Here is a 56833-nt window from a genome sequence, read left to right as displayed (position 1 = left end):
GACTGGGGCCACCGCTGGAAGCGGCAGGACATCACCCGGATCGACACTCCGCGCGGGGCCGCCGGCGCTACAGCAGCGACTGCAGCGCCAGGCTGACCGCCGGGATATAGGTGACCGCGAGCAGCACCAGCACCATGATCGCGATCATCGGACCCATCGCCTTGGAGATGTCCCAGATCCCGACCTTGCTGACGGCGGCGCCGACGAACAGCGCGTAGCCGAAGGGCGGGGTGGCCATGCCGACGGTCAGGTTGGTGGTCACCATGGCGCCCAGATGGATCGGGTCCATGCCCAGATCGTTGCCGGCGGTGATCAGCACGCCGCCCAGGATCACCATGGCCGCGACATTGTCCATGACCGCGCCGATCAGCAGCAGCATCGCGTTGATGGTCAGCAGCACCAGCCAGTTATGGTCGGAGATTTCGGTCAGCAGCGACGCGATCTTCGGCGGCAGCTGTTCGAAGGCGACCAGCCAGCCGAAACCGGCGGCGGCGGTGATGATGAACATGACGATGGCGGTGGTGCGCAGCGCGCCCAGCGTGATGCGCGGCAGGTCGGCCAGCTTCACCTCGCGATGGACGAACATGCCGACGACCAGCGCGTAGAAGGCGCCGACCACGGCGGCCTCGGTCGGCGTGAAGATGCCGCCATAGATGCCGCCCAGGATGATGACCGGGCCGCCCAGCGCCCATTTCCCATCCCAGAAGGCATGCGCCATCTCGCGGCCGGTGGCGCGGCTCTCGCGCGGGATGGCATGACGGCGGGCATAGAACCAGGACACCAGCATCAGCCCGGTGGCCAGCAGGATGCCGGGAACAAGGCCCGACAGGAACAGCCGGGCAATCGATTCCTCGGCGATCACGCCCCAGATCACGAAGGGAATGGAGGGCGGAATCAGCGGCCCGATGATGCCGGCGGAGACCGCCAGCGCAGTGGCGAAGGCACGGTCATAGCCGCGCTTCTCCATCTCCGGGATCATGATGGTGCCGATGGCCGCCGTGGTCGCCGGGGCGGAGCCGGAAATTGCCGCGAAGAACAGCGCGGCGATGACCGCAACCATGCCCAGCCCGCCGGTGACATGGCGTACCAGCGCATTGGCAACGGCGACCAGCCGCCGCGACAGGCCGCCGGCGGTCATCAGGTCGCCGGCCAGCACGAAGAAGGGAATGGCCAGCAGGCTGAAGGATTGCGAGCCGGAAATCATCTTCTGGGCGAGCGCGATTACCTCAATGTCGGAGGCAAGGAGCGCGCCCAGCGTGGCGATTCCCAGCGCGAAGGCGAAGGGCACGCCGAGCAGCAGCATGCCGGCGAAACCGGCGCTCAGGATCCAGGCAGCTTCTGACATGTCAGCCGGCCTCGCTGAGGGTGGCGGGTTCTGGCAGGAAGGAGGTGGCGATCTTGGCCAGGGCATGCAGCGCAACCAGCACGCCACAGACTGGCGCGGCCAGGTGCAGCGCTTCGATGGGATAGGCAATGGCGGCGGAGGTCTGGCCCACCGTCTCGGCCACATAGCTGTAGCCACCATCGGCCAGCATCACACCAAAGCCCAGAATGCCGAGCAGGATCAGCCGTTCGAGCCAGCGCTGCTGCACGGGCTTCAGCAGGTCGGGCAGCAGCGTGAGGCGGACATGGAAGCCTTCGCGTACCCCCAGGCTGCCGATCAACAGCACGACCCAGGTGAACAGCAGCAGCGACAGTTCCTCGCTCCAGCTGAGCGCGACATTGAAGAAATAGCGCGCCGTCACCTGGGCGACGAGGACGGCCAGCATGGTCAGCGTCATGGCGACCGAGACATAGCCGGTGAGGCGCCCCGCCAGGGCGCTCAGCCCGTCCAGCAGGCGAATCGGAAGGGGGATGTTCATGCGTGACGTTCCTAAAGCCGGATAGAGCAACGAGCGTGCGGGTTTCCCCGCACGCTCGCAACCGCCATTTCAGCAGGCTGTCAGGCGACGCTTACTGGACGGCCTTCAGGGCGGCATCCATCAGGTCGCTGCCGATCGGACGGCGGAACTTGTCATAGACCGGCTTCACCGACTCGCGGAAAGCAGCCGGGTTGCTGATCTTGTTTACCTTCATGCCCTTGGATTCGAGGTCGGCCAGCAGCTCCTTCACATTGGCATAGGCTGCCTCACGCTGCGTCGCCGTCGCCGCCTTGGCAGCCTCGCGCACCGCCTTGCGCTGGTCTTCAGGCAGGCGGTCGAAATTGCGCTTGGAAACCAGCAGCTCAATGACCGAATAGGTGTGGTTGGTCAGCGACAGGAACTTGGTCACCTCGTTGTACTTGTTCGAGCTGATGACCGCGACCGGGATTTCCAGCCCGTCGATGGTGCCCTGCTGCACGGCGGTGAAGGTCTCGCCCCAGGCCATCGGCACGGCGCTACCGCCCAGCGAGGAGAACATGTCGATATAGACCGGGTTCTGCATGACGCGGTACTTCACGCCGCCAACATCCTTCGGCTCGACGACCGGACGGACATTGTTGATCATGTTGCGGAAGCCGCCTTCCATGAAGCCCAGCACATAGAGCCCCTTGGATTCCAGTTCCTTGCCAAGGCGCTGGCCGACATCGCCGTCCAGCACCTTGTGGGCCTGCTCCTCGCTGGAGAACAGGAAGGGCAGGTCGTTCAGCTGGAAGGCCGGGGCGACGTTGGCGACCACGGCATTGGTGATGATCCCGGCGTCGATGGTGCCGAAGCGCATGCCTTCGACCATGTCCTTCTCGTCGCCGAGCTGACGGTTCGGGTAGAGCTGGACCTCAATCTTGCCGCCGGTGCGCTTCTCGACCTCTTCCTTGAAGGCACGGGCGCCGATGGCATAGGGGTCCTTGGCACCGTCGGAGGTGGTCCAGCCCAGCTTCATGACGGTCTGGGCCATGGCCGGGCCGGTGATGCCGATGGCGGCGACCGCCACGGCAAGCGACAGGGTTTTCAGTTTCAGTGCGATGGTCATGATGTCGATTCTCCCGATGATCCTTTGGATGGAAGGGCAGTGATGGGCGATTCGGCCCGTTCTTAGTTCTTCAGCGGCGGAAAGTCGTAGAGCGCCGCCGGGTTGTCGACCAGGATGCGCTGGCGCGTTGCCGCGTCGGGCACCCAGTCGGCGAGCATGTCGACGAGATCGCCGTCGTTCGGCATCTCCGTCTTGATCGAGGGGTGCGGCCAGTCGGTGCCCCAGACCATACGGTCCGGGCGCCGGGCGACCAGCGTGCGCGCGACCTGCGTCACATCGTCGAAAGGCACAGCCTTGCGCGCGGTGATGCGATAGGGGCCGGACAGCTTCACCCAGCAACGCCCGCCATCCAGCAGTCGCAGCAGCGCGGCGAAACCGGGGTCGGTCACCGTCTTGGCGACGTCGCAATGGCCCATATGGTCGATGACGACCGGCGTCGGGAAGTCGGCCAGTTCCTCGTCCAGCCTAGGGTGGTTGGACACGTCGATCAGGAACTGCACATGCCAGCCATAGGGCGCGATACGCTCGGCCAGCGGGCGCGCGGCGGAGATCGGCACGCCGCCCTTGAACAGCACATTCACGCGCACGCCGCGCACGCCGCCTGCATGCAGCGCCTTCAGCTCGGCCTCGGATATGGTCGGCTCCACGACGGCGACGCCGCGCAGCCGGTCCGGATGCGCGTGCAGCGCCTCCATCATTGCGTCATTGTCGGTGCCATAGACGCTGGGCTGCACCAGCACGCCGCGCTGGACGCCCAGCGTGTCATGCATGGCGAGATATTCGGCCAGCGGCGAATCCGGTGGCGTGTAGCTGCGCGGGGTGGAGTAGGGGAACCGCGCCATCGGGCCGAAGACATGCGCATGGCAGTCGCAGCTGCCCGGCGGCAGGGCCAGTTTCGGCTTGCGGGGCTTCCGGTCCGGCCCCGGGATTGGCGGGGCATCGTCGGTGGCGGCACTCATGTCGATTCCTCCAGATCCTTTTCTGTTTCCAGTCCCAGCCGGCGCATCGCGTTTTCGATATGCCGGCGCATGGCGCGTTCCGCTGCTCTGGAATCGCCGGCCGCGATGGCCTCGAAGACCGCGAGATGTTCGCGCTGCACCTGATCCGGTGTGCCGGGATAACGGGCGGAATTGCTGCGGGCCGCGCGGATCGCCTCGCGCAGGGAGGTGCCGAGGAATTCGGCGAAGCGCAGCAGGTAGGCATTGTCGGCTGCCCGCGCGATGGCGGTATGGAAGGCGGTATCCGCATCCACGCCCTCGCGCCCGGCGGCGATGTCCGTCGCCATCGCCTCCAGATGGCCACGCAGGATGGCGATATCCTCGGGGTCGCGTCGTTCGGCTGCCAGCCCGGCAGCCGCCGATTCGACGATGCTGCGCAGCTCGAACACGGCGCGCAGGTCGGCAATACCGCCCAGCAGGCCGCATTCGATGCGGAAGGAGCGCGTATTCGGGCTGCTGCTGACGAAGACGCCGCTGCCCTGCCGGGTTTCGACCAGCCCGTCATATTTCAGCATCGACACGGCTTCCCGCACCACGGAACGGCTGACGCCAAACAGTTCTGCCATATCCTTTTCGGTCGGCAGCCGTTCGCCGGGCAGGAACTCGCCGTCGCGGATGCGCTGGGCGAGCACCTCCGCGATCTGGTCGGTCAGCCGTTGCGGCTTGGCGATGGCATCGAACTTCTGCATGCGCGCAGGTTGTCTGATAACCAGAGCAACGTCAATCGGCTCTCGTCATCAACCGGTTAGCGCTGATTTTGGGGGTACTTAATACTTTTTTTATTTATGTGCGGTATGAGACGGGAGGCTTAACTGAATCCGGGGGATTCACGGTGTCGCTTTTCAAGAACCTGTCCATTTCCGCAAAGCTGGGTGTGATTATCGGCGTTCTGGTGTTGACCATGGCGCTGGGCGTTGGCCTCACTCTGTCCAACATGCATGGCGCGATGCTGGCCGAACGGCTGGCCAAGGTGAAGGCGCTGACGGAAGCCAGCGTGAATGTAGCGCTGGCGCTGCAAAAGCGCGTCGCTGCCGGCGAACTGACCGAGCAGCAGGCAAAGGAGAGCTGGCGCACCACCACCAGCTCGATGGTCTATGAAAAGGTCGAATACCTGTTCGCCTGGACGCTGGAGGGTGACAATGTCGCCCATATCCGCCCGGACATGCAGGGCAAGAATTTGTGGGGGCTGCAGGATTCCAACGGCACCTTCGTGCTGCGCGAAATGCGCCGCGCCGCCGAATCCGGCGCAGGCGGTGGCCGCTTCGACTATCTCTGGCCGAAGACCAAGGATGCCGAACCGATCAACAAGATCAGCTGGGGCATGCTGGTACCGGGCTGGAACATCATGGTTGGCACCGGCGTCTATACCGACGATCTGGATGCTGCCTTCATGGACAAGGCACTGCATGTCGCCGCGCTGATGGGTGTGCTGGTGCTGATCGGCATCGGCATCGCCGTGGTGATCTCCCGTGACGTCAGCCGCTCGATGCGCGGCGTGTCCGGTGTGATGGAGGCGATGGCCGCCGGCGACCTGAGCCGCGCCGTGCCGGACCGCGAGCGCAAGGACGAGATTGGCCGTATTTCCCGTTCGCTGGAGGTGCTGCGCAGCGCCGCTGCCGAGACGGAGCAGCTGCGGGCGGAGCAGGAACGGATGAAAGCTGCCGCCGCGCAGGCCCGCCAGGACGATCTGCGCCGTATTGCCGACCAGTTCCAGGCAACCATTGAGGGCGTCGTGGTGCAGGTCTCCAGCACATCGCAGGCGGTACGCCAGGGCGCCACGGAAATGGCCAGCGTCTCCTCCCTGACCCGCGATCAGGCACGGCAGGCCACGGGCGCGACGCAGGATGCCGCGAACAATGTGCAGACTGTTGCCGCCGCCGCCGAGGAGCTGACCGTCTCGATCCAGGAGATCGGCCGGCAGACCGGCAATGCCCGCGATATCAGCCAGGAGGCGGTGACCGCCGCGGACCGGTCCTCCACCACCATTCAGGGGCTGGTCAGCGCGGCCGAGGAAATCGGCAATGTGCTGAACCTGATCGCCGACATCGCGGCGCAGACCAACCTGCTGGCGCTGAACGCCACCATCGAGGCGGCGCGTGCCGGCGAGATGGGCAAGGGGTTCGCGGTGGTGGCGTCGGAAGTGAAGAATCTGGCCAGTCAGACCGCCAAGGCGACGGACGAGATCAAGAGCCATATCGACGGCATCCGCGGCGCGGTGGGCGAGGCGGCCGGCGAGATGAGTCATATCCGAGAGATCATCGGCTCGGTCTCGGAATCGGCGACCGCGATCAGCGCGGCCATCGAGGAGCAGTCGGCGGCGACGCAGGAAATCGTGCGCAATGTGCAGCAGGTCTCCAGCGGCACGCAGCAGATTTCCGGCAATATCGGCCAGGTCAGCGAGGCCGCCAATCAGGCCGGCACCGTCTCCGAGCGTCTGCTGGACGCAGCCAACGACCTGTCCACGAACTCGCAAACCCTGCAGGCCAAGGTTGCGGAATTCCTGAGATCGCTGCGCGCCGGCTAACCCCTTTCCTCCTGCACCTTACAGGGCGGTCTTCGGGCCGCCCTTTTCTTTTTCCGAAACAGATTGTCAATCGAACCGGGACGCTGGGGCGGAAATCAGCGCGCGGATGTGATAATATCCAATGAAATCAAAGAAGGGAGGGAGCGAATGATGACAGAAACCATGCGAAGCTTTGCAAGAACGCTGAACGAGGATGAAGCCCTCGCTACCGGCCTTGCAGAGCGGCTGAACGGCGTTTCAGGGCGGGAACAGGCCGTTGCCGAAACCGCCGGATTCGCGCAGGCCAACGGGTTTGATCTGTCCGAAGACGAAGCAAGCCGATTGATCAACGCCGTCGGTGCCGCCCGGAATGGCGAGCTTTCCGATGAAGATCTGGAAGGCGTTGCTGGTGGTGCCTCTTTGCATAATTTCTTTGTACCGGATTGGTTTGCCTGATCTCTTGCCGTTCTTACGTACTGAACAGACGGCGATATCCCGCTTTTCATGACAATCCGAACTTGGCGTTTCGGAGATGAACGCAAGGCGGCCTTCGGGCCGTCTTTCTTTTTGTTGTCAACGCTGTGGAGACAGCATCCGCAGGCGGATGCGCCGGGCTTCGCGGATATGGTCGCGGGCGATACGCTCGGCACCTGCCGGGTCGCGTCGCTCGATGGCGTCCACGATGGCGCGGTGTTCCGCCTCCGCCGATGCCCGCCGGCCCGGAGTCGCGATCGTGGTGCCGCGCAGCAGGTCGATGGAATCGGCCAGCGCGCTGATCGCGCTCGTCAGGTAGCGGTTGTGTGCCGCCTCGCACAGCGCGGCATGGAAGGCGCGGTTGGTGGCGGCAAGGCTGCGTCCGTCACCGGCGCCGGTGGCTTCGTCCTCGATCAGCTGGCGCAGCGTGTCGATATCGGTCTCGCTCGCGCGTTCTGCCGCGAAGGCGGCGGCTGCCCCTTCCAGCACCTCGCGCAAGGCGTAGAGTTCCAGTACCTGCTGCTTGTCGAACTCGGTGACGATGACGCCCCGCCCGGCGGTGACCGACAGCAGCCCCTCGGCGGTCAGCCGCTGCAGCGCCTCGCGCACCGGGGTGCGGCTGACGCCCAGCTTCTCGGCGATATCGGTTTCGCGCAGCCGCTCGCCGGCTTCCATCTCGCCATCGCGGATTGCCGCGCGCAGCGCGCGATAGACCAGCTCAGCGCGGGAGGCATTGCGGAAATCGTCGGGCTGAAGCAGGCGCATCCGGGCGCTCTCATTCCGTCATCGGTTGCAGGCGAGGAGACAGTGTGCCAAGCGGGGTGCGCATTGTCGACATGCGCATACGAATGTTCGCCATGTGTATGTGGGGCTTGAGCAGTCGCTCCCGCGAAGTATACCTTTGCATACAAAGAGGGCGAAAGCCCGTGCGGAAGAACAGCCAGGAACGGAGCGGACATGTCGGGCGAGTATGATGTCGTGGTCATCGGCGGCGGGAACGCGGCCTTCTGTGCGGCCCTGTCGGCGCAGGAAAACGGTGCCAAAGTGCTGGTGCTGGAGGCCGCACCGAAGGAGGAGGCCGGCGGCAACAGCAGCTTCACGGCCGGTGCCATGCGCGTCGCCTATAACGGTGTGGATGATCTCTCCAAACTGATGCCTGACCTGACGGAAGAGGAGAAGGCGAATACCGATTTCGGCACCTATACAGAGGATCAGTTCTTCGACGATATGGGCCGGGTGACGCAGTACCGCACCAACCCGGACCTCGCCGAGCTGCTGGTGCGACGCAGCTTCGACACGCTGCTGTGGATGCGCTCCAAGGGGGTGCGCTTTGTGCCGATCTATGGACGGCAGGCCTTCAAGGTGGATGGCAAGTTCAAGTTCTGGGGCGGGCTGACGGTGGAGGCCTGGGGCGGCGGCCCCGGCCTGGTCGAGGCGTTGACCGACTCCGCCGGCAAGCGCGGCATCGACATCTGGTACGAAAGCCGCGCCGTGTCGCTGATCCATGACGATGACGGCGTGCATGGGGTGAAGGTGAAGCGCGGCGGCAAGACGATTCCGGTATTGTCCAAGTCGGTGGTCATCGCCTCCGGCGGGTTCGAGGCCAATTCGGAATGGCGCACCCGTTATCTGGGGCCGGGCTGGGACCTCGCCAAGGTGCGCGGCAGCCGCTTCAACATGGGCGATGGCATCCGCATGGCGCTGGAGATCGGCGCCCAGCCCTATGGCAACTGGTCGGGCTGCCACGCCGTCGGGTGGGAACGCAATGCGCCGGAATTCGGCGATCTCGCGGTCGGCGATGGCTTCCAGAAGCACAGCTACCCGTTCGGCATCATGGTGAACGCGACCGGCCGCCGTTTCGTCGATGAGGGGGCGGATTTCCGGAACTACACCTATGCGAAATACGGCCGCGTGATCCTGGAACAGCCGGGCCAGTTCGCCTGGCAGATCTTCGATTCCAAGGTCACGCACCTGCTGCGCGACGAATACCGCATCCGCCAGGTGACCAGGGTGACGGCGGACACGCTGGAGGAACTGGCCGCGAAGCTGGATGATGTGAATGCCGAGGCGGCGCTGGCGGAGATCAAGGCCTATAACGCGGCGGTCCGGCAGGACATCCCCTTCAACCCGAATGTGAAGGACGGCCGCGGCACCGAAGGTCTGGCGGTGAAGAAATCGAATTGGGCCAATACCATCGACCAGCCGCCCTATGAGGCCTATGCCGTCACCTGCGGCATCACCTTCACCTTCGGCGGGCTGCGCGTCAGCCAGGAGGCCGCCGTGCTGGACATGGAAGGCAAGCCGATCCCCGGCCTTTTCGCGGCGGGCGAACTGGTGGGCGGGCTGTTCTACTTCAACTATCCGGGCGGCACCGGCCTTACCTCCGGCGCGGTGTTCGGCAAGATCGCCGGCGCGTCCGCCGTGAAGGCGGCTCAAAAGGCCGCGTAAAAGCGGGGCAGGAGGAGGGGGCATGGCACATCCCCTCGATCTTCCCTGGCCACCGCGCTAGCCTCTGCCTATATCGGTGAAAACCGGAACAGCGGCTGGCGGCAGCCGGAAAGGAAGATCATGGCCCAGGACAGCAAGGCCGATTACGACTACGACCTCTTCGTCATCGGCGCCGGGTCAGGCGGCGTGCGCGCCAGCCGGATTTCCGCGCGGCACGGTGCACGCGTGGCGATCTGCGAGGATTACCGGGTCGGCGGCACCTGCGTCATCCGCGGCTGCGTGCCGAAGAAACTGCTGGTCTATGCCTCGCATTTCCATGGCGATTTCGAGGATGCTGCCGGCTTCGGCTGGACTGTCGGCGAAAGCGCGCATGACTGGACGCGGCTAATCGAGCGCAAGAACACCGAGATCGACCGGCTGAACGGCATCTATCTGCGGCTGCTGAAGGATGCCGGGGTGGAACTGATCGATGGGCGCGGCACGCTGATCGACGCGCATACGGTGGAAGTGGCGGGCAAGCGCTACACCGCCGACAAGATTCTGGTGGCCACCGGCGGCTGGCCGGAGATGCCGCAGATTCCGGGCATCGAGCATGCCATCACCTCTAACGAGGCGCTGGAGATGATGGCGCTGCCGCGCCGCATCGTCATCGTCGGCGGTGGCTATATTGCGGTGGAATTCGCCGGTATCTTCAATGGCTTGGGCGCCGACGTTCAGCTGGTTATCCGCCGTGACCTGCCGCTGCGCGGCTTCGACGAGGATGTGCGCGCCGCCCTGACCGAGGAACTGACCAAGCAGGGCATCACGCTGGTGCCGAACACCAACATCCGCAGCATCGAGAAGACGAAGGACGGGCTCAGCCTGCTGACCGACTCGGGCGAGACCATCGCCTGCGATGCGGTGATGTACGCCACCGGCCGCGCGCCCAACACGAAGGGCATCGGGCTGGAGGAAGTCGGCGTGCACCTCAACAAGGCGGGTGCTATCGCGGTGGACGAATATTCCCGCACCACGGTGGAGAATATCTATGCCGTGGGCGACGTGACCGACCGCATCGCCCTGACCCCGGTCGCCATCGCCGAGGGCCACGCCTTTGCCGATACGGTGTTCGGCGGCAAGCCGCGCAAGGTGGACCACACCAACGTGCCGGCCGCCGTGTTCAGCCAACCGCCGGTCTCCACGGTTGGGATGAGCGAGGAACAGGCGCGCCTGACCTATGACAAGGTCGATGTCTATGTCTCGCGCTTCAAGCCGATGAAGCACACGCTCTCAGGCCGCGACGAGCGCACCATGATGAAGCTGGTGGTCGATGCCGGCAGCGGCTGCGTGGTCGGTTGCCACATGGTTGGCGCTGACGCGCCAGAGATCGTGCAAGGCATCGGCATTGCTGTGAAGGCAGGCGCGACCAAGGCGGATTTCGACGCCACCATCGGCATTCACCCGACGGCGGCGGAGGAGTTCGTCACCATGCGCGAGAAGCGCCCCGACCCGGAGGACGCAGCCAAGGCGGCGGAGTAGTGGGCTGCATTGCCCCCCATTGCCCTTCGAGACGCCCGCCACTCACTCGATCCGTCACCCCCGGTCTTGTACCGGGGGGCTAGGCCCCCGCTTACTGGATGTCCGTTGAGCAGGCTGAACCCTGGATTCCCGGAACCCCCATGGGCACAAGGCCGGGAATGACGGTCGGAGAAATAGAAATTCAGTGTGAATTCACTTTCTTCCCTCGCCCTTGGGGAACTGGGTGAGAAGGTGAATATACCCAACCCTACTTCCGCACGATCCGGTTCACATGGCCCATCTTGCGGCCGGGGCGGGCTTCCGCCTTGCCGTAGAGATGCAGCTTCGCGGCGGGGTCGCGGAGAATTTCCAGCCAGTCATGGGCCTCGTCGCCGATCAGGTTCTTCATCTCGGCATCGCCGAAGCGTTCGACCGATCCTAGCGGCAGGCCGCACACCGCGCGTACCATCTGCTCGAACTGGCTGGTCACGCAGCCATCCATCGTCCAGTGGCCGGAATTGTGCGGCCGGGGCGCGATCTCGTTCATCAATACGTGATCGTCTTCCGTGACAAACATCTCGACCGCCAGCAGTCCGACAAGATCCAGCGCTTCGGCCATCTTGCGGGCAATTTCCTCCGCCTCGGCGGCGAGCGCGGGCGGGATAGGCGCCGGGACGATGGTGGTGTCCAGGATATGGTTCACATGGCGGTTCTCGACCGGCGGATAGCACAGCGTCCGGCCGTCCAGCCCGCGCGCCACGATGACCGAGATTTCCATGCGGAAACTGACGAAACCCTCCAGGATCGCCGGCTGCCCGCCGATGGCCGCCCAGGCGTCATCCGGATTGGTGCCGGGCAGGATCTTGGTCTGGCCCTTGCCGTCATAGCCCATGCGCCGCGTCTTCAGCACTGATGGCGTGCCGATGGCGGCGATGGCGGCGGCCAGTTCGTCGGCGGCGCCGACAGCGCGGAACGGGGCCGTGCCGATACCCAGATTGGCGGCGAACTCCTTCTCGCGCAGCCGGTCCTGCGCGACGCGCAGCGCCTCCGCGCCGGGCCGCACCGGCACTCTCTCCATCAGGAAGTCGGCGGCCTCGACCGGCACATTCTCGAACTCGTAGGTCACCACATCGACGGAGGCCGCGAAGGTTTCCAGCGCGGCCCGGTCGGTATAGTCGGCGATGGTGGCGGCGGCACAGACCTGCCCGGCCGGGCTGTCCTGCTCGGGTGTCAGCACATGCACCTTGTAGCCCAGATTGGCGGCGGCCAGTGCGGTCATCCGCCCCAACTGCCCGCCGCCCAGCATGCCGATGGTGGCGCCGGGGGCGATAATGTCCTTGCCTGCCATGCTTCTACGCTTCGTCGCTGGGAATCTCGGCGACCTTGTCGGTCTGTTCGGCGCGGAACACGTCCAGCGCTGCGGCCACCTTCGGGTCCAGATGGGCAATGACGGAAGCCGCGATCAGCGCCGCATTGATGGCGCCCGCCTTGCCGATGGCCAGCGTGCCGACCGGCACGCCGCCGGGCATCTGCACGATGGACAGCAGGCTGTCCATGCCGGACAGCGCCTTGCTCTCGATGGGCACGCCGAACACCGGCAGCGCCGTCATGGAGGCAACCATGCCGGGCAGGTGCGCCGCGCCGCCGGCCCCGGCGATCACGGCCTTCAGCCCGCGTGCCCGCGCTGTCTCGGCATACTCCACCAGGCGTTTGGGCGTGCGATGGGCGGAGACGATACGGCATTCGTGGGGCACGCGCAGCCGCTCCAGAATCTCCGAGGCATGGCGCATGGTCGGCCAGTCGGACTGGCTGCCCATGATGATGCCGACCACCGGCTTGTCGTCTGCTTTCGTCACGCCCTGCAGGCTCCCTCTTCAGGGTGGGGTCTGCACGGGCCGGCTGCGGCCCGCGAAACGGGAAAGCGCGGCATTATAGGGGGTGCCAATGGGCTGGCAAGTGCGCAGGTGCGAAGGGTCCGGTTCCGGGGCGGCGGTTGCTTCATGCCCCCGGTCTGTGGCACATAGAGGGCCAATTCCGGGCCAGCTGGCGCAGTTTAAGGAGGGTCGGGAGAGAGCCGCAGGGTTGCCGTTCAAGGTATCGAATTACCTTAATTGTGGCCTTTGCTTCGGAACGTCTTTCCATCCCCGCGCGTTTGCACTGCAACAAGCCCGTACCGCAACATTAGGAGTATCCAATGGCAAAACCCGTGCGCAAGGCAATCTTCCCGGTCGGTGGTCTGGGAACCCGTTTCTTGCCGGCGACGAAGGCGATGCCGAAGGAGATGCTGCCCGTCGTGGACCGTCCGCTGATCCAGTACGCGGTGGACGAGGCGCGCGCCGCCGGTATCGAGGAGTTCATCTTCGTGACCGGGCGCGGCAAGGGCGCCATCGAGGATCATTTCGACCATTCCTACGAGCTGGAGGATTCTCTGCGCGAGCGTGGCAAGGAGAAAGAGCTGAAGCTGCTGGACGATATGCTGATGCGTCCCGGCCAGGTTGCCTATCTGCGCCAGCAGGAGCCGATGGGCCTGGGCCATGCCGTCTGGTGCGCACGCACGCTGGTCGATGATGACGAGCCGGTTGCCGTGCTGCTGGCCGACGATCTGATCCTCGCCGAGGAATCCTGCCTTGCCCAGATGGTCGAGGCCTATCACGAGACCGGCGGCAACATCCTGGCGGTCATGGATGTGCCGAAGGAGCAGACCAAGGCCTATGGCGTGGTCTCCCCCGGCGAGACCAGCGCCGATGGCCGGCTGGTCGAGGTGAAGGGGCTGGTCGAGAAGCCGGAACCGGACAAGGCGCCGTCCACCCTGGCCGTCATCGGCCGCTACATCCTGCAGCCCGATGTGTTCAAGCATCTGGCGAAGGGGCAGAAGGGCGCGGGCGGAGAAATCCAGCTGACCGACGCGATGGCGGACATGATCGGCGAACACCCGTTCCACGGGCTGCGCTTCGACGGCCAGCGCTTCGATTGCGGCAGCAAGATCGGCTTCCTGGAGGCGAACATCGCCTTCGGTCTGGAGCGCGAGGACATGGCCGGCGATCTGCGCGAGATCCTGAAGAACTACCGCTAAACCCGGTTTGCTTGAGAGCCAGGAGAATACGGCATGCGCGTCGCGATAATCGGCACAGGCTATGTCGGCCTGGTCTCGGGGGCCTGCTTTGCGGAGTTCGGTTTCGACGTCACCTGCGTCGATAAGGACAAGGGCAAGATCGACCGGCTGCTGCAGGGCGAGATGCCGATCTACGAGCCGGGGCTGGATACGCTGGTCGCCGGCAATGTGAAGGCCGGGCGGCTCAGCTTCGGTACCGAGCTGAAACCGGCGGTGGCGGCGGCGGATGCCGTCTTCATCGCGGTCGGCACGCCCAGTCGGCGCGGTGATGGCCATGCCGACCTCAGCTATGTCTATGCTGCCGCCAAGGAAATCGCCGAGGCGATGGACGGCTATACGGTGGTGGTCACGAAGTCCACCGTGCCGGTCGGCACCGGGCGCGAGGTCGAGCGGATCATCCGGGAGACACGACCGGATGCCGATTTCGATGTCGCCTCCAACCCGGAATTCCTGCGCGAAGGGGCGGCCATCGGTGACTTCATGCGGCCGGACCGCGTGGTCATCGGCGCCGAGAGCCCGAGGGCGCAGGCGGTGATGCGCGAGCTGTACCGGCCGCTGTTCCTGATCGAGACGCCCATCGTCATGACCTCGCTGGAGACCAGCGAGATGATCAAATACGCGGCCAATACCTTCCTCGCCACCAAGATCACCTTCATCAACGAGATCGCCGATCTGTGCGAGAAGCTGGGCGCGGATGTGCACGATGTTGCCAAGGGCATCGGCCTGGACGGGCGCATCGGGCGCAAGTTCCTGCATCCGGGACCTGGCTATGGCGGTTCCTGCTTTCCCAAGGATACGCTGGCGCTGGTGCGCACCGCGCAGGAGGCTGGCAGCCCGCTGCGCATCGTCGAGACGGTGGTGGACATCAATGACCGGCGCAAGCGGCAGATGGCCGACAAGATCGTTGCCTTCATGGATGGTTCCGTCGCCGGCAAGACCATCGCCGTGCTGGGTGTCACCTTCAAGCCGAACACTGACGATATGCGCGACGCGCCCAGCCTTGTGATCCTGCCGGCGCTGATCGCGGCGGGGGCGACGGTCCGCGCCTATGATCCGGTCGGCATGGAGGAGGCGGCGCGCCATATCGAGGGTGTCGCCTGGTGCGAGGGCGCCTACGAGGCGATGGACGGGGCCGACGCGGCGGTGGTGCTGACCGAGTGGAACGAGTTCCGCGGCCTGTCCGTTGAGCGTATGAAACAGTCGCTCGCCCGGCCGGTCATGATCGACCTGCGCAATATCTATGAGCCGAAGGATATGGCCGAGGCCGGTTTCCGCTATACTTGCGTCGGGCGCCCCACGCCCGGCTTTGAAAAATAAAGAAAAAGGAAGGCACGCCTTCATGACCGATACGGCTGACGCGACCGGACACCGCTTCGACCCCACCATCCTGCGCGAGTACGATATCCGCGGAATCGTCGGCAAGACGCTCTCCGCCGAGGATGCACGCGCCATCGGCCGGTGCTTCGGCACGCTGGTCCGGCGCAAGGGTGGCAAGTCGGTCGCGGTCGGCTATGACGGACGCCTCAGCTCGCCGATGCTGGAAGCCGCCCTAGTCGAGGGGCTGGCGGCCAGCGGCGTGGATGTGCGCCGCATCGGTCTCGGGCCGACGCCGATGCTGTATTTCGCCGTCTATCACCTGCATGCCGATGGCGGCATCATGCTGACCGGCTCGCACAATCCGCCGGACTATAACGGCTTCAAGATGATGCTGGGGCACGAGCCGTTCTTCGGCGCGGATATCCAGCGCCTGGGCAAGCTGGCGGCCAGCGGCGATTTCGAGAGCGGCCAGGGCGCGGTCAGCCGGCACGACATCGTGCAGGATTATGCCGACCGGCTGATGCGGGATTACCGCGAAGGCAGGCAGCTGAAGATCGTCTGGGACAGCGGCAATGGCGCCGGCGGTCCGCTGGTGAACGAAATCTGCATGCGCCTACCGTCCAGCCATGTGCTGCTGAATGTCGAGGTGGACGGCACCTTCCCAAACCACCATCCCGATCCGACCGTGCCGGAGAATCTGGAACAGCTGATGGAGGCGGTGGCCGAGCACAAGGCCGACCTCGGCATCGCGCTGGATGGCGATGGCGACCGCATCGGCGTGATCGACGGCAAGGGTCGCATCCTGTGGGGCGACCAGCTGATGATCGTGCTGGCCCGCGCCATGCTGGCCGAACGGCCCGGCGCCACCATCATCGCCGATGTGAAGGCCAGCCAGGCGCTGTATGACGAGATCGCCAAGGCCGGCGGCGAGCCGCTGATGTGGCGCACCGGCCATTCCCTCATCAAGACCAAGATGAAGGAAGTGAAGTCGCCGCTGGCTGGCGAGATGAGCGGCCATATCTTCTACGCCGACACCTATTACGGCTTTGACGATGCGCTCTATGCCGCCATCCGTCTGATCGAGATCCTCGCCAATGGAGATCAGAGCCTGGCCGAGATGCGCGACACGCTGCCGGAGATGGTGAACACGCCGGAGCTGCGCTTCCCCTGCGCCGAAGAGCGGAAATTCAAGGTCGCGGGCGAGGTGAAGGAATGGTTGAAGGGCCGCCCCGGCGTCGAGGTGAACGATGTCGATGGCGTGCGCGTGAAGACGGCGGATGGCTGGTGGCTGCTGCGGGCCTCCAACACCCAGGACGTCCTGGTCGCGCGCTGCGAGGCGAAGGACGAGGCCGGGCTGGCACGGCTGAAGCAGGCGCTGGGCGAGGCACTGCGGGCTGTTGGCATGGAGCCGCCGTCTTTCTGACAGTCTGATGGACAGTTTTTCTGGTTATCCGCTTGATAACACTCCTGACAACTTCAGCGCTCCGCCCGGAGCAGCGGGTATGTCTTATATTCGGCTGACACTTTATTAACATTTCTCTGTTATTCTTGATGCCCCAAAACAAAAAAATCGGGGCTACAGGGAAGATGAGTGCAGTCGAAGGAGAGGGAGTGGCCTTGATGGACGATCATCAAGGCAAAGCAGCCCGCGTCGAACGCGATGCGCTGCAGAAGATCGCCGAACAGGTGGGCGATCTGGGGATCGAGATCGCCGATATCTCGGGTGCTGTCGGCGATGTCGATGGCCGCGTGCAGCGCGAGGCGGAAGTCTTCGTGGATATCCGGAAGACAGCCGCCGAGATGGCGGCGCAGAACCAGCAGGTCGCGGCGGTCGCGCGCACGGTTTCGGAGGTTACTGACGGGGCCTCGCGGCAGATCGCCGAGTCGCGTGACCGGATCGGCACCTCCATCAACGATATTCAGGACCTGGTCTCGGCGGTGGCGGAAATCCACGCCCAGGTGGACGGGCTGCGCGAGGCGCTGGCCAAGGTCGGCACCGTGGCGCAGGAGATTGCGACCATTGCCAAGCAGACCAATCTGCTGGCGCTGAACGCCTCCATCGAGGCGGCGCGTGCCGGCGATGCGGGCAAGGGGTTCGCGGTGGTCGCCGCCGAGGTGAAGCAGCTGGCCGGGCAGACGGCGGCGGCGACGCAGGATATCAACCTCACCCTCACGCAGCTGGCGATGGAATCCGACCAACTGATCCAGCGCAGCGAATCGGCGGCCTCCAAGGCCGATGCGGTACGGGAGGGGGCGTCATCCATCGGTCATGTCATGGCCGGGGTGGGCGAGGCGATCTCCAGCGTCGGCAATGAGACGGCCGTCATCACGGCGTCGGCCGGGGAGATCGATGAGCGTTGTGGGAAGTTCCTTTCCGCCATCGACGAGATGGCGGAGGATGTCGAGCATTCCAGCCACGACCTCACCAAGGCGCGGGAACGGATCGACAAGCTGGTGACCGTGACCGAAAGCCTGATCGCCATTACCGCCGGGGCCGGCATCGAGACGCTGGATACGCCCTTCATCGACATGGCGAAGGAAGCGGCGCGGCGGATCGGCGAGGCGTTCGAGGCCGGCATCGCCGCCGGTACGGTTACCGAGGCCGATCTGTTCGATCGTGACTACAAGCCGGTCGCCGGCAGCAACCCGCAACAGTTCATGACGCGCTTCACCCTGTTCACCGACAAGGTGCTGCCACCAATCCAGGAGCCGGTGGCGGCGCGCGACAGCCGCATCGTGTTCTGCGCCAGCGTGGACGAGAACGGCTACCTGCCGACGCACAACAACAAGTTCTCGCAGCCGCAAGGCAGCGATCCGGTCTGGAACGCCGCCAACTGCCGCAACCGGCGGATGTTCAACGACCGGGTGGGGCTGGCGGCCGGGCGCAGCACGACGCCCTTCCTGCTGCAGACCTACCGCCGCGACATGGGCGGCGGGCAGTTTGCGATGATGAAGGATTGTTCGGCGCCGATCTTCGTGCGCGGCCGGCATTGGGGCGGGGTGCGCGTCGCCTACAAGATTTAAGCCGTCACTCGCTGAATTCCTCCCGCTCGGGAATACGGGTGAAGGCCACCTTGGCGCCGGCATATTCCAGCCCGACCTTGGGCAGCAGCCCCAGCGTGACGGTGTCGGAGCCGTATTTGCCGTTCAGCCTGTCCAGCGCGCCGGCCAGCTTGCCGCGGAGATTCTGGCGGTGCTGGCGGCCGGGCTCGGCGGCGGCGAAGAGGTCGGGCGCCTGCTGCTCGACCGGCGCCAGCCCCAGCAGCGTGACCGAGACCTTCTTCACCAGCCCGGTGCCGCCGACCGGGCGATACTCGCGCCACAGCGCCTCGAACGCGGCCAGCAAGGCGAAACTGTCCTGCGTCGCCTCAAGCCGCGCCTCGCCGGCCCAGCGCAGCCCGGTTTCCAGCCGCGCCGAGCAGGCCAGCGCCGAGGCGGTCAGCCCGTAGCGCCGCAGCCGTCCGGCTGCCTTGGCCAGCAGCCGCCTTGCGACCTGCCGCGCCTCGTCCGGCGCGCGCATGGCGGGCGGCAGGATGCGGCTGTGCCCGATCGTCCGCTTCGCCGCTGGCGGGGCTTCCGGAATATCGACGCCATGCAACCCGTACCAGAACCGCTCGCCGGCCACGCTGCCCCAGATTTTCCGGGCATGCTTGGGTTGCAAGGATGCCAGGTCGCGTACCGAATACACCCCGGCGGCGTTCAGCCGGCGTTCCATGTTCGGGCCGATGCCGGCAAGGTCGCGCAGTTCCAGGCTGAAGAACCGGTCCGGCAGTTCCTCCGGTCGCACCACCACCAGCCCGTCCGGCTTCTGCATGTCGCTGGCGACCTTGGCGGCGAAGCGGCTGGGCGCGATGCCGATGGAGCAGCGCAGGCATTCCCCGACATTGTCCAGGATGCCGCGCTTCAGCCGGCGGGCGAGGGCGACGGCCTTTTCCGGCTCTCGCTCATCGCCCAGCAACTCGCAGGCCATCTCGTCGATGGAGCCGACACTGGAAACCGGGATGTGGTGGTTGATCTCTTTCAGGATCAGATGGTGGTACTCGACATAGAGTTCGTGCCGGGCCGGCACCAGCATGATTCCGGGGCACAGCCGGCGCGCCTCCCACACCGGGGTGCCGGTCTTCACGCCGCGCGCCTTGGCCTCATAGCTGGCGGCGATGATGCAGGTGGTCTCCGACTTCAGCGGCAGCACGCCGACCGGGCGGCCGCGCAGCCTTTGCTCCGCCTGCTGTTCGACGCTGGCGAAATAGGCGTTCAGGTCGAGAAACAGCCATTTCAGATAGGGCGTGCGCGGCAGCATTGGGTATCTCGTCCGGGATTATCGGACGGGTAGCTCTAGCATGAAAAGAACAAAAGCAGAACAAATATCATCGGTCAGTCGAGATGGCTGGCCAGATGGTCAAGCTGGCTGATGCTGTCTTCCGCATCGCAAAGTGCCGCCAGAAGCCGCAAGTTGGCCACGGCAGCCTGCCGGGCGGGCGGGGGAACGGGCCCGTCCTGCCGCGCCAGCGCGTCCAGTGCCTGCTGTTGTAGCCTTTCGGCCTCCAGCTCCGCATCGGCGATGCGCTTGCGTAGGTCCTGCACTCCGGCATCGGGGAAGGGCGGGAAGCCGGGTTTCAGCCGGCGGCGCAGGGCGCGCAGGGGCTGCACGATCTCCGCGCGCCAGGGGGCGGTCAGGTCAATGGCGGCCTTGATCTGTGCCGCGCTCAGCGTATCGCCGCGCCAGCAGCAATAGAGCAGCAGATTCACATCCAGCCCGTGGCTGTCCTGAAGTGCCAGGCAGGCCTCTGCCACGCCGGGCCGGCCATAAAAATCCAGCGAAAAGGACCAGAAGTCAGAAGCTGAAGGCGAGTGCGCCGAAGGCATGGCTAGTCCCCGAAGGAGATGCCGAGCTGCCGGGCGGTTTCCACCATCACCCCCTCGGGATCGACGCGGTGCGACTTGTCCACGATCTCGGTGAGCGGCACTTCCACCGTCTGGCGGTTCTGCCAGGCGACCATGCGGTCGAACCGGCCGGCGGCCACCATATCCACCGCATGCGCGCCGAACACGCTGGCCAACAGCCGGTCCTGTGGTACCGCCTCGGCGCCGCGCTGCACATGGCCTAGCACGGTCACGCGCACCTCCGCCCCGGTCAGCCGCTCCACCGCCTCACCGATATACTGGCCGATACCGCCATAGCGGGTTTCGCCGCTTCCATGGGTCTGCATGATGGCGGTTCCGTCCTCGGTCCGGACCGCCTCGGCAACGATGATGAGGGCGAAGTTGCGCCCGGCGGCCCGTACCGCCTTCACCTTTTCCGCCACCTTTTCGGCGCTGTAGGGGATTTCCGGGATCAGGATCACGTCAGCCCCGCCGGAAATGCCGGCATTCAGCGCGATATGGCCGGCATCGCGGCCCATCACCTCCAGCACCATCACGCGGTCATGGCTGGCCGCCGTCGGCTGCAGCCGGTCCAGCGCCTCGATGGCGACCTGCACGGCCGTCGCATAGCCCAGCGCGTTCTCGGTCTGCGCCACGTCATTGTCGATGGTCTTGGGAATGCCGACGAGCGGAATGCCGCCCTGCTGCGCCAGCCGGCGCAGGATGGCGAGGCTGCCATCGCCGCCAATGCCGATCAGCGCGTCCAGCCCCAGCGAGCGGTAGCCGGCGATCACCTCCTCCGAACGGTCCTTGCGGCTGCCATCCGGCATCGGGAAGGCGAAGGGATTGCCGGTGTTAACCGATCCCAGCAGCGTGCCGGCGCGGCGCAGATAGCTGGTGTCGAACAGTTCGGGGGTCAGTTCCACGGTCTGTGGCGGTGTCTGCATCAGGCCGGCTGTGCCATAGCGGATGCCGGTCACGCGCCAGCCCTGGCCAAGGCAGGCATGCAGCGTGACGGCGCGGATGCAGGCATTGAGGCCGGCGCAATCGCCGCCGCTGGTCAGGATACCGATGTGTTTCTTGCTCATGCGTCGAAGCTTACCCTTTTCCTGCGGTCAGGAGTCTGGCAATAAAGCAGAAAGTAGGGCCGCGGCGACAGGGGGGGACGCCGCCGCCGGCACCGATTTGGATTACGCCAGCCATGAGCGAAGACGAAGATCGCCTGAAGGAGCGGCTCGAAGAGCTGCGCACCGAGCACCGGGATCTCGACGAGGTGATCGCCCGCCTGTCCGAGCAGGTACCGTTCGACCAGATCAAGCTGCAGCGCCTGAAAAAGCGCAAGCTGATCCTGAAGGACCTGATCGCCCGCGTGGAATCCGAGCTGCTGCCCGACATCATCGCGTAAGAGCCACGGAACCCGCTACTTCTTCCCCAGCAGCACGTCCTTGGCGCGGTTGATCTGCGCGGCGAGGTAGGTGGAGCCGCCATGGTCTGGGTGGTTCGCCAGCATCAGCCGGCGGTGGGCCTCGCGGATCTCCTGCGGCGTGGCGTCGGGTCCGACCCCCAGAATCTCGCGGGCCTGGTCGGCTGTCATCGATCCGCCAGCTGGCTGTCGGGGCTCTTCCGACGCGGTTTCTGCCCCAAAGCTCTCGCGCCAGTCCGGCCCGCGCATCCGGTCGAGATAGGCTTCCAGCACCTGTGCGGATTGCGCGTCGGCGCCATGGCACTCGCTCAGCAGCGCGGCCATTTCGGCGTCGCTCAACGTGTCCAGCGAGCGGTTGCGGAACGGACCTTCCAGCACATGGCCATGCATTTCGCCGCTGTCATGGTCGAGGCGCATGGACAGCAGCCGGGTGACGATCTCCGAGCTTTGGCCCCGTGTCGGACCCTGCGCCGCCTTGGCGGCATTCCGTACCGATTGCAGGATGCCGCGCCAGCGCAGGATGAAGGGGATCAGGCCGCCGGCGAGGGCAATCAGATAGCCCAGCTGCCCGCGCACGAACAGGATGCCGACAGCGGCGACCAGCAGGACGGCAGCGGACCATTTCAGCGCGCTGGCAACCTTCTTCGGTTCGGCGCTGGCCAGCCAGCGTGCGACCAGCAGCAGTCCGAGCAGCAGGGCGAGGCCGAGAATGAGATATGGCATCGCCCGGTTTTACGCCTGTCCCAGCCGGCTTGTCAGCATCAGCGCGGCCCCGCCCTTGCGCTTGCCATAGGATTCCAGCGCCCGGTAACCGCCCGCCGCATAGACTGCGACGGCGGATAAGAGGTCGCGGAGCTGCTGCGCGCTGGAGGCGTCGAACGGGCAATAGGCGCCCTTGGTCAGCCGGGCGATCTCCTCGAAGGCGCGGCGCGCGACGGGCTCTCCGCCTTCGTGGAACAGGAAGGCGGGCACGCCCAGCAGGCCCAGCTCCCCGGCGATCTGGCAGACGCGGTCGATATCCTCCTCGAAACAGTCGCCGACGAAGACCAGCGCCTGCACCTTGTCCTGCCGGGTTTCCGCAATCGTGTGCTGCAGCAGCCGGCCGATCTGGGTCTGCCCGCCGCGGCACTGCACCGATGTCATCCGGCCCAGCAGCGCCTCGGCGTCGGACAGCCACGGGCTGGCGTCAAATTCATGGAAGCCGCGATAATAGGCGAGCTGGATATCGAGTCCGCCGAGCGCGGCCGTTTCGCGGAACATCTCGCCCTGGATCTGGCAGGCGGTATCCCAGCTCGGCTGGCGGCTTGCGGTGGCGTCCATGGCGAAGATCAACCGCCCGCGCCGACCCTGCGGCACCGGCTTCGGGGTGGCCGCGAGCCGTTGCAGGAAGGCCTCCACCTGCGACTGGCTGGACAGCGTCCTGGTGCCCGTGCCGGGCAGTTTCGTCTTGTCGGAAACCATGAAGCTCCGCCATTCCAACGGGAAATCCGCTTCCCATTATGTTGGTGTGGCAGGGCAAACTTCCAGCCCGATCAGCCGGCAGGCAGAAGGTTACTCGGCGGCGCGGCGCTGCTGCTTGGGCTGGCGCTCCGGCAGGGCCAGCGCCTCGACCAGCGCACGAACTTCCTGCCTTGCGGCGACATGCGACATGCTGGCGCTTTCGCCGGCTTCCAGCAGGTCCAGCATGGTCAGCCCGCGCGGGAACAGCTCGCGGTAGATCACGCGCTCGCTGATGCCCGGCGCCATGCGGAAGCCGACGCGCCGGGTCAGCGCGTTCATCACATCGGCGATGTCCTGCTTGTTGCGGGCATTCAGGTTGGACAGCCGGTTGCGCACCACCACCCAGTCGATGGAGCTGCGGTCACGCTGCATGCGCGCCTTGCGCTGCTCGAACACCATCTCGCTATAGACCGACAGTTTCTCGACATTGCGGCCGGTGGCATCGACTGTCGCCAGCATGTCGAGATCGAGGAAGCTGTCATTCATCGGCGTGACCAGCGTATCCGCGTGGGAATGCGCGAGACGGCCGAGATAGGTGTTCGCACCCGGCGTGTCGATCACGACGAAATCGCACAGCACGCGCATTTCGGCATAGAGCTGGTCGAACCGGTCCCGGTCCTCCGCCTCGGCCTCCGCGCGCGTCGGCAGTTCGCTGGGCTGCAGGAACTGGTGGCGGGGCAGGGGCAGCGGTTCCCCGGCGGCGGCAGACCGGCGCCGGTTGTTGATATAGCGCGTCAGCGTTCCCTGGCGGGCGTCCAGATCCAGGGTGCCCACCTCATAACCGTCGCGCAGCAGCGAGACGATGATGTGCATGGCCGTGGTGGACTTGCCGGAGCCGCCTTTCTCGTTTCCGACCACGATGACATGGGCCGGTTTGGCGGGTGGCCAGCTGTCTTCTTCAGGAAGGGGCGTGGACTCGGCGAGCGACATGGCGCGACTAAATCTCGTTGTCGTTATGTTATCTTCATACTTTGGGTTGTGTTTGTGTGCAAGCGATCAGTTACTCTGCGTCTCTTAGCCACACCGAAGTATCGTGGAACACGGCACCGCCATTCGGCCCGCCCGGATCGGCGCTGACCAGCGCGTTGATGCCCACCCCCTCCACGAAGGCATGATTCGGCCACACGCTCTCGCAGATCAGCGTGCCCCGGTTCACGCCATCGAACGGCTTGGCATGCAGGGCGACGCTGGCGCGGTCATTGCCGATACGGACGAGCTGCCCGTCCGACAGGCCGAGGTCGGCCATATCGCCTGAATGGATCATCAGGGTCGGTCGTCCCTCCCGCTTCGTGCTGGTCGGCGTCTCGGTGAAGCTGGTGTTCAGGAAGTTGCGGGCCGGTGCGGTGACCAGCCGGAAGGGCCGGTCCGCCGTCGCACTGTCGATCAGTCCGCAATGGTCGGGCAGGGGCGGCAGCCCGGCATTATGCGTGCCCATCGCCGCCCAGTCCGGCCGGAAACGGAATTTGCCGTCCGGATGGCCGAAGCCATTGCGGAAATGCATGGTCTCGAAATCGCCGATGGCGTCGTGCCAGTGTTTCTGCCAGACGGTTTCCGCGTCCGGCCAGCCGGATGCCAGTAGGGTGGTATCCAGCATCTCCCAGGCACTCATATTGAAGCCGGGATGCTCGGCGCCCAGCCTTTTCGCCAGTTCGCAGATCACCCAGTGGTTTTCTCGCGCCTCGGCATAAGGCTCGATCGCCTTGCGGCCGATCTGGATGTAGGAGTGTGCGCTCGCCTGGTAGAGATCGTCATGCTCCAGGAACGTCGTGGCTGGCAGTACGATATCGGCCAACTGCGCGGTCTCGGTCATGAACTGTTCATGCACCACGGTGAACAGGCCGGCGCGGCGAAGGCCCTTGTTCACCAGCAGGCTTTCCGGCGCCACCGTGGCTGGGTTGGTGTTCTGGATCAGCAGCGCCGTGACCGGCGGGCCGTTCCGCAGGGCCTCCGCATTGCCGGTCAGCACCCGGCCGATCTGCGACTGGTCCAGCATCCGCACCGAGGGGTCAACTCGGTCCAGCCCCTCGATCAGGCTCTTGTCCCAGCGGTAGATGGCGCTCTGCCCATAGAGCGCGCCGCCGCCCTTATGCTGCCAGGCGCCGGTGATCGCCGGCAGGCAGGTGACGGCATGCATCTGCGCAGCACCGTTGCGGCTGCGGGTAAAGCCATAGCCGGCGCGGATGTAACTGCGCGGCGTTGCCCCGTAGAGCCTTGCAAAGGCGCGGATATCCTCCGCCGGTACGCCGCAGATCGCCGCCGCCCATTCCGGCGTGCGGCTTGCGAGATGGGCTTCCAGTTCCGCCGGCACATCGGTATAGCGGGCGAGATAGTCGCGGTCGGCGAAGCCTTCGGCGAACAGCACCTGCATGATGCCGCAGGCCAGCGCCGCATCGGTGCCGGGGTTCACGCACAGGAAGATATCGGCCTGCTCGGCGGTCGCGGTGCGGTAGGTGTCGATGACCGCCAGCTTCGCGCCCCGCTCCTTCCGGGCGCGGGTCACATGGGTCATGACATTGACCTGGGTGTGCACCGGGTTACCGCCCCAGATGACGATCAGGTCGCTTTCCGCCATCTCCCGCGAATCCGGGCCGCCCTTGCGGCCGGTGCCGGCCAGCCAGCCGGCGTCGGAGAGGGCGTTGCAATAGGTCGAATGCTGGCCGGAATAGCGCATGACATGGCGCAGCCGGTTGATGCCGTCGCGCTGTACCAGCCCCATCGTGCCGGCATAGTAGAACGGCCAGACCGTCTCGCTGCCGTGGCGCTGGGCGGCCTTCAGGAAGGCATCGGCGATCTCGTTCAGCGCGTCTTCCCAGCTGATTTCCCGCCAGCTTCCGCTGCCTTTTTCGCCGGTGCGGCGCAGCGGTTTCGCCAGCCGGTCTGGATGATGCACGCGTTCTGCATATCTTGCGGTCTTGGCGCAGACGACTCCGGCGGTGTAGCTATTGTCCTGCGCGCCCCGCACCCGTCCGATGGTGTGGGCATCCAGCCGCTCGACCTCCAGCGCGCAGGTGCTGGGGCAGTCGTGCGGGCATACCGAGTGAACGATATCGAGTGGCATCGACAGTGACCCTTGCTTGTATTCCAACGACAGTAGCGAAGCTGCGGAAACGCGGCAATTACTCCCGGCGAAGCGGGGGAGCGGCGCGATGAGCGATCATGTTGAATGCATCGTCGTCGGCGCCGGCGTCGTCGGGCTCGCCGTCGCGCGGGCGCTGGCGCTGTCCGGCCGCGAGGTGATCGTGCTGGAAAAGACCGAGGCCATCGGCACCGAGACCAGCTCCCGCCATTCCGAGGTGGTGCATGCCGGCATCTATTATCCGCCGGGCAGCCTGAAGGCGGAGCTGTGCGTGCGCGGCAAGCATCTGCTCTACGACTTCATGGAAAGCCGGGGCGTGCCCCACAGTAGGCTGGGCAAGCTGATCGTCGCCACCTCGGACGACCAGATGCCGGCGCTGGAACAGATCAAACAGCGCGCGGCGGCCAATGGCGTGCCGGACCTGGAATGGCTGACACCGGCACAGGTGAAGGCGCTGGAGCCGGCGGTGGAAAGCGTCGGCGCGCTGATTTCGCCCTCGACCGGCATCCTGGACAGCCATTCCTACATGCTGGCACTGCAGGGCGAGGCGGAGGACCATGGCGCGATGCTGGCCTTCCACACGCCGGTCCTGTCGGGCCGGGTGCGCGGGAACGGAGGGTTTGAGATCGAGACCGGCGGCGACAGCCCGATGGCGCTGTCCTGCGATATTCTGGTGAATGCGGCGGGGCTGTATGCGCAGGCGCTGGGCCGCGCCATTGAGGGCATCCCGGCGGAGACCGTGCCGCCGGCCTATTTCTGCAAGGGCAATTACTACACGCTGTCCGGCGTGAAGACGCCGTTCAGTCGGCTGATCTATCCGGCACCGGAACAGGCGGGCCTTGGTGTGCATGTGACGCTGGACCTTGGAGGGCAGTGCCGTTTCGGGCCGGACGTCGAATGGATCGATGGCATCGATTACGATGTCGATCCGGGCCGGGCGGAGAAATTCTACGCCGCCGTGCGGAAATACTGGCCGGGCCTGCCAGATGGGTCGCTGCAGCCGGGCTATGCCGGCATCCGCCCGAAGATCCAGGCACCAGGCGAGCCGGCCAAGGACTTCATGATCCAGGGGCCGCAGGATCACGGCATCGCCAACCATATCGCGCTCTACGGCATCGAATCGCCGGGGGTGACCTCCTCGCTGGCGATTGCCGAGAAGGTGATGGCGTTGCTCGACGAGGCGGCCTAACCGAGGGTTATCAGCGCCTCCGGCAGGTCGGCGAAACGCTCCAGCACCAGCGCGGCGCCCAGCTCCGCCACCGGCACCCGCGGATAGCCATAGGCCATGGCGATGAAGGGCACGCCGCAGCCCACCGCGACGGCGGAATCGTTCTCATTGTCGCCGATCATCGCGCTGCTGGCCCGCGTGCCGCCCAGCCGCTCCAGTACGGCCTGCAGATGCCCGGCATCGGGCTTGCGCACCGGCAGCGCATCGCCGCCGACCACGCAGTCGAACACACCGTCCAGACCAAGCTGCGGCAGCAGGGTCTCGGTCGCCTGCTGCGGCTTGTTGGTGCAGAGGCCCAGCCGGTACCCGCCGGCCTTCAGCCGCCCCAGCGTCTCCGCCACGCCGGGATAGAGCTGCGCCGGTGTGGCCGGGATCGCCTCGTAAATCTCCAGAAACCGCGCAACATAGCGGACGGTTTCTTCTTCCGGCGCCTCATCACCGGTCGCGGCGAGCGCCCGGCCCACCAGCAGCCGCACACCATCGCCGATGAAGCCTTTTACCTGTGCGAGAGTTACATGCGGGCGGTCCAGTTCGGTCAGCACCCGGTTCAGCGAGGCGCACAGGTCGGGCGCGCTGTCGATCAGCGTGCCGTCGAGGTCGAAGGCGAGGGCGGTGCGGGACATAGGGCACTCAAGGACGTTGCTGTGGAAGGCGCGCAACGATAGAACCGGAAGTCCCGATGATCCAAGGTCTTTGACGATGAGCGATTACCAGCCGAGCCAGCCTGTCGCCGCCGTGATCCTTGCCGCCGGCAAGGGCACGCGGATGAAGTCGGACCTGCCGAAGGTGCTGCACCCGATCGCCGGTCGGCCGATGATCCGACATCTGCTGGCGACAGTGGAGGCGCTTGAACCGGCCCGCATCGTGGTGGTCACAGGCCGGGAGGGCGAGGCGGTGGCGAAGGCGGTGGCGCCGCACGCGACCGCACTGCAGGACCCGCCGCTCGGTACCGGCCATGCGGTGATGGCGGCGCTGCCGGCGCTGGACGGTTTCGATCAGGGCACCGTGCTGACGCTGGCCGGCGGCGACCCCTTCGTCTCCGAGGCGACGCTGCGCGCCATGCTGGCAAAGCGCGAGGCCGGGGCCGCCGTGGTGGTGGTGGGTTTCCGCCCGGCCGACCCGGCGCGCTATGGGCGGCTGGTCACGGACACTGCCGGCGGACTGGAGCGGATCGTGGAGTTTGCCGAGGCATCGCCTAAAGAACGCGCCATAAGCCTCTGTAATGGCGGCTATATGGCCATCGATGCAGCGCTGCTGCGGACATTGCTGGGCGCCATCGGCAACGACAATGCCAAGGGCGAATATTACCTGACCGACATCATCGCGGCGGCGCGGGCGCGGGGCCATGCCTGCGCCGTGGTGGAATGTCCGGAAACGGAAGTGATGGGCATCGACACCCGCATGGACCTTGCGGCGGCGGAGAAGATCGCGCAGCAGGCGCTGCGCCGCCGGGCGATGGAAAATGGCGCCACCCTGGCTGACCCGGACAGCGTGCATCTGTGCTGGGACACGAAGCTGGGCCGCGACGTGACCATCGGGCCGTTCTGCGTGTTCGGGCCGGGGGTTGAGGTGGCGGACAGGGTCGAAATCCGCGCCTTCAGCCATCTGGAAGGGGCAAGGGTGGAGAGCGGCGCGGTGGTCGGCCCCTATGCGCGGCTGCGGCCAGGGGCGGTTATCGGACCGGATGCCCATGTGGGGAATTTCGTCGAGGTGAAGAATGCCAGCCTCGGCAAGGGGGCGAAGGCCAATCACCTGACCTATCTGGGCGATGCCTCGGTTGGTGCCGGCAGCAATATCGGCGCCGGCACCATCACCTGCAATTATGACGGCTTCGCCAAGCACCGCACGGAGATCGGGGAGGGGGTCTTCATCGGCTCCAACTCGGCGCTGGTCGCCCCGGTGAGTGTGGGCGACGGCGCCATGGTGGCGGCGGGCAGCACCATCACCAAGGATGTGCCGGCGGACGCGCTGTCGGTCGCGCGCGGCAAGCAGACGGACCTTGCAGGCGCCGCCAAGCGCTTCCGTGACAAGCGGAAGAAATAGATTAATTCCCCCTCACCCGGTTCGCTGACGCTCACCACCCTCTCCCGCGAGGGGAGAGGGTTACAAAGTTGCCCCCTCTTACTTCCCTCTCCCCTGGAGGGAGAGGGTTGCGCAGCCTTGTGAGCGAAAGCGAATTAGCCGGAGCTGGGTGAGGGGGAAAGGCCGCCTCATTTCCCGTCGTCATTCCCGGCCTTGTGCCGGGAATCCAGGGTTCAGCTTACTCGACAGAGTTTCAGTAAGCGGAGGTCTGGACCCCCGCAATAAATGCGGGGGTGACGGACAGAGTGATAGGGGGCTCCGCCGGCATTCCAGCCATGATCTCGCCCTGAGGAGCCGGCGACAAGCCGGCGTCTCGAAGGGCATTGGGGAATGAAGAAGAAGAGGGAGAACCCTACCCCAGCGGGTTGATCGTGGGGTCGGCGGGGGAGGCGATGCCGTCCACCAGCACCCGCATGCCCTCGATGGTCACCCGGCCCTCGGCGACCAGGCGCAGCGCCAGCGGATAACAGCGATGCTCTGCCTCCAGTACGCGGGCGGACAGATCATCCGGCGTGTCGTCCTGATGGATCGGCACGGCGGCCTGCACGACGATGGGGCCGTCATCCATTTCGGCGCGCACGAAATGCACGGTGCAGCCGGTGAAGCGGCAGCCTGCCTCGATCGCGCGCTCATGGCTGTGCAGCCCCTTGAAGGCCGGCAGCAGCGAGGGATGGATGTTCAGCATCCGGTCGTGCCACTTGCCGACGAAGCCGGGCGTCAGCAGCCGCATGAAGCCGGCCAGGCAGACGAAATTGGCGCCGGCAGCAATGATGGCGTCATGCACCGCCGAGTCGAAGCTGTCGCGGTCTGGGAAGCCCTTGTGCGAGATTGCCCTGGTCGGAATGCCGGCCTGTTCGGCGCGGGTCAGCCCGTAGGCATCTGCCTTGTTGGACAGCACCAGCACGATTTCCGCCGGAAAATCCGGGGTCGCGCAGGCATCGATCAGCGATTGCAGGTTGCTGCCCCGGCCGGAGATCAGCACCGCGACCTTCAGCCGTTCCACCGTGCCTCCAGACCGTCGATCAGCACGGGCTTGCCGGCCTCTTCGCGAGGGACCATGCGGCCGATGCGGAACACCGTCTCACCAACCTGCTCCAGGGCGGCGGTGACGGTCTCGACCGCACTGGGGGCGACCACCAGCACCATGCCGATGCCGCAGTTGAAGGTGCGCGGCATGTCGGCGGGATCGACGCCGCCGGCCTTCGCCAGCCAGCCGAACACCGGCGGGATGGCCCAGCTGGTGCCGTCGATATGGGCGGACAGGCTGTCGGGGAAGACGCGCGGCAGATTCTCGACCAGGCCGCCGCCGGTGATATGCGCAAGCGCCTTAACGCCGTCCTTACCGCCCGCAGCGATGGCGGCAAGGCAGGATTTCACATAGATGCGGGTCGGCGCCAGCAACGCTGCGCCCAGCGTCTGGTCCATGTCGAAGGGTGCGGGGAATTCGTAATCCACGCCCAGATCGGCGACCACGCGGCGCACCAGCGAATAGCCGTTGGAATGCACGCCGCTGGAAGCAAGGCCCAGCAGGATATCGCCCTCGGCGGCACCATCGCCGGTCAGCAGCCGGTCGCGTTCGACAGCACCCACGGCGAAGCCGGCAAGATCGTAGTCGCCCTTGCCGTACATGCCCGGCATTTCCGCCGTCTCGCCGCCGATCAGCGCGCAGCCGGCCTGCCGGCAACCCTCGGCGATACCGGCGACGACATCGCGGGCGACCGCCGGCTCCAACTTGCCGGTAGCGTAATAATCCAGGAAGAACAGCGGCTCCGCCCCTTGCACGACAAGGTCGTTCACGCACATGGCGACGAGGTCGATGCCAACCGTCGCGTGATGGCCGCTGTCGATGGCGACCTTCAGCTTGGTGCCAACGCCGTCGGTCGCGGCGATCAGGATCGGATCGGTGAAGCCGGCAGCCTTCAGGTCGAAGGCCGCGCCGAACCCGCCCAGCGCCGCATCGGCGCCGCGCCGCGCCGTGGATTTGGCCAGCGGCTTGATCGCCTCGACCAGCGCGTCGCCGGCATCGATATCGACACCCGCATCGCGGTAGGTGAGGGTGTTTCGGCCGGCCTTCTGGTTCTGGGAGGCCTGGTTGGTGGTGTCGTCACCCGCCATCGGATATAAGCCCTTGCGATGGGGTGCTCTTCGCCCCCATTTTGCGAAGTAAGTGGATCAAGCGCCGCGTCTGGCCGTTATGACCCCAAGAGGGCCGTGCCGGAGCGTCGGGCGGCCAGACAATAACGAATACGGGACGCTTTGCAATGGTGCATCGCCACAGGGTTTCGGCCCACCTCGTTCTGATCGGCCTGCTGGCTCTTGGCGGGCTTCTGGCCGGGGCCGGGACGGCTGCCGCGCAGTCGGCTGCCAGGCTCTATACGGTGGAGGGCGTGCCGGTCGATGTGACGGCCGGCAGCGCCGTTGCCGCGCGCGAGCAGGCCTATGCGGAAGGCCAGCGCGCCGCCTTCAGGATGCTGCTGGAGAAGCTGACGCCGGAATCGGTGCACGGCAGGCTGCCAGCCGCTCCGTCCGGTGCGGCGCTGGATACTCTGGTGCAGGGCTTCGAGGTGCGCGACGAGCGGGCGTCTGGCGTGCGCTATATCGCCAAAATGGTGGTGCGCTTCAACCCGGCCGAGATTCAGGCCCTGCTGGCGCGCGCCGACCTCCCGTCGGTGACGACGCCCAGCCAGCCGGTGCTGGTGCTGCCGCTCTGGCAGTCGCCGGACTCCGGCATGCTGCTGTGGGAAGACCCGAATCCCTGGCGTGAGGCCTGGGAGCGCGCCAGCCTTGGCCAGGCTCTGGTGCCGGTACTGGTGCCGCTGGCCGATACTGCCGATCTGGTCGGCCTGTCGGCGGAGCAGGCGGAAGCCGGCGATCGCGAGCGGCTGTCCGCCATGGCGCGGCGCTATGGCGCGGTGGCGAACCTGGTGGCCATTGCCAGCCCGGCAGAATCCGGCGGGCAGCAGGCGCTCGATATCCGTTTCACCCGCTACGATGCCGCGGGCGAGCCGGAAACACGCAGCGAACGCGTCACCGCCGCTTCCGGGGAGACCGGGTCGGAGATGTTCGCGCGCGCCGTGCGTCAGGTTTCCAGCCGCCTGGATGAAGCCTGGAAGAATGCGACCGCCGTTAGGCCCGGGCTGGAAAACCGGCTGGCGGTTGTCACCGCTGTCTCGGGGCTGGAGCAATGGACGGCGCTGCGCCGGAAACTGGCCGAGATCGGCATGATCCGCCGTCAGGATCTGGTCGCCCTGTCGCGTGGCGAGGCCGAGATCGTGCTGTGGTATGCCGGCCAGCCCGAGCAGCTGCGCGTCGCCCTGGCACAACGCGGCCTGTCCCTGGCTTCAGACCCGCTTGCGGCGGGAGGTTCTGCCTGGCGTCTCTCGGCGCAATGACGCTTCACAGCGCAATGACGGCTGACGCCTGGCAGGCGGCTGTGCGACAGTGCCGTGTACTCTTTGGAGGCCCGCCCGGTGTCCTTCCTCTATGTGCTCCCCAATCTGATCAGCCTCGCCCGCATCGGAATCGTACCGGTGGTGATCTGGGCCTTGCTCGATGGCAGTGGCGATCTGGCGCTGTGGCTGTTCCTGCTGGCCGGCGTCAGCGACGCGGTGGACGGCTATCTCGCCCGGCGGTTCAATGCACGGACGGAGTTTGGCGGCTATATCGACCCGATTGCCGACAAGGCGCTGCTGATGTCGGTCTATGTGACGCTGGGGTATCTGGGCTCGCTGCCGAACTGGCTGGTCATTCTGGTGGTGTTCCGCGATATGCTGATCGTGGGCGGCGTCATCCTGCTGCAGACAATGGGGTATAAGGTGGCCATGGCGCCCTTGCTGATTTCCAAGGCCAATACGGTGGCGCAGGTCGGGCTTGTTCTGGCCGTGCTGGGCGGCAAGGCGCTGGCACAGCCGGACTATCCCTGGATTGCCGGCTGGTCGGTGGAGGTGATGACCGTGCTGGTTGCCTGTACCACGCTGTTTTCCGGGGCAGCTTATGTCTGGATATGGGGTAGCCGCGCCATGGTGGGAGAACGCCAGTAATGACCCTTCGGCAACGCGCGAGCTTCTGGCTGCTGGCGATCCTCGCGCTCATGGCGGCGCTGTATCTGCTGGGCGACATCCTGCTGCCCTTCGTCGCCGGCATGGCGGTCGCCTATTTCCTCGATCCTGTCGTGGACCGGATGGAACGGGTGCGGCTGCCGCGCTGGCTGGGCACCATGCTGGCGCTGCTGCTGTTCTTTGCCTTCTTCGTCCTGCTTGTCATCCTGCTGGTGCCGCTGCTGCACGATCAGGCGGTCCGGCTGGGCGAGCGGCTGCCGGGCTACCTGGACGTGCTGTACGAAAGGCTGACGCCGCTGGTGGCGGAGGTGCAGCGCCGGCTGGCGGACAAACCGGACAGCGGCATGTCGGATATTCTCGGTTCCTCCGGCGCGGTGCTGAAATGGGCGGCGGGTGTCGTCGGCAATGTCATCAGTGGCGGTGCGGCGGTTGCCAATATCCTATCGCTGATCCTCATCACGCCCATCGTCGCCTTCTACCTGTTGCGGGACTGGGACCGCATCGTCGAGCGGGTGGATGGCTGGCTGCCGCGCGAGCAGGCACCGACCATCCGCGACCTTGCCCGGCAGATCGACGAAACCCTGTCCGGCTTTGTGCGCGGCCAGGCGATGGTCTGCCTGCTGCTGGGGCTGTTCTATGCCATCGGCCTGACGCTGGTCGGCTTGGATTTCGGTCTGGTCATCGGCCTGTTTGCCGGGGTGATCTCCTTCATTCCCTTCGTCGGCTCCATTGTAGGCGGGATCGCCAGCATCGGCCTGGCGCTGGTGCAGTTCGGCGACCTGACCTGGGTGATCGCGGTGGCGGCGATCTTCGTCGCCGGCCAGGCCATCGAGGGCAATCTGCTGACGCCGAACCTGGTTGGCGACAAGGTGGGGCTGCATCCGGTCTGGGTGATGTTCGCGCTGCTGGCAGGCGGTGCGCTGTTCGGCTTTGTCGGCGTGCTGGTCGCGGTGCCGGTCGCCGCCGTGGTCGGCGTCATGGCGCGCTTTGCCATCCAGCAATATTTGCAAAGCCCGCTCTATGAGCATCGCGGCCGCCCGGTACCGGGGCAGAAGACACAGGCTGACGATCTGTCGAACGACGATTTACCATGAAACAGCTTGCCTTCGATCTGCCGCACCGGCCCGCGCTGGGGCGGGAGGATTTTCTCGTGGCCGACAGCAACGCAGACGCCGTCACCTGGCTGGATCGCTGGCCGGACTGGCCGCGTGTCGGCCGTCTGCCGCATGCGCTGGTGATCTATGGCCCGGCGGGTTGCGGCAAGACGCACCTGGCCTCTGTCTGGCAGAGCATCAGCGGTGCCCGGCGCACCGATGCCTCCGCGGTGTCGCAGGCGGCAGTGCCGGCACTGCTGGGGGAGGCGACCGCGCTGGTGCTGGACGATGCCGACCGGGTGTCGGATGAGCGCGGCCTCTTGCATCTGCTGAACCTGCTGGGGGAACGTAACGGCCATCTGCTGCTGACCATGCGCGACGCGCCGGCGCGGCTGGCGGCGCGGCTGCCCGACCTGCATTCCAGGCTGGCAGCCCTGCCGGCTGTGGGGCTCGGCGCGCCGGATGAGCCGCTGCTGGCGGCTGTCATGGTAAAGCTGTTCGCCGACCGTCAGCTCATGGTAAGTCAGGACCTTGTGCAGTTCCTGTTGCCCCGCATCGAACGTTCCTTCGCCTCCCTGCGCGCCATCGTTGACCGGCTGGACCGGGCGGCGCTTGCCTCCCGGCGCAACATCACGGTGCCGCTGGCGCGCGAAATCCTCTCGCAGGATTGGCCGGAGGAAACGGACATGCCGGCGCGGCGGGACGATGACAACGAACAGGAAGGAAACTGATCCATGGATATGGGTATCAAGGGCCGCAAGGCGATTGTCTGCGCCTCCAGCAAGGGGCTGGGCAAGGGCTGCGCGCTGGCGCTGGCCGGCGAGGGGGTCGAACTGGTGATCTCCGCCCGCGGCGCGGAAGCACTGGAGGCCACCGCCGAGGAAATACGCAAGGAGACCGGCGCTAAGGTGACCGCAATTGCCTGTGACGTCACCACCCCGGAAGGCCGGGCCAAGCTTCTGGCGGCCTGCCCGAACCCGGACATTCTGGTGAACAATGCCGGTGGCCCGCCCCCGGGCGATTTCCGCGACTGGTCACTGGATGACTGGAACAAGGCGATTAACGACAACATGCTGACGCCGATCGAGCTGATCAAGGCGACGGTGGACGGCATGATCTCGCGCAAGTTCGGGCGCATCGTGAACATCACCTCGGCCTCGGTGAAGTCGCCGATTCCGATCCTCGGCATGTCGAATGGTGCACGCGCCGGCCTGACCGGCTTCGTCGCCGGCCTGTCGCGGCAGATCGTGAAGCATAATGTGACGATCAACAATCTGCTGCCCGGCCCGTTCGAGACCGACCGCGTGCGCAAGACGGCCGAGGGTGCCGCCAAGCAGGCCGGCAAGAGCATCGACGAGGTGCTGGATTCCCGCCGTCAGCAGAATCCGGCCGGCCGGTTCGGCACCATCGAGGAATTCGGCGTTGCCTGCGCCTATTTCTGCAGCAGCCATTCCGGCTTCGTCACCGGGCAGAACCTGGTGATGGATGGCGGCGCCTATAACGGCACGCTGTAAGCCGAAAACTTCACGAAACCGTCACGCTGCGGGGCCGGGGCTTGCATGACACTGCCCCGGCCCCGTGGTATTTGAAGGGGTAGGATACGGCCCGGTTGCCGCCGGCACTATGGAATGGAGGAGACAGACGTGACGACAGCCGAGATCGAGACTGCCGACGCGGTGGATATCCATTCCCCCAAGCGGTTCTTCAACCGTGAACTGTCCTGGCTGGGCTTCAACGGCCGGGTTCTGGAAGAGGCGGGGAACACGAAGCACCCGCTGCTGGAACGGCTGCGCTTCCTGTCGATTTCCTCCTCCAACCTCGACGAGTTCTACATGGTCCGCGTCGCCGGCCTGAAGGGCCAGGTCGAGGCGAATGTGAATACACAGAGTCAGGACGGGCTGACCCCGGCGCAGCAGCTGGATGCGATCTGGCAGGCCACCGCGAAGCTGGTGACCGAGCAGCAGAGCTGCTGGCGTGCATTGCGTGAGGAGCTGCGGGCGGTCGGCCTCGCCGTGATCGAGTGGGCGCAGGTCAGCCGGACCGACCAGAAATGGCTGGAACGCTATTTCATGGAACAGGTATTCCCGACGCTGACGCCGCTGGCGGTCGATCCGGCGCATCCCTTCCCATTTCTGCCGAACAAGGGCAAGGCCATCGTGCTGCAGCTGCAGCGTGGTTCCGACAAGCGCCGGCTGGAGGCGCTGGTACCGATGCCGCCGCAGATCGGCCGTTTCATCCGCCTGCCGGGGGCGGCGATCCGCTTCCTGCCGCTGGAACATCTCATCGTGCAGTTCTACGAGAAGCTGTTCCCGGGGTTCGAGCTGCTGGGCAGCGGCATCTTCCGCGTGCTGCGCGACAGCGAAATGGAAATCGACGAGGAGGCGGAAGATCTGGTCCGCCTGTTCGAGAGCGCCCTGCGCCGGCGCCGGCGCGGCAGCGTGATCCGGCTGACCGTGAATGGCAGCATGCCGGACGATCTGCGCGGCTTCGTCGTCGATCAGCTAGGGGTGGGGCCGCAGGATGTGTTCTCGTTGGAGGAGATGATCGGCATCGACGATCTGTCGCAGCTGATCGTTTCGGAGCGCAGCGATCTTCTGTTCAAGCCGTTCAATGCCCGATTCCCCGAACGTATCCGCGATTTCGGCGGCGATTGCTTCGCGGCGATCCGGCACAAGGACATCGTGGTGCATCACCCGTTCGAGAGCTTCGACGTGGTGGTGCAGTTCTTGCGCCAGGCTGCGCGCGACCCGGCGGTCATCGCGATCAAGCAGACGCTGTACCGCACCTCGCAGGACTCGCCCATCGTGAAGGCGCTGATCGAGGCGGCCGAGAGCGGCAAGTCGGTCACCGCCATGGTGGAGCTGAAGGCGCGTTTCGACGAGGAGGCGAACATCCGCTGGGCGCGCGATCTGGAGCGCGCCGGCTGCCAGGTGGTCTATGGCTTCATGGACCTTAAGACCCACGCCAAGGTCTCGCTGGTGGTGCGCCGCGAGGGCGGCAGCTTGCGCTCCTACTGCCATTTCGGCACCGGCAATTATCATCCGGTGACGGCCAAGATCTACACCGACCTGTCCTTCTTCACCTGCGACCCGGAGCTGTGCCAGGACGCCGCCAGCGTGTTCAACTTCATGACCGGCTATGCCCAGCCGGCGAAGCTGTCGAAGCTGGCGATGGCGCCGTTCAGCCTGCGCGACACGCTGCTGGCCCAGATCCGCAACGAGGTGCGTAACGCAAAGGTGGGCAAGCCGGCGGGCATCTGGGTGAAGCTGAACTCGCTGGTCGATGAGAAGCTGATCGATGCGCTCTACGGTGCCTCGCAGGCTGGCGTGCCGGTCGAGCTGGTGATCCGCGGGATTTGCTGCCTGCGTCCGGGCATCAAGGGGCTGTCGGAGAATATCCGGGTGAAGAGCATCGTCGGCCGCTTCCTGGAGCATGGCCGGATCGCCTGCTTCGCCAACGGCCATCCGATGCCCTCGCCGGAGAACAAGCTGTTCATCTCTTCCGCCGACTGGATGCAGCGGAATATGGACCGCCGCGTCGAGACGCTGGTGCTGATCGACAACCCCACGGTGCACGAGCAGATCCTCGACCAGATCATGGTCGCCAACCTGAAGGATGTGCAGCAAAGCTGGCGCCTGCGCCCCGATGGCACGTACAGCCGCCTGTCCGCCGGGGAGGGGGATTTCAACGCCCATCACTACTTCATGACGAATCCAAGCTTGTCCGGCCGGGGCAGTGCCCTTAAGAAGTCGCAACCACTGCCGCGTTTGGTGGTGAGCTGATCCGCATCGGAACGCGACTTAGGACGCAATGCAGGAAAAACGGATCGACGATCCGGCCCTTGGGCTGAATACCGGCACGTTTGGAACCGGTGGCCATGTCGGTGTCATCGACATCGGTTCCAACTCCATCCGCCTCGTGGTCTATGACCGGCTGGAACGCGGCTTTCTGCCGCTGTTCAACGAGAAGGCGCTGTGCGGCCTCGGCAAGGGTCTGAGCGAGACCAACCAGCTTTCGGAAGAGGGCGTGGCGGCTGCCTTTGATAGCCTGGCGCGCTTCGCCGCCGTGGCGCGCGGCATGAATGTCACCACGTTGCATGTGCTGGCGACCGCAGCCGTGCGCGATGCCGGCAACGGTGCCGCTTTCGTAGAAGAAGTTGAACGCCGGCTGGGCTTCGATATCCGCATCCTCTCAGGCACGGAGGAGGCGCGGCTTTCAGCGCTGGGTGTGTTGTGCGCGATGCCGCAGGCCGATGGTATGGCCGGCGATCTCGGCGGCGGCAGCATGGAGCTGGTCGATCTGCGTGTCGGCAATATCGGCCAGCAGACGACCCTGCCGCTGGGGCCCTTACGGTTGGCCGCGCTGGATGGGGCGCCGAACCGTAAGAAGCTGATCGCCCATATCGACCAGCATTTGTCCAGCGTGCCCTGGCTGTCCGGCCTGAAGGGGCGGCCGCTCTATGCCGTTGGCGGCGGCTGGCGCTCCATCGCCAAGGCGCATATGGAGATGAGCGGTTATCCGCTGCACATCCTCCATGAATACCGACTGCAGACTCCGGTACTGGTGGAATTCCTCGACCGGTTGCAGCAGATCGGGAAGTCCGACCTGAAGGCCATCAATGGCGTTTCCAAGCGCCGGCTGGACACCATCCCGATGGCGGCGTTGCTGATGCGCCGGCTGCTGACGCTGGCCGAACCGTCGAGCGTGGTCTTCTCCGCCTACGGCCTGCGCGAGGGTTGCCTGTTCGACCTGCTCCCGGACGCCGACAAGGCGCTGGATCCGCTGATCGAATCGGCGCGCAAGATTGCCGCTGCTGCCGGACGCTTCCCGCCGCATGGCGAAGAACTGCTGGACTGGACGACGCCGCTGTTTCCCGACGACACGCCGCTACGCCGACGGCTTCGCCACGCTGCCTGCATCCTGTCGGATACCGCTTGGGCGGAACATCCCGACTACCGCGCGGAAAACGCCTTCTGGAAGGTGCTGCGCGCGCCGATCCCCGGCTTCGACCATGCCGGCCGGGCCTTCGTCGCGCTGGCGCTGATGGCGCGCTATGTCGGCAATATCGACCTTCCAGCGGCGGAGATCGCGAAGAAGCTGCTGGACAAGGAGCAGGCCCAGCAGGCGCTGGTGCTGGGCGTCGCCCTGCGCCTGGCGCACACCTTCACCGGCGGTGCGCCCGGCATCCTGCGCGACACGCCGCTACGGCCGGGGCTGGGCAAACTGCAGTTCGCCATTGCCCCGGCGCATGCCGCGCTGGGCGGCGATGTGGTGAAGCGGCGGCTCGAGTCGCTGGCCGCCGCCCTGGGTCAGGCCGGAGAGATTATCCTCCTGCCGTGAGGTCCTATCCGGTCAGTCCGGGCGGTTCATTACGAAGACCTCGTTCACCACGGCATATTCCATGTAGCCAAGGCGCGAGATCGGGCGGAACCGCGTCACATCGACGAAGCCCTTCTCGTTGATGACCTCGTCAGCGATGTGGATGCCGACCACGCGGCCGAAGATCACGTAATTGCCGCGCTCCGGATCCCAGCTCGGCATCTTCACGGTCTGCAGATACTTGCATTCCAGATGCACCGGGGAGCCTTTCACCCGCGGCGGCTTCACCATGCTGGAGGGCAGCATCTCCAGCCCGGCAGCCTCGAACTCGTTCTGCCCGGCAGGCAGGCCGGCGGAGGAGATGTTCATCTCGTTGCGCAGGTCGTAGGTCGCCATGTTGACCACGAACTCGCCGGTCTTCTCGGCATTGCCATGGCTGTCCTTGAAGGCCGGCGCTTCCGGGCGCAGGCCGGCGGCGAACATCACGCAGGGCGGGTCGGATGCAACGGCGTTGAAGAAGCTGTAGGGGGCGAGGTTGGGGCGGCCATCCTCGTCTAGCGTGGAAATCCAGCCGATCGGCCGCGGCACGACCAGCGACTTGAACGGGTCGCGCGGCAGGCCGTGATTCTTCTTGTCGGGTTCGTAGAACATACGAAATTCGCTCCTGGAATAGGGAGGCCGGTGCCGGCCGGATGGCGGCGTAGCCGATGAGATGGCAAGAGAGTAGCGAGGCGGAAGCGGGGAGGCCAGAGGCTATTGGTGGCCGATGGTATGCATGCCGTCGCTATGCGTCCTTGCCTCGCCAGTCGGCAATCCTATAGAACTGGAGCCAGCGTTGGTTCCCGCAAGGGATGAAAAGGGAACGCGGTGCGTCTGGCCCCGGCCGGGCAATGCCGCGACTGTCCCCGCAACTGTAGGCGGCGAGTGCCGGTCCAAACAGGCCACTGGGAAACCGGGAAGGCAGGATCGGTGCAGCGACCCGCAAGTCAGGAGACCTGCCTGCGCGAGCACGTCCCGCGACCGTCGATCGGGGTGAATCGTCGGAACGGCTGTCCGCAGCGGTGACGCCATTCCATTGGCCGGGTTGCCGGGGGCGGAAGGGTTATGGACTGTCGCGGGTCTCACTCTCTCCATCACGGGGCATTCATGTCCCTTCCGGTGTCGCGCAACCTGCTTTCGCGTCATCTCTCGGTGGGGTTTCCATGTCTTTCCGTTCCTATCTGCTGATCGGCAGCGCCCTCTGCGCTGCCGCACTTCCCGCTGCCGCCGTTCGCGCGCAGACCCAGCCCAGCGACAGCGTCGCCCAGCTCATGCCGCACATCGTCATCACCGCGACTCGCGCCGAAACCGAGCTGGAGCGCGTACCGGCCCGGGTCACGGTGATCGACCGCGAGGCCATTGACCGTGGCGGCTACCAGAGCGTGGAGGAGGCGCTGCGCACCGTGCCCGGTATCTCCGTCGTGCGTCTTGGCGGGCCGGGTCAGCAGACTTCCGTCTTCATGCGCGGCGCCAACAGCGACCATGTGCTGGTGCTGGTCGATGGCGTACCGGTGAACGACCCCTCGGGGGCGGGCGGCGCCTATAATTTCGGCGACGATCTGGTCGGTGACCTTGAGCGCATCGAGGTAGTGCGCGGCCCGGTTTCCAGCCTCTATGGCAGCAACGCTATCGGCGGCGTCATCAATCTGATCACCCGTGCGCCGTCCCGGAAGAAAGCTGAAATCTTCGGCCAGGCCGCTGGCGGCAGCCACGGCACGGCGCGGGCACAGGCGGGTCTGCGCGGCCGCTCGGATGGTTTCGACTATATGGTCAGCGCCGAGCATTTCCGCACCGACGGCGTCAACCTCTCGCCCTCCCGGATCGCCCGCAACACCGGGGAGGAGGATGGCTCCGAGATCACCACGCTGACCGGCAAGCTGGGCTATGACATTGGCAATGCCGGGCGGGTGGACGCGCTGCTGCGCTATCGCCGCAACGAATTCGACCTCGACAATGTGCCCTATGACGAGCCGAACTACAGCGGCGAGAACGAGCATTTTCTCTACAAGCTGGGCGCAGAGGCCTATCTGCTCGACGGTAGCCTGACCTCACGAGTCGATGTCGGGCAGAGCCGCCACGACCGGAGCTTCACCAACCGGCCGGATGCCTTCAGCGCCAACCTGACCGACGACAGCTACGAATCGGTGCGCAGCTTCGCCGAGATGCAGAACACCTATCGCATCGGCGATCTGGCGGGTCTGCGCGATACGGTGCTGGTGTTCGGCGGCAGTGCCGCGCGCAGCACGGTGGAGACCAGCACGAATTCGGTCAGCGTCTGGGGGCCGTTCACCCAGTCCCTCGATGCCGAGTCCAATGACTATGCGCTCTACACCAACCTCCAGGCGCGGGTGACCGAGCGCATCGATGTAACCGCTGGGCTGCGCTATGACCTGCCGGACGATTACGGCAACACCCTGACCTACCGGATTGGTGCAGTGGTCGCCGTGCCGGAAATCCTGACGCGGTTTTCCGGTGCGGTCGGCACCGCCTACAAGGCGCCGACGCTCTATGACCGCTATGGCGTGGATAATTACGGCTATCGCGGCAACACCGGCCTGAACCCTGAGGAATCCTTCTCCTGGGAAGTCGGGTTCGAGACTGACCTGCCGGTGCGCGGGCAGGCGCAGGCGGTCAGCTTCGGGGCGACCTATTTCAAGACCGATACCGAGAATCTGATCACCAACGATTTTGCCCTGCAGACCGTGGTGAATATCGGCGAGGCGTCGAGCGAGGGGGTGGAGACTTTCCTCACCCTGCGTCCGGCGGACTGGATCCAGACCCGTCTGACCTACACTTGGATGCAGGCGCGCAACGAGGATACCGGCCAGCTGCTGCTGCGCCGGCCACGCCATCAGGGCTCTTTCGCTGTCGATCTAAAGCCGGCGCGGGACTTCAGCTTCGGGCCGGAGCTGGTCTATGTCGGCAGCCGGCTGGATGTGGCCTATGATGATGCCGGCAATTTCCTCGGCAACCGCCCGAACGGCTCCTACACGCTGGTCAATCTGTCGGGCGCCTATCAGCTGCGTGAGGATGTCTCGCTGTTTGGCAAGGTCTACAATTTGTTCGACCGCGAGTATGAGCCGTCGAACGGCTTTGCCGGGCGCGGCCTGACCGCGCTGGTCGGGGTGCGCGGCAGCTTCTGATCCACGCCTTCCGGCGATTTTTCGGGGACCGCCTGCCGGCCTGCCGGTTTTCCGTTTGCCCAATCGGGTCAAACCCGGTAGGTAAGCGGGCGGTTTCTCGAAGAACCCGGAGGATACAGGTGACGGCGCAAAACGCCGGCGATACCGGCCCGCGCGCGCTGCTTCCCAACGGCCTGCGCGATGTGCTGCCGCCCGAAGCGGCCCAGGAATCCGAAGCTGTCCGGACGCTGCTGGATTATATGCGCGGCTATGGCTACCAGCTGGTGAAGCCGCCTTTGGTCGAATTCGAGGCCAGCCTGCTGGACGGCGCCAGCCCGAAGATGGGGACCCGCATTTTCCGTGTCATGGACCCGGTCTCGCAGCGCATGATGGGCGTGCGCGCGGACATGACCATGCAGATCGCGCGCATCGCCACAACGCGGCTGGCCAATGCGGCACGGCCGCTGCGCCTGTCCTATGCCGGCGAGGTGCTGCGCGTGCTGGGCTCCCAGCTGTCGCCGGAGCGGCAGTTCGTGCAGGTCGGCGCGGAGCTGATCGGCAGCCCGTCCGCCGCCGCCGACGCGGAAATCTGCGTCATGGCGCTGGAAGCGCTGGCCGCCGTCGGCGTACGCAATGCCTCCATCGACCTGATGATGCCGACACTGGTGCCGGCGGTCTGCGCCGCCGCCGGGCTGGACGCGCCCGGCATCGCCCGTATCCGCGCCGCCCTCGACCGCAAGGACGCGGCGGAGGTCGCCGCTGTCGGTGGAACAGTCGGCAGCGTGCTGGCAGAGCTGTTGCAGGCCAGCGGTCCGGTGAACCGCGCCTTCGAGAAGCTGGCCGGTCTCGACCTGCCGCCAGCCGGGCAGGAGGTGCTGGCGCGTCTGCGCCAGGTCGTCGATCTGATGCGCGCTGCCCGTCCGGATGTCACCATCACCGTCGATCCGGTGGAGAATCGCGGCTTCGAATATCACACCGGCATCAGCTTCAGCCTGTTCGCGCGCGGCATCCGCGGCGAGCTGGGGCGGGGCGGGCGCTATCTGGCCGGCGCATCGCGTGAGCCCGCGACCGGCTATACGCTTTATATGGACACCGTGATGCGCGCCCTGCCGGCGCTGGAGAATGGCCGCCGGCTGTTCCTGCCCTATGGGACGCCGCGCGCCGAAGCCGTCCGTCTGGCCGGAGAGGGCTGGACGGTCGTCACAGGGCTTGAACCGGCAGCCGACAGCCAGGCGGAGGCGCGGCGGCTGGCCTGCAGCCACTGGCTGCATGGCGACAGTATTTCGCCTGTCGCGTCCTAGTTCGTCACGCGTCAGACTATCCTCAGCAACGCAAGAAACCGCGAGTAAGCAGCATGTCCAACGTTACGGTCATCGGCGCCCAGTGGGGCGATGAAGGCAAGGGCAAGATCGTCGATTGGCTCTCCGAGCGCGCCGATGTCGTGGTGCGCTTCCAGGGCGGCCACAATGCCGGTCATACCATTGTCTGCGGCAACCAGACCTACAAGCTCAGCCTGCTGCCCTCGGGCGTCGTGCGCGGCAAGCTGTCGATCATCGGCAATGGCGTGGTGGTCGATCCCTGGGCGCTGCTGCGCGAGATCGAGACGGTGCGCGCGCAGGGGCTGAACATCACGCCCGACACGCTTAAGGTTGCCGATAATGCGGCACTGATCCTGCCGCTGCACCAGCGCATCGACCAGGCGCGCGAGGAGGCGAAGGGCGCGCGCAAGATCGGCACCACCGGCCGCGGCATCGGCCCGGCCTATGAGGACAAGGTCGGTCGTCGCGCCATCCGCATCTGCGATCTGGCGGAACCGGAGACGCTGGCCGAGAAGGTCGATGACCTGGTTGCCCACCACAATGCCTTCCTGCGCGGCCTTGGCGTCGAGGAGGTCGATGCCGCTGAGCTTCTGGCCGCGCTGAAGGAGATCGCGCCGAAGCTGCTGCCCTATGCGCACAGTGTCTGGCGCCACCTGGAGGAAGCCCGCAAGCAGAGCAAGCGCGTGCTGCTGGAAGGCGCACAGGGCACCATGCTGGATATCGACCACGGCACCTATCCCTATGTGACCTCCTCCAACACGGTGGCGGGGCAGGCGTCCAGTGGTGCCGGCATCGGGCCGAGCCATGTCGGTTATGTGCTGGGCATCACCAAGGCCTATACGACGCGCGTCGGCTCCGGCCCGTTCCCGACCGAGCAGGAAAACGAGATTGGCCAGCGCCTGGGCGAGCGCGGCCGTGAGTTCGGCACCGTTACCGGACGCAAGCGGCGCTGCGGCTGGTTCGACGCCGTGATGGTGCGTCAGGCCGTGAAGGTCGGCGGCATCGACGGCATCGCGCTGACCAAGCTGGATGTGCTGGACGGGCTGGACGAGATCAAGGTCTGTGTCGGCTACCGCCATGACGGGAAGGAGTACGACCATTTCCCGGCGGGCAAGGAATTGCAGGCGAAGGTCGAGCCGATCTATGAGAGCTTCGAGGGCTGGCAGGAGAGCACGCAGGGCGCGCGCAGCTACAAGGAACTGCCGGCCACCGCAATCAAGTATATCCGCCGGATCGAGGAGCTGATCGAGGCGCCGGTGGCGCTGCTCTCCACTAGCCCGGATCGCGATGATACCATCCTGATGAAAGATCCTTTTGCGGATTAAAGCCGTTTCCGTCATCCGGTTTCAGCTTTGAAGGCGATGCGAAGTTTTCTCGTGGGGATCGTCCTGTAAGTGTTAGCATAAAGAAAACATCGGTTTGACGGATGAGGTAGGCGGATGGCCGAAGCTGCGGCAAACGGCAAGCTGACGCTGAAGGGGCGGTACGAGATCGTCACGGACGACCCCTTGCCGGCCTTCGATTCGCCGCGCGCCAAGGCCTATAATGTTATCGATACGCAGGGCGACCGGCCGCTTCCGCTGATGGGGCTGTTGCTGGACCGGCGGCTTCCGGTGCGGCTGTCGGCACTGGACGAGATGCGGGAATGCCGCTTGCCGGGCCTGCTGACGCTGCTCGATTCCGGGCAGACGGGCCGACGCGGCGATGCGTACCGGCAGATGTGCCTGATCTACGAGCGGCCATCAGGTCCACGGCTGACGGCAAGCGAAGAGACCTCCTTCAAGCCGTTTCCGGAAGAGGCGATGGAGCGCCAGATCCTGCCGCGCATGCTGCCGGTGCTGAAGGAGCTGCAGGCGCGCAACGTCACCCATCGCGCCATCCGGCCGTCCAACCTGTTTCATTCCGGGGACAACAGGGGGCTGGTGCTGGGCGAATGCTTTTCCGCACCACCAGCGGCCGACCAGTCCGACTTCCTGGAGCCCATCGAAAGCGCCATGGCGGACCCGCTTGGCCGGGGCGATGGCGAGCATACCGACGATTACTACGCGCTGGGCGTGACCATCCTGTGCCTGCTGCTGGGCAAGAAGCCGGAGATGGAGGGAAGCAATAACGACCTGCTGCATCTGAAAATGGAGCTGGGCTCGTTCTCCGCCCTTGCCGGCCGCTATACAATGTCGCTGCCCATTGTGGAAATGCTGCGCGGCCTGCTGAATGACGATCCGCGCGAACGCTGGGGCATCACCGACCTGGAGCACTGGCTGGCTGGCCGGCACCGCAAGACCCAGCGTGGCAAGCTGCCGCTGAAGGCGGCGCGCGCCATCACCATCGGCAAGGCGGAGTGCGTGACCAGCCAGTCGGCTGCCTTCCGGCTGTCGCTGGACTGGGAAAGCGGCGCCCAGATGGTGCGCAGCCAGTCCTTCGACAATTGGCTGCGCCGCAGCCTGCATGCCGAGGATCTCGCCAAGTCGCTGCAGGGTATTGTCGGCGGTACAGGGCCGGAACCGGCGGATGCCAAGGCCCTGTCGCGCGCCTGCATGGTGCTGTTCCCGTCCTCGCCGATCAGCTTCAAGGGCATCAGTGTCAACCCGGACGGTATTGCCTACATTGTGCCGGCAAGCGCTGGCAGCCAGGCCCAACGGCAGAAGCTGGGAGAATTGCTGGCGGCCAAGGTGCCCTCAACCTGGTTCGCCACCAACACGGCGCAGCGTACTGATTTCGCGCGGCTGCAAAGCCTGCTGGATCGCATGGCCACGCTGATGGCGCAGACCGGGCCAGGCTTTGGCTATGAACGCATCATCTATGAGCTGAGCCCCTCGATCCACTGCCTCAGCCCGCTGATCGAAAGCCGGCTTGTCGTGAATTACGAGGATCTGCTGCCGGCGATGGAGGCGGCGGTTTCCGAGCGCCTGCCGTCGCATGAGCCGCTGGACCGGCACACGGCGGCCTTCATCGCCTCCCGCTGCCGGCAGGTCACCGACCGCTGGATACGGCCGCTGGCGGCGGAGGCGGATGGTTTCGCGCGCGTCGTGGCACAGGTCCGGCTGATGGCGTTCGTGCAGGGGCTGTCGAGCAACGGCCCGTTGCCGAACCTCTGCCGCTGGCTGGAAATCCATCTGCGCCCGGTGCTGAGCCAGTTTCATAACCTGAAACGCCGCAAGCAGATGCTGAGCGAGTTGGAGGTAGCGGCGAAATCAGGCATCATTGGCAAGATGATGGTCCTGGTGGAGGATAATCAGGCCCGCGCCAAGGACGAGCAAGGATATCGGGCCGCGATTGCAAGCTTCGGGCGGGCCGACATGCAGGTGAAGCAGCTGCAGAACGAGGCGAACTACATGGAATATACGGCCAGACTGCTGGGCGAACAGGTGTCGGCCGTTGCCAGCGGCGTCATCGGCGGCCTGGCCTCTGTGGCGATTCTGGCATTCTATATGATATGACGCACGCAGATCGATTGGCACCGCACCCATGAGTGACAAGGCAAAGGCGAAAGCCAAGGCGCCCGCCGGCGGTGCCCGGCGACCAGGGGTTAAGGACAAGCAGCAGAGCCGCGGCGGCTGGAAGCTGCTGATGCTGGTCACGGTGCTGGGGCTGGGGCTGGCGGTGCTGCCCACCATGGTGGTCGCGGCAGTCGGCATGTTGCCGACGCTGGTTGCCTATATCGTCGATGGCCGGCGCGAGAAATACGCGGCCTTCTCGGTCGGCTGCATGAATTTCTGCGGCGTGCTGCCCTTCATGCTGCAATTGTGGACGCAGGAGCACAGCTTCACGATGGCCTGGCGGATTGTCGGCGATCCGGTGTCCTGGCTGGTGATGTATGCCGCCGCCTCGGTAGGCTGGGTGATCTATTACGCGGCCCCGCATGTGGTTGCCGCCTATCTTCGCTTCCAGCTCGACCGGCGTATTAACAAGCTGCGGGAATACCAGAAGGAACTGGTGACGGAGTGGGGCGACAGCATCACCCGCAGCGCCACCGCCGAGGGGACGACGGAACCTGCCGCGCTCGCCAAGCCGGAACCGGAGGATGCTGAGGGCGAACAGGCAAAGGGCTGAGGCCCGTTTCTTCAGACAAAAAAGCCCCCGTTTCCGGGGGCTTTTCGTTTCTGGGGATATGGCCGGCGGATTACTGCGCCAGCTTCTCCTCGATGGCGGCGTTCTTCATCGCCTTCTGCAGCTTCTCGAAGGCGCGGACCTCGATCTGCCGCACACGTTCGCGGCTGATGCCATACTCCTGGCTCAGATCCTCCAGCGTCATCGGATCCTCGCGCAGGCGGCGCTGCATCAGAATGTTGCGCTCGCGGTCGTTCAGCACCTTCATCGACTGCGACAGCAGCTTGCGCCGGCGGCTGACCTCCTGATGCTCGGCCAGCATGGTCTCCTGGGTCTCGGACTCATCGACCAGCCAGTCCTGCCACTCGCCATCGCCATCGATGCGCAGCGGCGCGTTCAGCGAATGGTCCGGGCTGGCAAGCCGGCGGTTCATGTTCACCACATCCTGCTCCGGCACTTCCAGCTGGGTGGCGATCTTGGTGACATTCTCCGGGCTGAGGTCGCCCTCATCGATGGCGTTCAGCTTGCCCTTCAGCTTGCGCAGGTTGAAGAACAGCTTCTTCTGCGCCGCTGTGGTGCCGATCTTCACCAGCGACCAGGAATGCAGGATATATTCCTGTATCGCCGCACGGATCCACCACATGGCATAGGTGGCCAGGCGGAAACCCCGGTCCGGGTCGAAACGCTTCACCGCATGCATGAGGCCGAGATTGCCTTCCGAAATCAGCTCGGCAACCGGCAGGCCATAGCCGCGATAGCCCATGGCGATCTTTGCCACCAGGCGCAGATGGCTGGTGACCATCTGATGCGCGGCATCGACGTCCTGATGCTCGGTCCAGCGCTTGGCGAGCATGAACTCGTCTTCCGGCGTCAGCATCGGGAACTTGCGGATTTCCTGCAGGTACCGGGACAGGTTGCCTTCCGGGCTGACGACAGGCATCGACGGGATCGCAGCTGCCATTTCCTAAACTCCCTCCAAGAGGTTCGTGCCCTTATCCGAAAAGGGCCTCTCTATTGCTTCCAAATATAGCACATTGGTCATGGCATAAATGTGGCTTACGGAAACAATCAATTTCCAACGGGAAGCCGGATGGCGAGCCGATCCAGAAGCTCCTGGATGTCATTTGGTAAGGCGCTCTGAAATAACAATCTTTTTCCGCTGCGCGGGTGCAGGAAACCGAGTTCCCGGGCGTGCAGCGCCTGGCGCGGGAAGCCGGAAAGCGCCGCCTTCACGGGATCGTTACTGCCTGTGTTACGAGTTCGGCGGCCGCCATAGGTCGCATCGCCGACCAGCGGATGGCCGAGGGAGGCCATATGCACCCTGATCTGGTGGGTGCGCCCGGTTTCCAGCCGGCATTCGACAAGGCTGGCGAGAATGCCATGCCGCCCCAGCGTGCGGTAGCGGGTCAGCGCATGTTTCCCGCCGGAGCCGACCACGGCCATCTTCTTCCGGTCGCGGTTGCTGCGCCCGATATTGCCGGCGATCTCGCCCGCAGGCGGCACCGGCACGCCCCAGACCAGCGCCAGATAGGCGCGGTCGATGGAATGGGCGGCAAACTGTTCGGTAAGCGCCGCATGGGCGAGGTCGTTCTTGGCGGCCACCAGAAGGCCGCTTGTGTCCTTGTCGATACGGTGCACGATGCCGGGCCGCCGGACCCCGCCGATGCCGCTGAGACTGTCGCCGCAATGCGCCAGCAGCGCGTTCACCAGCGTCGAATCCGGATTGCCGGGGGCAGGGTGCACGACCATGCCGGCGGGCTTGTCGATGACGATCAGATCGTCATCCTCATAAACCACGACAAGCGGTATGTCCTGCGCATCCGGCTCGGCGGCTTCCGGCGGCGGCAGGGTGACGGCGAAGCATTCGCCTTCCTTCACCTTGTGCGACGGGTCGGTGACCGGCCCGTCTGACGCCGTGACCATGCCCTGCTCGATAAGCGCCTTCAGCCGGCTGCGCGACAGGTCGCCCAGCCTGGCGGCCAGGAACCGGTCCAGCCGCGCGCCGGCATCGGCCTCCGTGGCCGTTACGGTCTCGCAAGGGGCCGCGCTTGGCGTCGCTTCGGTTTTCGATTGCGTCATGCGGGGCGAATGCCTATCCCGGTCCTCGGATTCCTGCAAGCCTGACCGGGAACGCACTGAAAGAGAGTGGGCCAAGCCGATGAGAGCCTTGAAGATAGCCGTGGTGGTGATGGGTGTCATGATTGTCGTCGGTCTGGCGGTGATCGCCGCGACGATCGTCGGCCGCCTGGGTGGCAAGACCGAAGAGCCGGAACCTGCCGTGACGATGTCTCTTGCGCCCGGTGCTCCACTTACCACCTTCGATCCGGCAACGGTTCCGCTGCCGGCTGGATCGCGGCTGCAGCAGATCGTGCCGGCCGGCGACCGGCTGGTGCTGCATCTGGCGGGCGAGGGGGGCAGGAATGTGCTGATGGTGCTCGACATGGCCGGCGGGCGCGTGCTTGGCTCCTTCCTGCTTGAACCGGCGCAGTAGGAAAAGGACCGATGAATTTCCGCAGCGATAATGTCACCGGCGCCTCGCCGGAAATCCTGGCGGCGCTGACCGAAGCCGCCCAGGGCAGTGTGGCCTCCTACGGCAGCGATCCGATCACCGCGCGGGTGCAGGACAAGCTGTCGGCGGTTTTCGAGACGGAGGTGACGGCTTTTCCGGTCGCCACCGGCACGGCGGCCAATGCGCTGGCGATCTCCTGCCTGACGCCATCCTGGGGGGCGATCTACTGCCACCCGAATGCGCATATCGAGGAGGATGAGTGCGGCGCGCCGGAATTCTTCTCCGGCGGCGCCAAGCTGGTGCATGTCCAGGGGCCGCATGGAAAGATCAATGCCCGGGAACTCGACCGCCGCTTGGCCGACGCCAACATCGGCAATGTGCATCATGTGCAGCCGGCCTGCGTCAGCCTGACCAACCTGACCGAGGCCGGCACGCGCTACAGTCCGGATGAGGTGGCCGCCATCGGCAAGGTCTGCCGGAAATACGGGCTGAAGCTGCATATGGATGGCGCGCGCTTCGCCAACGCGCTGGTGGCGCAGAATTGTTCCCCGGCGGAACTGACCTGGAAGGCCGGGGTGGATGTGCTGAGTTTCGGCGCCACCAAGAATGGCGCGCTGGCCGCCGAGGCGGTGGTGTTCTTCGACAAGGAGCTTGCCCGCGACTTCGCCTTCCGCCGCAAGCGGGGCGGGCATCTGTTCTCCAAGATGCGCTTCCTGTCGTCCCAGCTCGACGCCTATCTGGAGGGCGATCTGTGGCTCAGGAATGCCCGCCACGCCAACCGTATGGCGGCCCTCATCGCCGAAGGCCTGGCCGGCGTGCCGGGCATCGAACTGGACCATCCGGTGGAGGGCAACGAGATTTTCGCGCGGTTGCCTTCGGCCATCATCGAGGGGCTGCAGGCGGACGGTTTTGCCTTCGGCCAGTGGGGCACTGCCGAGGCACCCAGCATCCGGTTGGTGACTGCCTTCAACACGGAAGAGGCGGTGGCCCGCAAGTTCGTGGAGCGCGCGGCCGCCCATGCGGCGCGGCAAGCGGCAGAGTAGGCCAGCTGAGTAGCGTGGCAGAACAGGGCCGCGGGGCAGGCATTTTCCGGACTGTGACGGAAAAGCGCCTCCCGGCCCACGAAATCGCTTGAACCGTACGGAGGCTTTCGCTATCTAGTGCGCCTCGCCTCGCGGTCCCCATCGTCTAGAGGCCTAGGACACCGCCCTCTCACGGCGGCAACCGGGGTTCGAATCCCCGTGGGGACGCCATTTCCGGGCAAAAGAGAGAACCGGCTTCGGCCCGGTTTCTGTGCCTTCCCGGACAGCTTGCGCCAAGGCTTCCTTCGATCCTCTTATTGTGACCTCGCTTTCATCGACGACGATGCTGTCGATGAAGTGGCGCAGGTAAGCCTTCCTGAACTGCACGTCGCCGCTTTGCAGCCGCTCGCGTAGGGCATCAGCAAAGAGAGTGACGTTCTCCGCCGTCAGTGCCGTAAGGGGCTTGTCCTGCTCGCGCTGAAGCACGCTGGTCATGCGGATCAGATCGTCCTGGCGGGTGTTGATGGCGCGCATCTGCTCGCGCAAATCTGCGTCGCCGGCATCAAGCACGCCTTCGGCCACCAGACCGATGAGCCGCTTCTTCTTCGCCTCGACCTCACGCAGTTCCTTGCGCAAATCGGCGAGTTCCCGCGTGCGGGTTTGCTGTTTATTGGCGGCACGCTCGATTAGCCCGCCAAGCAGCACGGTCACGCGCTCCGGTGCTAGCACCTTGTCCAGCAACGCAGCCGTGACCGTGCGGTCTAGATGGTCCATGCGGACGCGCCGGCCCGTGCAGGCGGTCTTGCCCATGCGCATGGCCGTAGCGCAGGCGTAATAGCGGTATCTGCCGCCCTTGCCGGTGTTCATGGTCATCCCGCCGCCGCAGTTGGAACAGGTTGCAAGGCCAGTGAGCAGGGAGGGACCGTTCACCACGCGCGGCGGGGTGACCTTCGGGTTGTTCGCCCTTAACCGATCCTGCACAGCCGCGAAGGTCGCTTCGTCGATAATCGCCGGCACGGGAAGGCGTATGTGTTCGCTCTCCGGCTTGATTTCGCCGGTCTTGGCGCTGCGCATGTTGAACACATGCTCGCCCTTATAGGCCGGGCGGGTAAGGATTTCATGGGTGGTCTTGGTGGTGAACTTGCCGCCGCCGCGCTGCCGGTAGCCGCGTTCGTTCAGATAGCAGGCAATCGCCTTCACGCCCATCGGGCCGCTAGGCCCGTCGCCTTCCAGATAGAGCCGGTATATAAGCTTCACCAGCTGTGCCTCGTCAGGCGCGACATCTAGCTTCTTCTTCAGCTTGTCGCCGCGTTGCTCAGCTATATAGGTGCGATAGCCCAGCGGCGGGACTGATCCATTCCAAAAGCCCTGTTTGGCATTCTCGCGCATGCCGCGCAACGTATGGACGGCATTCATACGGCTAAAATGCTCGTCGATCACGCCAACAATCTGCCGTGTCATATGCGCATTCGGATCGTCGCTGACCGTGCCGGTGATGGTGGTGATGCCGATATGGCGTTTCGCTAGCTTACGGATGGTCAGTTCCATAAAGGCATGGTCCCGGTAGAGCCGGGACCATGAATGCACGACGATCACGTCATAGGGACGTTCAGGTGACAACGCCTTGGCCAGCATATCCTGAAGGGCAGGGCGGTTCGGATCGGTGCCGCTATGGCCGGGGTCTATGTAGATATCGGCAACCTCCCAGCCCTGCCGCTGGCAATAGCCCTCGCACTGGGCTTGCTGATCCGGGATAGACAGCCCGCGTTCGGCCTGTCTTGCGGTGGAGACGCGTAGATAGAGGGCGGCACGCTGGCTCATTCCGTCTCACTCCCTTGCAACCGACACAGGCGCTCGAACATCCCCTGAATGATGTCGCCTATATAGGGCTCCATCAAGGACAGCTCTCTCTCGGTCACCGGGACCAAGAAGAAGCAGCCTTCCCTATATAGGACCGTCAGTGTTTCCGGAGGCGTGCCTGTATAGGCATCGGGCTTATTGTCGTTCGCCGGAATCAGCGTACGGCTATATAGGGACGGGGCATTCCGGGAAGTCTTGTTCGACATGGTGTTTTCCTTATCTACCATTGGCCGAGGGCATAGCCCTCGATCCGGGTTCGAACATCACGCTCCCAGACTGGATGTTCATGATGGATGACCAACTCGTCTTCGAGCTGGCCGATAAGATCGCGCAGGGACAATGCCTCCGCTTCCCCTTGCGCGATGCTGAGAAGGGCCGCGAGCCCTTTCAGACTGCCGTAGATGGATTGTGTCTGCCGGTGGATGCGGTATTCCAGCAGCCGCTTCTCATCGATATCCCGGATCAGGCCGCTTTGCGGCATATGGCCGATCTCGGCTTGCAGCGCCGTCCAGAGCGGGTGCAGTGGCCAGCGCGACAGGTTGCTGTCACCGGTGGGCCGCCGCAGGCTGGTATGGTTGTGCGTCAGTTCGCGCAGCAGATCGCCTTGTAGCCCGCGCAGATCGTCCAGCGAGCGGACGCCAGCCGGCTTCAGCCGCTCGCCGCGCAACTGGAACTCGACACGCCAGATCTCGCTGGTACGGCCCCAGAGTTCATAGAAGAAGCTCTTGCCGCTGCTTTCCTCGATCTCCGCCACCTTGTCATAGAGCCGGATCACCACATCGCCCTTGCCGGCAACGATGGTTTGCAGCGCGCGGTTATCCTTATAGGCGCTGGTCTTGCGCGCCTTGCTCAACAGATGATCCGCGCTGAAGTCCACCACCGGCACATGGAAGTCGAACGCCCAATCGGCGCGCGAGACAGTCTCCAGGCGCTGTTCCACCAGCCCCATCGACTCTGCCCAAGACCGGAAGCGCAGTTCCAGCCCGTCAAGCCCTTCCTGCCATAGCCCCTTGCTGAGGAACTGCACATGGAAGCTGGGTTGCATCCGCTCCGCGAAGGCGACCGAGAACAGCTCGTTCTCAATCACGTAGCTGTAGGGAAAGCGCCCATGTGTCTTCAGGGCGAAGGCCTCACTGCCAAGCTCGATGCGCGTGAACTTGCCGTCGCGCGACTGTCTCAGCCGTTCACGCTGATAGGCGATTTCATCTAGGTCCAGCGCGCTGTTCGTCACGTCCAGATAGAAGCTGACATACAGGCTGTCCAACCCTTGCAGCAGCAAGGCGGGCAGGGGAGGGACAGCCAGATTATTCATAGGACGCGCCTTGTCTTTGTATGAGCAAAAAAACTCACTCTGTTCCCAGCCGGTGCAGCAGCCGCGTCAGGTTCACCACGACAGAGCTGTAGAAGACGCCCACGCCCTTATGTTCTTTGACGGTGCCATCGTCATATTCATGCATATAGCTGCCATCGAGCCCGATGCTGGCCACCATGGGCGCATCGACCGTGATGTTGAACCCGACCATCTGGTCGCCCCAACTGAGCTGAATAAACACCATGCGCGTGCCTTCCTCGGCGGCTTTCCAGCGCGCCGAACCGCCGATGCTCTCAAGCCATTTGTCCAGCGCCTCGAACTGGCCAATCTGAAGACCGTAGTGGGACAGTTCCCGCAGGATCGCCGCCTTCTGAAGCTCAAAGTGGCGATAGCGCCGGCTTACCCCGGTGCCGGTGTGCTTACGGCCTTGCGTGTGCAGCAGATCCGACAGCGTCCAGTGCCGTATCTGGCGCATGATCTTCTGCAATTCAGTCGGATCGCCCGAATAGTTCAGGCGTTCGGCCATCTCTTTGAGGGTGTATAGCTGCTCTGTCATAAATCAACACATAAGACATTCTTCGTCCTATAGCGAGTCGATTCGATTCCCGCCGGTGAGATTCCTGCAACCACCCAGCAAAGCGCCCGGCCTGAGCTGGCGTTCCGTCGCGCCCGCCCGTCAAGGCCAGGCCGCGCTCCGCGCGGGGGCTACGCCCGCCTTGACGGCCAACCGCGCCGGCCCGCATCCGCTCGGCAGGCGCTTTGCTGAGAATAAGGCTCCATAGGAGCCATTCCCTGACGGAAAGGGAGGAACCGGACAGACCGGATGTATCTGGAGCCCCCCGTGTTACTGATCACGGGGCTGTGCCACTTCACCAACCTAAATGCTATTTCAGCGAGCGTAGATGTTTGCGCCAAGATAACGGTAGAGGTTGATCAGTTTTACAAATTATAGCTCGACCTATGCTTGGACCTGTAGGATGCGAGAAGCATCCACTCGTCTGAGCAACAGCTGAAGTTCCCTCCGCTAATGACACGGTCATCACACAAGCAATCTTTGGCTTCCCTAATAGTCAAGAAACTCGATGGGCTTTCCGAGGGAAAGGCTATGCAATTAATCGGTGCGATCATTGATCAAGGCAGCGATGAGGCATCGGGTGCCGCCCTGGATCACGCCAGCGACCTGCTCGATCAGTACTTGGCGAGAAATCTCTCAGAGCGTTATGTCTGCCGCGCACATTATTTTCGCGCCAATATCTGGAACGCGAAGCGCTATGCATCGCCGGATTGGCAGTCGTGGCTGTGGAAAAGCGAAGCCATCGACGGCGAGATACTGGAGCTACGCCGGGCGCTCGCGCATCCCGGCTTTGAGGAGTTGGAGCCACACGAACGCGCGCAGATATATACCAATCTTGGGAACACCCTGAACCACATTGGCCGGTTCATCGAAGCCATCGAATACTGGGATCGAGCACTGATCGAAGTTCCCAAGTTCGCAATGGCATCCGGCAACCGTGGCATTGGGCTTGGGGACTATGCGCATGCGCTCTATGATTCAGGCCATCACCGCGTGCTGATGTTTTTCGCCGCAAAATCGTTGGCGCAAGCATGCGCCGACGATGCCGTAATTGAGAGTTATGGCTATGTGAGCTACTCCCCGATCCT

General features: G+C 65.1%; 50 protein-coding genes, 1 tRNA gene, 1 pseudogene and 1 riboswitch (1 of these 53 cut by a window edge). Of the genes and pseudogenes, 28 read left to right on the top strand and 24 right to left on the bottom strand.

Translation table 11 applies throughout. The features are described 5' to 3' along the window. On the top strand, positions 1–96 hold the final stretch of the coding sequence (locus tag P24_RS13775) for a phenylacetate--CoA ligase family protein (protein ID WP_008945347.1). Its footprint begins 1317 nt before the window's first position; 96 of the gene's 1413 nt are visible here — the last part of the coding sequence; its start codon lies beyond the left edge, outside the window; it ends in the stop codon at positions 94–96. On the opposite strand, the gene P24_RS13770 is transcribed toward P24_RS13775, so the two are convergent. From P24_RS13770 to P24_RS13750, 5 genes are all read right to left on the bottom strand, one after another. After that, on the bottom strand, positions 68–1345 hold the full coding sequence (locus P24_RS13770) for a TRAP transporter large permease (protein ID WP_008945346.1): 1278 nt from the start codon (positions 1343–1345) through the stop codon (positions 68–70). The genes P24_RS13775 and P24_RS13770 overlap by 29 nt on opposite strands. A 1-nt stretch (position 1346) precedes the next feature. Next, entirely contained in the window at positions 1347–1862 is a 516-nt protein-coding gene (locus P24_RS13765; protein ID WP_008945345.1) for a TRAP transporter small permease, read from the bottom strand. Between the two features lie 91 nt (positions 1863–1953). Further along, positions 1954–2949: a TRAP transporter substrate-binding protein gene (locus P24_RS13760; RefSeq protein ID WP_008945344.1), complete on the bottom strand. Its 996-nt coding sequence runs from the start codon at positions 2947–2949 to the stop codon at positions 1954–1956. A gap of 62 nt (positions 2950–3011) precedes the next feature. Next, a complete protein-coding gene (locus tag P24_RS13755) occupies positions 3012–3908 on the bottom strand; it encodes an amidohydrolase family protein (RefSeq protein ID WP_008945343.1) in 897 nt (298 codons plus the stop codon). Beyond that, complete coding sequence (locus P24_RS13750; protein ID WP_008945342.1) at positions 3905–4636, bottom strand: FadR/GntR family transcriptional regulator; 732 nt, start codon at positions 4634–4636, stop codon at positions 3905–3907. The genes P24_RS13755 and P24_RS13750 overlap by 4 nt, the downstream gene beginning before the upstream one ends. Before the next feature lie 143 nt (positions 4637–4779). Between P24_RS13750 and P24_RS13745 the strand changes: the two genes are divergently transcribed. Together P24_RS13745 and P24_RS20110 are read left to right on the top strand one after the other, a co-directional pair. After that, complete coding sequence (locus tag P24_RS13745; protein ID WP_008945341.1) at positions 4780–6471, top strand: methyl-accepting chemotaxis protein; 1692 nt, start codon at positions 4780–4782, stop codon at positions 6469–6471. A gap of 147 nt (positions 6472–6618) precedes the next feature. Continuing rightward, positions 6619–6906, top strand: a complete 288-nt coding sequence (locus tag P24_RS20110; protein WP_156816311.1) for a hypothetical protein — start codon at positions 6619–6621, stop codon at positions 6904–6906. A 117-nt stretch (positions 6907–7023) separates the two neighbouring features. On the opposite strand, the gene P24_RS13740 is transcribed toward P24_RS20110, so the two are convergent. Further along, positions 7024–7689, bottom strand: coding sequence for a GntR family transcriptional regulator (locus P24_RS13740; protein WP_008945340.1), 666 nt, complete (start codon positions 7687–7689; stop codon positions 7024–7026). Positions 7690–7881: 192 nt separating this feature from the next. On the opposite strand from P24_RS13740, the gene tcuA reads away from it, so the two are divergent. Both tcuA and gor read left to right on the top strand, forming a co-directional pair. Continuing rightward, positions 7882–9372, top strand: coding sequence for an FAD-dependent tricarballylate dehydrogenase TcuA (gene tcuA / locus P24_RS13735; protein ID WP_008945339.1), 1491 nt, complete (start codon positions 7882–7884; stop codon positions 9370–9372). A 120-nt stretch (positions 9373–9492) separates the two neighbouring features. Further along, positions 9493–10890, top strand: a complete 1398-nt coding sequence (gene gor / locus P24_RS13730) for a glutathione-disulfide reductase (protein WP_008945338.1) — start codon at positions 9493–9495, stop codon at positions 10888–10890. 247 nt (positions 10891–11137) lie between these two features. On the opposite strand, the gene P24_RS13725 is transcribed toward gor, so the two are convergent. Then, entirely contained in the window at positions 11138–12217 is a 1080-nt protein-coding gene (locus P24_RS13725; RefSeq protein WP_008945337.1) for a 5-(carboxyamino)imidazole ribonucleotide synthase, read from the bottom strand. 4 nt (positions 12218–12221) lie between these two features. Further along, positions 12222–12686 carry a 5-(carboxyamino)imidazole ribonucleotide mutase gene (gene purE, locus P24_RS13720; protein WP_051013150.1) on the bottom strand — a complete coding sequence of 155 codons (465 nt, stop codon included), beginning with the start codon at positions 12684–12686 and terminating at the stop codon, positions 12222–12224. A gap of 377 nt (positions 12687–13063) precedes the next feature. Here purE and galU point away from each other — a divergent pair, with 377 nt between their 5' ends. From galU to P24_RS13700, 4 genes are all read left to right on the top strand, one after another. Further along, entirely contained in the window at positions 13064–13942 is an 879-nt protein-coding gene (galU, locus tag P24_RS13715) for a UTP--glucose-1-phosphate uridylyltransferase GalU (protein WP_008945335.1), read from the top strand. Positions 13943–13975: 33 nt separating this feature from the next. Continuing rightward, positions 13976–15298 (top strand): UDP-glucose dehydrogenase family protein, encoded by a 1323-nt coding sequence (locus tag P24_RS13710; protein ID WP_008945334.1) that lies wholly within the window; start codon positions 13976–13978, stop codon positions 15296–15298. A gap of 22 nt (positions 15299–15320) precedes the next feature. Then, the gene (gene pgmG, locus P24_RS13705) at positions 15321–16721 is read left to right on the top strand and encodes a phosphoglucomutase/phosphomannomutase PgmG (RefSeq protein ID WP_008945333.1); all 1401 of its coding nucleotides are present in this window, start codon (positions 15321–15323) and stop codon (positions 16719–16721) included. Positions 16722–16918: 197 nt separating this feature from the next. Next, the gene (locus tag P24_RS13700; RefSeq protein ID WP_008945332.1) at positions 16919–18322 is read left to right on the top strand and encodes a methyl-accepting chemotaxis protein; all 1404 of its coding nucleotides are present in this window, start codon (positions 16919–16921) and stop codon (positions 18320–18322) included. 4 nt (positions 18323–18326) lie between these two features. Here P24_RS13700 and P24_RS13695 read toward each other — a convergent pair whose 3' ends face one another. From P24_RS13695 to P24_RS13685, 3 genes are all read right to left on the bottom strand, one after another. Continuing rightward, on the bottom strand, positions 18327–19598 hold the full coding sequence (locus P24_RS13695; protein WP_008945331.1) for a Y-family DNA polymerase: 1272 nt from the start codon (positions 19596–19598) through the stop codon (positions 18327–18329). A 74-nt stretch (positions 19599–19672) separates the two neighbouring features. Beyond that, positions 19673–20164 (bottom strand): TIGR02444 family protein, encoded by a 492-nt coding sequence (locus P24_RS13690; protein WP_008945330.1) that lies wholly within the window; start codon positions 20162–20164, stop codon positions 19673–19675. A 2-nt stretch (positions 20165–20166) separates the two neighbouring features. Continuing rightward, complete coding sequence (locus tag P24_RS13685; protein WP_008945329.1) at positions 20167–21249, bottom strand: ATP-dependent 6-phosphofructokinase; 1083 nt, start codon at positions 21247–21249, stop codon at positions 20167–20169. 113 nt (positions 21250–21362) lie between these two features. On the opposite strand from P24_RS13685, the gene P24_RS13680 reads away from it, so the two are divergent. Beyond that, a complete protein-coding gene (locus P24_RS13680; RefSeq protein WP_008945328.1) occupies positions 21363–21566 on the top strand; it encodes a YdcH family protein in 204 nt (67 codons plus the stop codon). A gap of 15 nt (positions 21567–21581) precedes the next feature. Here the strand turns inward: P24_RS13680 and P24_RS20520 are convergent, their stop codons facing one another. From P24_RS20520 to P24_RS13660, 4 genes are all read right to left on the bottom strand, one after another. Then, a complete protein-coding gene (locus P24_RS20520) occupies positions 21582–22307 on the bottom strand; it encodes a DnaJ domain-containing protein (protein ID WP_008945327.1) in 726 nt (241 codons plus the stop codon). A 9-nt stretch (positions 22308–22316) separates the two neighbouring features. Beyond that, the gene (locus P24_RS13670; RefSeq protein WP_008945326.1) at positions 22317–23045 is read right to left on the bottom strand and encodes a vWA domain-containing protein; all 729 of its coding nucleotides are present in this window, start codon (positions 23043–23045) and stop codon (positions 22317–22319) included. A 90-nt stretch (positions 23046–23135) separates the two neighbouring features. Beyond that, positions 23136–24014 (bottom strand): division plane positioning ATPase MipZ, encoded by an 879-nt coding sequence (locus P24_RS13665; protein WP_008945325.1) that lies wholly within the window; start codon positions 24012–24014, stop codon positions 23136–23138. A 70-nt stretch (positions 24015–24084) separates the two neighbouring features. Then, positions 24085–26142 carry a molybdopterin oxidoreductase family protein gene (locus P24_RS13660; RefSeq protein WP_008945324.1) on the bottom strand — a complete coding sequence of 686 codons (2058 nt, stop codon included), beginning with the start codon at positions 26140–26142 and terminating at the stop codon, positions 24085–24087. A gap of 88 nt (positions 26143–26230) precedes the next feature. Between P24_RS13660 and P24_RS13655 the strand changes: the two genes are divergently transcribed. Then, on the top strand, positions 26231–27349 hold the full coding sequence (locus P24_RS13655; protein ID WP_008945323.1) for an NAD(P)/FAD-dependent oxidoreductase: 1119 nt from the start codon (positions 26231–26233) through the stop codon (positions 27347–27349). Here the strand turns inward: P24_RS13655 and gph are convergent. Further along, positions 27346–28011, bottom strand: a complete 666-nt coding sequence (gene gph / locus P24_RS13650; protein ID WP_008945322.1) for a phosphoglycolate phosphatase — start codon at positions 28009–28011, stop codon at positions 27346–27348. The genes P24_RS13655 and gph overlap by 4 nt on opposite strands. 76 nt (positions 28012–28087) lie before the next feature. On the opposite strand from gph, the gene glmU reads away from it, so the two are divergent. Next, on the top strand, positions 28088–29431 hold the full coding sequence (gene glmU / locus P24_RS13645; protein WP_008945321.1) for a bifunctional UDP-N-acetylglucosamine diphosphorylase/glucosamine-1-phosphate N-acetyltransferase GlmU: 1344 nt from the start codon (positions 28088–28090) through the stop codon (positions 29429–29431). Positions 29432–29822: 391 nt separating this feature from the next. On the opposite strand, the gene purN is transcribed toward glmU, so the two are convergent. Together purN and purM are read right to left on the bottom strand one after the other, a co-directional pair. Beyond that, positions 29823–30473: a phosphoribosylglycinamide formyltransferase gene (gene purN, locus P24_RS13640; RefSeq protein WP_008945320.1), complete on the bottom strand. Its 651-nt coding sequence runs from the start codon at positions 30471–30473 to the stop codon at positions 29823–29825. After that, entirely contained in the window at positions 30461–31585 is a 1125-nt protein-coding gene (gene purM, locus P24_RS13635; protein ID WP_008945319.1) for a phosphoribosylformylglycinamidine cyclo-ligase, read from the bottom strand. The genes purN and purM overlap by 13 nt, the downstream gene beginning before the upstream one ends. A 146-nt stretch (positions 31586–31731) precedes the next feature. Between purM and P24_RS13630 the strand changes: the two genes are divergently transcribed. The 7 genes from P24_RS13630 (at position 31732) to P24_RS13600 (ending at position 39962) form a co-directional block, all read left to right on the top strand. Beyond that, positions 31732–32862: a DUF2066 domain-containing protein gene (locus P24_RS13630; protein WP_008945318.1), complete on the top strand. Its 1131-nt coding sequence runs from the start codon at positions 31732–31734 to the stop codon at positions 32860–32862. 78 nt (positions 32863–32940) lie between these two features. After that, a complete protein-coding gene (locus tag P24_RS13625; protein WP_040707793.1) occupies positions 32941–33510 on the top strand; it encodes a CDP-alcohol phosphatidyltransferase family protein in 570 nt (189 codons plus the stop codon). Continuing rightward, positions 33510–34622: an AI-2E family transporter gene (locus P24_RS13620; RefSeq protein WP_008945316.1), complete on the top strand. Its 1113-nt coding sequence runs from the start codon at positions 33510–33512 to the stop codon at positions 34620–34622. The genes P24_RS13625 and P24_RS13620 overlap by 1 nt, the downstream gene beginning before the upstream one ends. Next, on the top strand, positions 34619–35353 hold the full coding sequence (locus P24_RS13615; RefSeq protein WP_008945315.1) for an HdaA/DnaA family protein: 735 nt from the start codon (positions 34619–34621) through the stop codon (positions 35351–35353). The genes P24_RS13620 and P24_RS13615 overlap by 4 nt, the downstream gene beginning before the upstream one ends. A gap of 3 nt (positions 35354–35356) precedes the next feature. After that, positions 35357–36136: an SDR family oxidoreductase gene (locus P24_RS13610; protein WP_008945314.1), complete on the top strand. Its 780-nt coding sequence runs from the start codon at positions 35357–35359 to the stop codon at positions 36134–36136. Between the two features lie 114 nt (positions 36137–36250). Continuing rightward, the gene (locus P24_RS13605) at positions 36251–38404 is read left to right on the top strand and encodes an RNA degradosome polyphosphate kinase (protein ID WP_008945313.1); all 2154 of its coding nucleotides are present in this window, start codon (positions 36251–36253) and stop codon (positions 38402–38404) included. A gap of 28 nt (positions 38405–38432) precedes the next feature. Beyond that, the gene (locus P24_RS13600) at positions 38433–39962 is read left to right on the top strand and encodes a Ppx/GppA family phosphatase (RefSeq protein ID WP_008945312.1); all 1530 of its coding nucleotides are present in this window, start codon (positions 38433–38435) and stop codon (positions 39960–39962) included. A 12-nt stretch (positions 39963–39974) separates the two neighbouring features. On the opposite strand, the gene P24_RS13595 is transcribed toward P24_RS13600, so the two are convergent. Beyond that, the gene (locus P24_RS13595; protein ID WP_008945311.1) at positions 39975–40592 is read right to left on the bottom strand and encodes a flavin reductase family protein; all 618 of its coding nucleotides are present in this window, start codon (positions 40590–40592) and stop codon (positions 39975–39977) included. Positions 40593–40760: 168 nt separating this feature from the next. Further along, positions 40761–40958: riboswitch (cobalamin riboswitch) on the top strand. 185 nt (positions 40959–41143) lie between these two features. On the opposite strand from P24_RS13595, the gene P24_RS13590 reads away from it, so the two are divergent. The 5 genes from P24_RS13590 to P24_RS13570 all read left to right on the top strand — a co-directional run bounded on the left by P24_RS13590 (position 41144) and on the right by P24_RS13570 (position 48471). Further along, on the top strand, positions 41144–43123 hold the full coding sequence (locus P24_RS13590; protein ID WP_008945310.1) for a TonB-dependent receptor plug domain-containing protein: 1980 nt from the start codon (positions 41144–41146) through the stop codon (positions 43121–43123). Between the two features lie 119 nt (positions 43124–43242). Continuing rightward, positions 43243–44403 carry an ATP phosphoribosyltransferase regulatory subunit gene (locus tag P24_RS13585; protein WP_008945309.1) on the top strand — a complete coding sequence of 387 codons (1161 nt, stop codon included), beginning with the start codon at positions 43243–43245 and terminating at the stop codon, positions 44401–44403. A 53-nt stretch (positions 44404–44456) separates the two neighbouring features. Further along, positions 44457–45746: an adenylosuccinate synthase gene (locus P24_RS13580; protein WP_008945308.1), complete on the top strand. Its 1290-nt coding sequence runs from the start codon at positions 44457–44459 to the stop codon at positions 45744–45746. A 114-nt stretch (positions 45747–45860) separates the two neighbouring features. Next, a complete protein-coding gene (locus P24_RS13575) occupies positions 45861–47858 on the top strand; it encodes a protein kinase family protein (RefSeq protein WP_008945307.1) in 1998 nt (665 codons plus the stop codon). Between the two features lie 28 nt (positions 47859–47886). Then, positions 47887–48471, top strand: a complete 585-nt coding sequence (locus tag P24_RS13570) for a hypothetical protein (RefSeq protein ID WP_008945306.1) — start codon at positions 47887–47889, stop codon at positions 48469–48471. A gap of 70 nt (positions 48472–48541) precedes the next feature. Here the strand turns inward: P24_RS13570 and rpoH are convergent, their stop codons facing one another. After that, positions 48542–49429 (bottom strand): RNA polymerase sigma factor RpoH, encoded by an 888-nt coding sequence (rpoH, locus tag P24_RS13565; RefSeq protein ID WP_008945305.1) that lies wholly within the window; start codon positions 49427–49429, stop codon positions 48542–48544. Between the two features lie 107 nt (positions 49430–49536). Beyond that, positions 49537–50547 carry an RluA family pseudouridine synthase gene (locus tag P24_RS13560; protein WP_008945304.1) on the bottom strand — a complete coding sequence of 337 codons (1011 nt, stop codon included), beginning with the start codon at positions 50545–50547 and terminating at the stop codon, positions 49537–49539. Between the two features lie 79 nt (positions 50548–50626). On the opposite strand from P24_RS13560, the gene P24_RS13555 reads away from it, so the two are divergent. The 3 genes from P24_RS13555 to P24_RS13545 all read left to right on the top strand — a co-directional run bounded on the left by P24_RS13555 (position 50627) and on the right by P24_RS13545 (position 52230). Continuing rightward, on the top strand, positions 50627–50959 hold the full coding sequence (locus tag P24_RS13555; RefSeq protein WP_156816310.1) for a hypothetical protein: 333 nt from the start codon (positions 50627–50629) through the stop codon (positions 50957–50959). An 11-nt stretch (positions 50960–50970) separates the two neighbouring features. Beyond that, complete coding sequence (locus P24_RS13550) at positions 50971–52020, top strand: threonine aldolase family protein (protein WP_008945302.1); 1050 nt, start codon at positions 50971–50973, stop codon at positions 52018–52020. 134 nt (positions 52021–52154) lie between these two features. Beyond that, positions 52155–52230 (top strand) — tRNA-Glu (locus P24_RS13545). Between the two features lie 519 nt (positions 52231–52749). On the opposite strand, the pseudogene P24_RS20715 reads toward P24_RS13545, so the two are convergent. From P24_RS20715 to P24_RS13525, 3 genes and pseudogenes are all read right to left on the bottom strand, one after another. Beyond that, positions 52750–53820, bottom strand: a pseudogene (locus P24_RS20715) (recombinase family protein); the annotation flags it as partial. Positions 53821–54079: 259 nt separating this feature from the next. Beyond that, positions 54080–55171, bottom strand: a complete 1092-nt coding sequence (locus P24_RS13530; protein ID WP_008945299.1) for a hypothetical protein — start codon at positions 55169–55171, stop codon at positions 54080–54082. Between the two features lie 34 nt (positions 55172–55205). After that, positions 55206–55727, bottom strand: coding sequence for a hypothetical protein (locus P24_RS13525; RefSeq protein WP_156816309.1), 522 nt, complete (start codon positions 55725–55727; stop codon positions 55206–55208). A gap of 549 nt (positions 55728–56276) precedes the next feature. On the opposite strand from P24_RS13525, the gene P24_RS13520 reads away from it, so the two are divergent. Beyond that, positions 56277–56833, top strand: a 557-nt coding sequence (locus P24_RS13520) for a tetratricopeptide repeat protein (RefSeq protein WP_008945297.1), incomplete at its 3' end; no start/stop codon positions are given.

It is taken from the genome of Oceanibaculum indicum P24 (assembly GCF_000299935.1).
GTDB lineage: Bacteria > Pseudomonadota > Alphaproteobacteria > Oceanibaculales > Oceanibaculaceae > Oceanibaculum > Oceanibaculum indicum.
Note: the sequence above shows the minus strand (reverse complement) of the source record. Positions and strands in the feature narration are given on the sequence as shown.

What these genes read in the sequence shown, in the direction of transcription:
- P24_RS13765 (WP_008945345.1), bottom strand. Translation starts at nt 1,862, where the DNA reads ATGAACATCCCCCTTCCGATTCGCCTGCTGGACGGGCTGAGCGCCCTG.
- P24_RS13770 (WP_008945346.1), bottom strand. Translation starts at nt 1,345, where the DNA reads ATGTCAGAAGCTGCCTGGATCCTGAGCGCCGGTTTCGCCGGCATGCTG.
- tcuA (WP_008945339.1), top strand. Translation starts at nt 7,882, where the DNA reads ATGTCGGGCGAGTATGATGTCGTGGTCATCGGCGGCGGGAACGCGGCC.
- galU (WP_008945335.1), top strand. Translation starts at nt 13,064, where the DNA reads ATGGCAAAACCCGTGCGCAAGGCAATCTTCCCGGTCGGTGGTCTGGGA.
- P24_RS13700 (WP_008945332.1), top strand. Translation starts at nt 16,919, where the DNA reads ATGGACGATCATCAAGGCAAAGCAGCCCGCGTCGAACGCGATGCGCTG.
- P24_RS13570 (WP_008945306.1), top strand. Translation starts at nt 47,887, where the DNA reads ATGAGTGACAAGGCAAAGGCGAAAGCCAAGGCGCCCGCCGGCGGTGCC.
- pgmG (WP_008945333.1), top strand. Translation starts at nt 15,321, where the DNA reads ATGACCGATACGGCTGACGCGACCGGACACCGCTTCGACCCCACCATC.
- P24_RS13695 (WP_008945331.1), bottom strand. Translation starts at nt 19,598, where the DNA reads ATGCTGCCGCGCACGCCCTATCTGAAATGGCTGTTTCTCGACCTGAAC.
- purM (WP_008945319.1), bottom strand. Translation starts at nt 31,585, where the DNA reads ATGGCGGGTGACGACACCACCAACCAGGCCTCCCAGAACCAGAAGGCC.
- gor (WP_008945338.1), top strand. Translation starts at nt 9,493, where the DNA reads ATGGCCCAGGACAGCAAGGCCGATTACGACTACGACCTCTTCGTCATC.
- P24_RS13610 (WP_008945314.1), top strand. Translation starts at nt 35,357, where the DNA reads ATGGATATGGGTATCAAGGGCCGCAAGGCGATTGTCTGCGCCTCCAGC.
- P24_RS13685 (WP_008945329.1), bottom strand. Translation starts at nt 21,249, where the DNA reads ATGAGCAAGAAACACATCGGTATCCTGACCAGCGGCGGCGATTGCGCC.
- P24_RS20520 (WP_008945327.1), bottom strand. Translation starts at nt 22,307, where the DNA reads ATGCCATATCTCATTCTCGGCCTCGCCCTGCTGCTCGGACTGCTGCTG.
- P24_RS13580 (WP_008945308.1), top strand. Translation starts at nt 44,457, where the DNA reads ATGTCCAACGTTACGGTCATCGGCGCCCAGTGGGGCGATGAAGGCAAG.
- P24_RS13615 (WP_008945315.1), top strand. Translation starts at nt 34,619, where the DNA reads ATGAAACAGCTTGCCTTCGATCTGCCGCACCGGCCCGCGCTGGGGCGG.
- P24_RS13665 (WP_008945325.1), bottom strand. Translation starts at nt 24,014, where the DNA reads ATGTCGCTCGCCGAGTCCACGCCCCTTCCTGAAGAAGACAGCTGGCCA.
- P24_RS13620 (WP_008945316.1), top strand. Translation starts at nt 33,510, where the DNA reads ATGACCCTTCGGCAACGCGCGAGCTTCTGGCTGCTGGCGATCCTCGCG.
- P24_RS13600 (WP_008945312.1), top strand. Translation starts at nt 38,433, where the DNA reads ATGCAGGAAAAACGGATCGACGATCCGGCCCTTGGGCTGAATACCGGC.
- P24_RS20110 (WP_156816311.1), top strand. Translation starts at nt 6,619, where the DNA reads ATGATGACAGAAACCATGCGAAGCTTTGCAAGAACGCTGAACGAGGAT.
- P24_RS13590 (WP_008945310.1), top strand. Translation starts at nt 41,144, where the DNA reads ATGTCTTTCCGTTCCTATCTGCTGATCGGCAGCGCCCTCTGCGCTGCC.
- P24_RS13760 (WP_008945344.1), bottom strand. Translation starts at nt 2,949, where the DNA reads ATGACCATCGCACTGAAACTGAAAACCCTGTCGCTTGCCGTGGCGGTC.
- P24_RS13710 (WP_008945334.1), top strand. Translation starts at nt 13,976, where the DNA reads ATGCGCGTCGCGATAATCGGCACAGGCTATGTCGGCCTGGTCTCGGGG.
- P24_RS13680 (WP_008945328.1), top strand. Translation starts at nt 21,363, where the DNA reads ATGAGCGAAGACGAAGATCGCCTGAAGGAGCGGCTCGAAGAGCTGCGC.
- purE (WP_051013150.1), bottom strand. Translation starts at nt 12,686, where the DNA reads ATGGGCAGCCAGTCCGACTGGCCGACCATGCGCCATGCCTCGGAGATT.
- P24_RS13725 (WP_008945337.1), bottom strand. Translation starts at nt 12,217, where the DNA reads ATGGCAGGCAAGGACATTATCGCCCCCGGCGCCACCATCGGCATGCTG.
- P24_RS13660 (WP_008945324.1), bottom strand. Translation starts at nt 26,142, where the DNA reads ATGCCACTCGATATCGTTCACTCGGTATGCCCGCACGACTGCCCCAGC.
- P24_RS13670 (WP_008945326.1), bottom strand. Translation starts at nt 23,045, where the DNA reads ATGGTTTCCGACAAGACGAAACTGCCCGGCACGGGCACCAGGACGCTG.
- P24_RS13530 (WP_008945299.1), bottom strand. Translation starts at nt 55,171, where the DNA reads ATGAATAATCTGGCTGTCCCTCCCCTGCCCGCCTTGCTGCTGCAAGGG.
- P24_RS13630 (WP_008945318.1), top strand. Translation starts at nt 31,732, where the DNA reads ATGGTGCATCGCCACAGGGTTTCGGCCCACCTCGTTCTGATCGGCCTG.
- gph (WP_008945322.1), bottom strand. Translation starts at nt 28,011, where the DNA reads ATGTCCCGCACCGCCCTCGCCTTCGACCTCGACGGCACGCTGATCGAC.
- P24_RS13690 (WP_008945330.1), bottom strand. Translation starts at nt 20,164, where the DNA reads ATGCCTTCGGCGCACTCGCCTTCAGCTTCTGACTTCTGGTCCTTTTCG.
- P24_RS13550 (WP_008945302.1), top strand. Translation starts at nt 50,971, where the DNA reads ATGAATTTCCGCAGCGATAATGTCACCGGCGCCTCGCCGGAAATCCTG.
- rpoH (WP_008945305.1), bottom strand. Translation starts at nt 49,429, where the DNA reads ATGGCAGCTGCGATCCCGTCGATGCCTGTCGTCAGCCCGGAAGGCAAC.
- P24_RS13560 (WP_008945304.1), bottom strand. Translation starts at nt 50,547, where the DNA reads ATGACGCAATCGAAAACCGAAGCGACGCCAAGCGCGGCCCCTTGCGAG.
- P24_RS13740 (WP_008945340.1), bottom strand. Translation starts at nt 7,689, where the DNA reads ATGCGCCTGCTTCAGCCCGACGATTTCCGCAATGCCTCCCGCGCTGAG.
- P24_RS13525 (WP_156816309.1), bottom strand. Translation starts at nt 55,727, where the DNA reads ATGACAGAGCAGCTATACACCCTCAAAGAGATGGCCGAACGCCTGAAC.
- glmU (WP_008945321.1), top strand. Translation starts at nt 28,088, where the DNA reads ATGAGCGATTACCAGCCGAGCCAGCCTGTCGCCGCCGTGATCCTTGCC.
- P24_RS13605 (WP_008945313.1), top strand. Translation starts at nt 36,251, where the DNA reads ATGGAGGAGACAGACGTGACGACAGCCGAGATCGAGACTGCCGACGCG.
- P24_RS13755 (WP_008945343.1), bottom strand. Translation starts at nt 3,908, where the DNA reads ATGAGTGCCGCCACCGACGATGCCCCGCCAATCCCGGGGCCGGACCGG.
- P24_RS13655 (WP_008945323.1), top strand. Translation starts at nt 26,231, where the DNA reads ATGAGCGATCATGTTGAATGCATCGTCGTCGGCGCCGGCGTCGTCGGG.
- P24_RS13555 (WP_156816310.1), top strand. Translation starts at nt 50,627, where the DNA reads ATGAGAGCCTTGAAGATAGCCGTGGTGGTGATGGGTGTCATGATTGTC.
- P24_RS13575 (WP_008945307.1), top strand. Translation starts at nt 45,861, where the DNA reads ATGGCCGAAGCTGCGGCAAACGGCAAGCTGACGCTGAAGGGGCGGTAC.
- P24_RS13750 (WP_008945342.1), bottom strand. Translation starts at nt 4,636, where the DNA reads ATGCAGAAGTTCGATGCCATCGCCAAGCCGCAACGGCTGACCGACCAG.
- P24_RS13595 (WP_008945311.1), bottom strand. Translation starts at nt 40,592, where the DNA reads ATGTTCTACGAACCCGACAAGAAGAATCACGGCCTGCCGCGCGACCCG.